This window comes from Cupriavidus sp. KB_39 (assembly GCF_052114485.1).
Taxonomy (GTDB): Bacteria; Pseudomonadota; Gammaproteobacteria; order Burkholderiales; family Burkholderiaceae; genus Cupriavidus.
Genome location: NZ_JBFREV010000003.1, coordinates 172,669 through 229,413, shown reverse-complemented (window position 1 = coordinate 229,413; position 56,745 = coordinate 172,669). Strand labels below are relative to the sequence as shown.

General features: G+C 66.9%; 54 protein-coding genes, 1 tRNA gene and 1 pseudogene (2 of these 56 cut by a window edge). 28 read left to right on the top strand and 28 right to left on the bottom strand.

Annotation, left to right across the window (positions count from 1 at the left end; all coding sequences use genetic code 11):
* The 4 genes from argJ to AB4Z27_RS03745 form a co-directional block, all read left to right on the top strand.
* Nucleotides 1-705, top strand: partial view of a bifunctional glutamate N-acetyltransferase/amino-acid acetyltransferase ArgJ gene (argJ, locus tag AB4Z27_RS03760; protein ID WP_092298587.1) — the 3' portion only. Its footprint begins 522 nt before the window's first position; only the last 705 of its 1,227 coding nucleotides appear in the window; its start codon lies beyond the left edge, outside the window; it ends in the stop codon at nt 703-705.
* Between the two features lie 21 nt (nt 706-726).
* A complete protein-coding gene (locus tag AB4Z27_RS03755; RefSeq protein WP_092298590.1) occupies nt 727-1,626 on the top strand; it encodes an ATP-binding protein in 900 nt (299 codons plus the stop codon).
* Nucleotides 1,623-2,063, top strand: coding sequence for an NUDIX domain-containing protein (locus tag AB4Z27_RS03750; RefSeq protein WP_092298593.1), 441 nt, complete (start codon nt 1,623-1,625; stop codon nt 2,061-2,063). Before AB4Z27_RS03755 ends, AB4Z27_RS03750 begins: the two co-directional genes overlap by 4 nt.
* 64 nt (nt 2,064-2,127) lie before the next feature.
* Nucleotides 2,128-4,170: an OPT family oligopeptide transporter gene (locus tag AB4Z27_RS03745; RefSeq protein ID WP_441643921.1), complete on the top strand. Its 2,043-nt coding sequence runs from the start codon at nt 2,128-2,130 to the stop codon at nt 4,168-4,170.
* A 29-nt stretch (nt 4,171-4,199) separates the two neighbouring features.
* Here the strand turns inward: AB4Z27_RS03745 and AB4Z27_RS03740 are convergent, their stop codons facing one another.
* The 8 genes from AB4Z27_RS03740 to ispB form a co-directional block, all read right to left on the bottom strand.
* Entirely contained in the window at nt 4,200-4,391 is a 192-nt protein-coding gene (locus AB4Z27_RS03740; protein WP_092298599.1) for a DNA gyrase inhibitor YacG, read from the bottom strand.
* Between the two features lie 10 nt (nt 4,392-4,401).
* The gene (gene zapD, locus AB4Z27_RS03735) at nt 4,402-5,160 is read right to left on the bottom strand and encodes a cell division protein ZapD (RefSeq protein WP_092298602.1); all 759 of its coding nucleotides are present in this window, start codon (nt 5,158-5,160) and stop codon (nt 4,402-4,404) included.
* A gap of 200 nt (nt 5,161-5,360) precedes the next feature.
* Nucleotides 5,361-5,969: a dephospho-CoA kinase gene (gene coaE / locus AB4Z27_RS03730; protein WP_092298605.1), complete on the bottom strand. Its 609-nt coding sequence runs from the start codon at nt 5,967-5,969 to the stop codon at nt 5,361-5,363.
* A 68-nt stretch (nt 5,970-6,037) separates the two neighbouring features.
* A complete protein-coding gene (locus AB4Z27_RS03725) occupies nt 6,038-6,904 on the bottom strand; it encodes a prepilin peptidase (RefSeq protein WP_092298608.1) in 867 nt (288 codons plus the stop codon).
* A 3-nt stretch (nt 6,905-6,907) separates the two neighbouring features.
* Nucleotides 6,908-8,173, bottom strand: a complete 1,266-nt coding sequence (locus AB4Z27_RS03720; protein WP_092298611.1) for a type II secretion system F family protein — start codon at nt 8,171-8,173, stop codon at nt 6,908-6,910.
* Nucleotides 8,174-8,209: 36 nt separating this feature from the next.
* The gene (pilB, locus tag AB4Z27_RS03715; RefSeq protein ID WP_092298614.1) at nt 8,210-9,937 is read right to left on the bottom strand and encodes a type IV-A pilus assembly ATPase PilB; all 1,728 of its coding nucleotides are present in this window, start codon (nt 9,935-9,937) and stop codon (nt 8,210-8,212) included.
* Nucleotides 9,938-10,210: 273 nt separating this feature from the next.
* A tRNA-Pro gene (locus tag AB4Z27_RS03710) sits at nt 10,211-10,287 on the bottom strand.
* 49 nt (nt 10,288-10,336) lie between these two features.
* Nucleotides 10,337-11,266 carry an octaprenyl diphosphate synthase gene (gene ispB, locus AB4Z27_RS03705; protein ID WP_092298617.1) on the bottom strand — a complete coding sequence of 310 codons (930 nt, stop codon included), beginning with the start codon at nt 11,264-11,266 and terminating at the stop codon, nt 10,337-10,339.
* Here ispB and AB4Z27_RS03700 point away from each other — a divergent pair.
* The 5 genes from AB4Z27_RS03700 to proB all read left to right on the top strand — a co-directional run bounded on the left by AB4Z27_RS03700 (nt 11,244) and on the right by proB (nt 14,841).
* Nucleotides 11,244-11,528 carry a hypothetical protein gene (locus tag AB4Z27_RS03700; protein ID WP_143093927.1) on the top strand — a complete coding sequence of 95 codons (285 nt, stop codon included), beginning with the start codon at nt 11,244-11,246 and terminating at the stop codon, nt 11,526-11,528. The genes ispB and AB4Z27_RS03700 overlap by 23 nt on opposite strands.
* A 273-nt stretch (nt 11,529-11,801) precedes the next feature.
* Nucleotides 11,802-12,113, top strand: coding sequence for a 50S ribosomal protein L21 (gene rplU, locus AB4Z27_RS03695; protein ID WP_006576525.1), 312 nt, complete (start codon nt 11,802-11,804; stop codon nt 12,111-12,113).
* Nucleotides 12,114-12,166: 53 nt separating this feature from the next.
* On the top strand, nt 12,167-12,427 hold the full coding sequence (gene rpmA, locus AB4Z27_RS03690) for a 50S ribosomal protein L27 (RefSeq protein WP_061955320.1): 261 nt from the start codon (nt 12,167-12,169) through the stop codon (nt 12,425-12,427).
* Between the two features lie 96 nt (nt 12,428-12,523).
* Nucleotides 12,524-13,648, top strand: coding sequence for an Obg family GTPase CgtA (gene cgtA / locus AB4Z27_RS03685; protein WP_441592217.1), 1,125 nt, complete (start codon nt 12,524-12,526; stop codon nt 13,646-13,648).
* 74 nt (nt 13,649-13,722) lie between these two features.
* A complete protein-coding gene (proB, locus tag AB4Z27_RS03680) occupies nt 13,723-14,841 on the top strand; it encodes a glutamate 5-kinase (protein ID WP_092298623.1) in 1,119 nt (372 codons plus the stop codon).
* 90 nt (nt 14,842-14,931) lie between these two features.
* On the opposite strand, the gene AB4Z27_RS03675 is transcribed toward proB, so the two are convergent.
* Nucleotides 14,932-15,495: a CNP1-like family protein gene (locus AB4Z27_RS03675; RefSeq protein WP_092298626.1), complete on the bottom strand. Its 564-nt coding sequence runs from the start codon at nt 15,493-15,495 to the stop codon at nt 14,932-14,934.
* Nucleotides 15,488-16,198, bottom strand: coding sequence for an RNA pyrophosphohydrolase (locus AB4Z27_RS03670; protein ID WP_092298629.1), 711 nt, complete (start codon nt 16,196-16,198; stop codon nt 15,488-15,490). Before AB4Z27_RS03670 ends, AB4Z27_RS03675 begins: the two co-directional genes overlap by 8 nt.
* Before the next feature lie 185 nt (nt 16,199-16,383).
* Here AB4Z27_RS03670 and AB4Z27_RS03665 point away from each other — a divergent pair, with 185 nt between their 5' ends.
* The 3 genes from AB4Z27_RS03665 to AB4Z27_RS03655 are packed head-to-tail and all read left to right on the top strand — an operon-like array spanning nt 16,384 to nt 19,807.
* Complete coding sequence (locus tag AB4Z27_RS03665; RefSeq protein ID WP_441643920.1) at nt 16,384-18,105, top strand: proline--tRNA ligase; 1,722 nt, start codon at nt 16,384-16,386, stop codon at nt 18,103-18,105.
* A 32-nt stretch (nt 18,106-18,137) separates the two neighbouring features.
* Nucleotides 18,138-18,893, top strand: a complete 756-nt coding sequence (locus tag AB4Z27_RS03660) for a lytic transglycosylase domain-containing protein (RefSeq protein WP_092298635.1) — start codon at nt 18,138-18,140, stop codon at nt 18,891-18,893.
* Nucleotides 18,890-19,807: a 2OG-Fe(II) oxygenase gene (locus tag AB4Z27_RS03655; protein WP_441643919.1), complete on the top strand. Its 918-nt coding sequence runs from the start codon at nt 18,890-18,892 to the stop codon at nt 19,805-19,807. The genes AB4Z27_RS03660 and AB4Z27_RS03655 overlap by 4 nt, the downstream gene beginning before the upstream one ends.
* 44 nt (nt 19,808-19,851) lie before the next feature.
* On the opposite strand, the gene AB4Z27_RS03650 is transcribed toward AB4Z27_RS03655, so the two are convergent.
* Complete coding sequence (locus AB4Z27_RS03650) at nt 19,852-20,394, bottom strand: hypoxanthine-guanine phosphoribosyltransferase (RefSeq protein ID WP_092298972.1); 543 nt, start codon at nt 20,392-20,394, stop codon at nt 19,852-19,854.
* A 38-nt stretch (nt 20,395-20,432) separates the two neighbouring features.
* On the bottom strand, nt 20,433-21,836 hold the full coding sequence (ffh, locus tag AB4Z27_RS03645) for a signal recognition particle protein (RefSeq protein WP_092298641.1): 1,404 nt from the start codon (nt 21,834-21,836) through the stop codon (nt 20,433-20,435).
* 115 nt (nt 21,837-21,951) lie between these two features.
* Between ffh and AB4Z27_RS03640 the strand changes: the two genes are divergently transcribed.
* The 8 genes from AB4Z27_RS03640 to AB4Z27_RS03605 all read left to right on the top strand — a co-directional run bounded on the left by AB4Z27_RS03640 (nt 21,952) and on the right by AB4Z27_RS03605 (nt 33,473).
* Nucleotides 21,952-22,905 carry a cytochrome C assembly family protein gene (locus tag AB4Z27_RS03640; protein ID WP_092298643.1) on the top strand — a complete coding sequence of 318 codons (954 nt, stop codon included), beginning with the start codon at nt 21,952-21,954 and terminating at the stop codon, nt 22,903-22,905.
* A gap of 30 nt (nt 22,906-22,935) precedes the next feature.
* Complete coding sequence (locus tag AB4Z27_RS03635; RefSeq protein WP_092298645.1) at nt 22,936-23,226, top strand: PP0621 family protein; 291 nt, start codon at nt 22,936-22,938, stop codon at nt 23,224-23,226.
* Nucleotides 23,223-25,259: a sensor histidine kinase gene (locus AB4Z27_RS03630; protein WP_441643918.1), complete on the top strand. Its 2,037-nt coding sequence runs from the start codon at nt 23,223-23,225 to the stop codon at nt 25,257-25,259. Before AB4Z27_RS03635 ends, AB4Z27_RS03630 begins: the two co-directional genes overlap by 4 nt.
* A gap of 32 nt (nt 25,260-25,291) precedes the next feature.
* Nucleotides 25,292-26,935 carry a sigma-54-dependent transcriptional regulator gene (locus AB4Z27_RS03625; protein WP_092298649.1) on the top strand — a complete coding sequence of 548 codons (1,644 nt, stop codon included), beginning with the start codon at nt 25,292-25,294 and terminating at the stop codon, nt 26,933-26,935.
* Entirely contained in the window at nt 26,928-27,524 is a 597-nt protein-coding gene (gene ampD / locus AB4Z27_RS03620; protein ID WP_441643917.1) for a 1,6-anhydro-N-acetylmuramyl-L-alanine amidase AmpD, read from the top strand. Before AB4Z27_RS03625 ends, ampD begins: the two co-directional genes overlap by 8 nt.
* 519 nt (nt 27,525-28,043) lie before the next feature.
* The gene (locus AB4Z27_RS03615) at nt 28,044-30,980 is read left to right on the top strand and encodes a ribonucleoside-diphosphate reductase subunit alpha (RefSeq protein ID WP_092298652.1); all 2,937 of its coding nucleotides are present in this window, start codon (nt 28,044-28,046) and stop codon (nt 30,978-30,980) included.
* 140 nt (nt 30,981-31,120) lie between these two features.
* Nucleotides 31,121-32,305, top strand: coding sequence for a ribonucleotide-diphosphate reductase subunit beta (locus tag AB4Z27_RS03610; RefSeq protein WP_092298654.1), 1,185 nt, complete (start codon nt 31,121-31,123; stop codon nt 32,303-32,305).
* Nucleotides 32,306-32,498: 193 nt separating this feature from the next.
* The gene (locus tag AB4Z27_RS03605) at nt 32,499-33,473 is read left to right on the top strand and encodes a quinone oxidoreductase family protein (RefSeq protein ID WP_441643916.1); all 975 of its coding nucleotides are present in this window, start codon (nt 32,499-32,501) and stop codon (nt 33,471-33,473) included.
* Nucleotides 33,474-33,526: 53 nt separating this feature from the next.
* Here the strand turns inward: AB4Z27_RS03605 and AB4Z27_RS03600 are convergent, their stop codons facing one another.
* Nucleotides 33,527-34,468, bottom strand: a complete 942-nt coding sequence (locus tag AB4Z27_RS03600) for a recombination-associated protein RdgC (protein WP_441592228.1) — start codon at nt 34,466-34,468, stop codon at nt 33,527-33,529.
* A 220-nt stretch (nt 34,469-34,688) separates the two neighbouring features.
* Nucleotides 34,689-35,288, bottom strand: coding sequence for a BPSL1445 family SYLF domain-containing lipoprotein (locus AB4Z27_RS03595; protein WP_092298659.1), 600 nt, complete (start codon nt 35,286-35,288; stop codon nt 34,689-34,691).
* A 185-nt stretch (nt 35,289-35,473) separates the two neighbouring features.
* Between AB4Z27_RS03595 and AB4Z27_RS03590 the strand changes: the two genes are divergently transcribed.
* A complete protein-coding gene (locus AB4Z27_RS03590) occupies nt 35,474-35,911 on the top strand; it encodes a hypothetical protein (RefSeq protein ID WP_255370931.1) in 438 nt (145 codons plus the stop codon).
* A 38-nt stretch (nt 35,912-35,949) separates the two neighbouring features.
* Here AB4Z27_RS03590 and AB4Z27_RS03585 read toward each other — a convergent pair whose 3' ends face one another.
* Together AB4Z27_RS03585 and AB4Z27_RS03580 are read right to left on the bottom strand one after the other, a co-directional pair.
* Nucleotides 35,950-36,783 carry an aldo/keto reductase gene (locus AB4Z27_RS03585; protein ID WP_441643915.1) on the bottom strand — a complete coding sequence of 278 codons (834 nt, stop codon included), beginning with the start codon at nt 36,781-36,783 and terminating at the stop codon, nt 35,950-35,952.
* Nucleotides 36,784-36,886: 103 nt separating this feature from the next.
* Nucleotides 36,887-37,285, bottom strand: coding sequence for a tautomerase family protein (locus tag AB4Z27_RS03580; RefSeq protein ID WP_092298663.1), 399 nt, complete (start codon nt 37,283-37,285; stop codon nt 36,887-36,889).
* Between the two features lie 169 nt (nt 37,286-37,454).
* Between AB4Z27_RS03580 and AB4Z27_RS03575 the strand changes: the two genes are divergently transcribed.
* Together AB4Z27_RS03575 and AB4Z27_RS03570 are read left to right on the top strand one after the other, a co-directional pair.
* Nucleotides 37,455-38,345: a LysR family transcriptional regulator gene (locus AB4Z27_RS03575; protein WP_441643914.1), complete on the top strand. Its 891-nt coding sequence runs from the start codon at nt 37,455-37,457 to the stop codon at nt 38,343-38,345.
* 151 nt (nt 38,346-38,496) lie between these two features.
* The gene (locus AB4Z27_RS03570; RefSeq protein ID WP_441643913.1) at nt 38,497-40,617 is read left to right on the top strand and encodes a TonB-dependent receptor; all 2,121 of its coding nucleotides are present in this window, start codon (nt 38,497-38,499) and stop codon (nt 40,615-40,617) included.
* Between the two features lie 94 nt (nt 40,618-40,711).
* Here AB4Z27_RS03570 and AB4Z27_RS03565 read toward each other — a convergent pair whose 3' ends face one another.
* Both AB4Z27_RS03565 and AB4Z27_RS03560 read right to left on the bottom strand, forming a co-directional pair.
* Entirely contained in the window at nt 40,712-41,686 is a 975-nt protein-coding gene (locus tag AB4Z27_RS03565; RefSeq protein WP_441643912.1) for a Bug family tripartite tricarboxylate transporter substrate binding protein, read from the bottom strand.
* A gap of 198 nt (nt 41,687-41,884) precedes the next feature.
* Nucleotides 41,885-42,349 (bottom strand): DUF2147 domain-containing protein, encoded by a 465-nt coding sequence (locus AB4Z27_RS03560; RefSeq protein WP_092298671.1) that lies wholly within the window; start codon nt 42,347-42,349, stop codon nt 41,885-41,887.
* Between the two features lie 1,562 nt (nt 42,350-43,911).
* Here AB4Z27_RS03560 and AB4Z27_RS03555 point away from each other — a divergent pair.
* Nucleotides 43,912-44,550, top strand: coding sequence for a histone H1-like DNA-binding protein (locus AB4Z27_RS03555; protein ID WP_092298675.1), 639 nt, complete (start codon nt 43,912-43,914; stop codon nt 44,548-44,550).
* A gap of 225 nt (nt 44,551-44,775) precedes the next feature.
* Here AB4Z27_RS03555 and AB4Z27_RS03550 read toward each other — a convergent pair whose 3' ends face one another.
* The 10 genes from AB4Z27_RS03550 to AB4Z27_RS03505 form a co-directional block, all read right to left on the bottom strand.
* Nucleotides 44,776-45,255: a hypothetical protein gene (locus tag AB4Z27_RS03550; protein ID WP_369823518.1), complete on the bottom strand. Its 480-nt coding sequence runs from the start codon at nt 45,253-45,255 to the stop codon at nt 44,776-44,778.
* Nucleotides 45,256-45,352: 97 nt separating this feature from the next.
* A complete protein-coding gene (locus AB4Z27_RS03545) occupies nt 45,353-46,300 on the bottom strand; it encodes a carbohydrate kinase family protein (RefSeq protein ID WP_092298678.1) in 948 nt (315 codons plus the stop codon).
* Between the two features lie 111 nt (nt 46,301-46,411).
* On the bottom strand, nt 46,412-46,912 hold the full coding sequence (gene tpx, locus AB4Z27_RS03540) for a thiol peroxidase (protein ID WP_092298681.1): 501 nt from the start codon (nt 46,910-46,912) through the stop codon (nt 46,412-46,414).
* Between the two features lie 76 nt (nt 46,913-46,988).
* A complete protein-coding gene (locus tag AB4Z27_RS03535) occupies nt 46,989-48,602 on the bottom strand; it encodes a DUF3426 domain-containing protein (RefSeq protein ID WP_441643911.1) in 1,614 nt (537 codons plus the stop codon).
* A 9-nt stretch (nt 48,603-48,611) separates the two neighbouring features.
* The gene (gene prmA, locus AB4Z27_RS03530; RefSeq protein ID WP_441643910.1) at nt 48,612-49,535 is read right to left on the bottom strand and encodes a 50S ribosomal protein L11 methyltransferase; all 924 of its coding nucleotides are present in this window, start codon (nt 49,533-49,535) and stop codon (nt 48,612-48,614) included.
* 39 nt (nt 49,536-49,574) lie between these two features.
* Entirely contained in the window at nt 49,575-50,942 is a 1,368-nt protein-coding gene (gene accC, locus AB4Z27_RS03525) for an acetyl-CoA carboxylase biotin carboxylase subunit (protein WP_092298690.1), read from the bottom strand.
* A 195-nt stretch (nt 50,943-51,137) separates the two neighbouring features.
* Entirely contained in the window at nt 51,138-51,593 is a 456-nt protein-coding gene (accB, locus tag AB4Z27_RS03520) for an acetyl-CoA carboxylase biotin carboxyl carrier protein (protein WP_092298693.1), read from the bottom strand.
* 141 nt (nt 51,594-51,734) lie between these two features.
* The gene (aroQ, locus tag AB4Z27_RS03515) at nt 51,735-52,223 is read right to left on the bottom strand and encodes a type II 3-dehydroquinate dehydratase (RefSeq protein ID WP_441592237.1); all 489 of its coding nucleotides are present in this window, start codon (nt 52,221-52,223) and stop codon (nt 51,735-51,737) included.
* A gap of 212 nt (nt 52,224-52,435) precedes the next feature.
* Nucleotides 52,436-52,990: a TlpA family protein disulfide reductase gene (locus AB4Z27_RS03510; protein ID WP_441592239.1), complete on the bottom strand. Its 555-nt coding sequence runs from the start codon at nt 52,988-52,990 to the stop codon at nt 52,436-52,438.
* Nucleotides 52,991-53,026: 36 nt separating this feature from the next.
* Nucleotides 53,027-53,719 carry a UDP-N-acetylmuramate--alanine ligase gene (locus AB4Z27_RS03505; RefSeq protein ID WP_441643909.1) on the bottom strand — a complete coding sequence of 231 codons (693 nt, stop codon included), beginning with the start codon at nt 53,717-53,719 and terminating at the stop codon, nt 53,027-53,029.
* 145 nt (nt 53,720-53,864) lie between these two features.
* Between AB4Z27_RS03505 and mpl the strand changes: the two genes are divergently transcribed.
* The 4 genes and pseudogenes from mpl to AB4Z27_RS03485 all read left to right on the top strand — a co-directional run.
* Nucleotides 53,865-55,238 carry a UDP-N-acetylmuramate:L-alanyl-gamma-D-glutamyl-meso-diaminopimelate ligase gene (gene mpl, locus AB4Z27_RS03500; protein WP_441643908.1) on the top strand — a complete coding sequence of 458 codons (1,374 nt, stop codon included), beginning with the start codon at nt 53,865-53,867 and terminating at the stop codon, nt 55,236-55,238.
* Between the two features lie 24 nt (nt 55,239-55,262).
* Nucleotides 55,263-55,880, top strand: coding sequence for a YqiA/YcfP family alpha/beta fold hydrolase (locus AB4Z27_RS03495; protein WP_441643907.1), 618 nt, complete (start codon nt 55,263-55,265; stop codon nt 55,878-55,880).
* Nucleotides 55,877-56,449: pseudogene (locus AB4Z27_RS03490) on the top strand (chorismate--pyruvate lyase family protein); the annotation flags it as partial. The gene AB4Z27_RS03495 and the pseudogene AB4Z27_RS03490, both read left to right, overlap by 4 nt.
* 168 nt (nt 56,450-56,617) lie before the next feature.
* Nucleotides 56,618-56,745: the beginning of a ribonuclease catalytic domain-containing protein gene (locus AB4Z27_RS03485; protein WP_441643906.1), read on the top strand. The gene runs 2,011 nt beyond the window's last position; 128 of the gene's 2,139 nt are visible here — the first part of the coding sequence; its start codon is at nt 56,618-56,620; its stop codon lies off the right edge, out of view.

Genomic DNA, 56,745 nt, shown 5'->3' with positions numbered 1-56,745 from the left:
GTCACGCTGTCCGGCATCAGCAAGGGCGCCGGCATGATCCGCCCGAACATGGCGACCATGCTCGGCTTCATCGCGCTGGACGCCGCCGTGGCGCAGCCGGTGCTCCAGGCACTGGTTTCGCACGCCGCCGACCATTCGTTCAACAGCATCACCATCGATGGCGATACGTCGACCAATGACTCGTTCGTGCTGATCGCCACGGGCAAGGCTGGCGTGTCCATTGACCGCGCCGACGGCCCGGCCTTCGCCGCGCTGCGCGACGCCGTGACGTCGCTGGCGCAGGAACTGGCCCAGATGATCGTGCGCGATGGCGAGGGTGCCACCAAGCTGATGACGATTCACGTGGAAGGCGGCAACAACGTGGCCGAATGCCGCCAGATCGCCTACGCGGTGGCGCATTCGCCGCTGGTCAAGACCGCGTTCTACGCCTCGGACCCCAACCTGGGCCGCATCCTGGCCGCCGTGGGCTATGCCGGTGTGAACGACCTCGACGTCGATCGCGTGAACCTGTGGCTCGATGACGTCTGGGTGGCCCGCGACGGCGGCCGCAACCCCGACTACCGCGAGGAAGACGGCCAGCGCGTGATGAAGCAGGCCGAGATCACCGTGCGCATCGCGCTGGGCCGCGGCAACGCCGAAGCCACCGTGTGGACCTGCGACCTCTCGCACGACTACGTGTCGATCAACGCCGACTATCGTTCGTAATTTTCTGAATTCGCCCCTGCCATGTCTGACCTTGCTGCCCGCCTCGATAGCTTTCTCGCCCGACTGGAACAATGGCTGCCGCCGCAACTGAGCGACGCGGACTGGCAGGAGGCGGTAGCGTTCCGCTGGCGCAAGCGTCAGAGCCTGTTCGGCAATATCGGCTATCTGCAGGCGATCAAGCAGCTTCCGCCGATCTATCTGGACGATCTCAAGAACATCGAGCGCCAGAAGGACGCCATCGTCGCCAATACGCGCCAGTTCGTGCAGAAGCTGCCGGCCAACAACGTGCTGCTGACCGGCGCGCGTGGCACCGGCAAGTCGTCGCTGATCAAGGCCTGCCTGAACGCGTACGTGAAGCAAGGGCTGCGGCTGGTGGAGGTGGACAAGGACGATCTGGGCGACCTCGGCGATATCGTCGAACAGCTGGCCCAGCGGCCCGAGCGCTTCGTGATCTTCTGCGATGACCTGTCGTTCGAGGAAGGCGAGTCGGGCTACAAGTCGCTGAAGTCCGCGCTGGACGGCTCGGTGGCCGCCCAGTCGGACAACGTGCTGATCTACGCCACGTCCAACCGCCGCCACCTGCTGCCCGAGTACATGAAGGACAACGAGACCTACCAGCACACGGCCGATGGCGAAATCCATCCGGGCGAGGTGGTCGAGGAGAAGATCTCGCTGTCCGAGCGCTTCGGGCTGTGGCTGTCGTTCTATCCGCCCAAGCAGGACGAGTACCTGGCCATCGTCGGCCATTGGCTCGGGCACTTCGGCTGCAGCGCCGAAGACATTGCCGCCGCGCGTGGCGATGCGCTGGTCTGGGCGCTGGAGCGCGGTTCGCGCTCGGGCCGGGTGGCGTGGCAGTTCGCGCGCGACTGGGGTGGCAAGCACGGCAAGCCCTTCGTGGCCGACGTGGGACCCCAGGCATGAGCGGCGCCGGCACGGTAGTGTCCCCGGACGGCCAGGCGCGCCCGGTCACCGAGGTGGCCGTCGGCGTGCTGGTGCGGCCCGATGGCCGCTTCCTGCTGGCGCAGCGCCCGGCGGGCAAGCCATACGAGGGCTACTGGGAATTCCCGGGCGGCAAGCTGGAGCCGGGCGAGACCGTCGAGGCTGCGCTGGCGCGCGAGCTGCACGAGGAACTCGGCCTCGATGTCACGCGCAGCGAGCGCTGGCATACGCTCGAACATGATTACCCGCACGCCTATGTGCGGCTCTATTTCTGCAAGGTCACCGACTGGGTTGGCCAGCCGGTCGGTCGCGAAGGCCAGGCGTTCTCGTGGCAGTACGCCCCGGTCGATGTCGGCCCGCTGCTGCCGGCGACGATCCCCGTCGTGGCATGGCTCGCAGAGGAGCGCCCCACGCCCTGAGTGGCCGCATGCCAGTCCCGTCGCCCCCGTCACCAGAAGTTGAACAACAAACACTGGAGGCCCAATGCAACGTGTCGACCGCATCGACGATGCCATCTCCCTGCCCGAGCTGACGCTGCGCGGCATCATCCTGGGCGCGCTGATCACCGTGGTGTTCACCGCGTCCAACATCTACCTCGGCCTGAAAGTCGGCCTGACCTTCTCCTCCGCCATTCCAGCCGCCGTGATTTCGATGGCCGTGCTGCGGCTGTTTCCGGGCGCCAATATCCTCGAAAACAACATGGTGCAGACGCAGGCGTCCGCCGCGGGCACCTTGTCGTCGATCATCTTCATCCTGCCGGGGCTGGTCATGCTCGGCCACTGGCAGGGATTTCCGTTCTGGCAGACGCTGTCGATCTGCGCGGCGGGCGGCATGCTCGGCGTGATTTTCAGCATTCCGCTACGTCACGCGATGGTCGTAAAGAGCGACCTGCCGTACCCCGAGGGCGTCGCGGCTGCAGAGATCCTGCGCGTGGGCAGCGCCAGCGAGGCGCCCGGCGAGGCCAAGCAGGCCACCGGACTGGCCGATCTGCTAGCCGGCGGCGTGGCGGCGGGGCTGTTCAGCTTCGCCGCGGGCGGGCTGCGCGTGCTGGCCGAAGGGGCCAATGCGTGGCTGGCGGCGGGCGCGTCGGTGGTGCGGCTGTCGATGGGGTTCTCGCTGGCGCTGGTCGGTGCCGGGTATCTGGTCGGCATCGTCGGCGGGCTGGCCATGCTGCTGGGCCTCGTGCTCACATGGGGCGTGGCCGTGCCGTGGCTGACCGCGATTACGCCGATGCCGGCTGGCGCCACGCTGGCGAGCTTCGGCACCTCGGTCTGGAGTACGCAGGCCCGCTTTATCGGTGCCGGCACGATCGGGATTGCCGCGATCTGGACGCTCGCCACGTTGTTCAAGCCGATGGTCGAGGGCGTGCGGGCGTCGATGGGTGCGCTGCGCGGGAACAGTGCCGGACAAGGTGCCGGGCAGGGCGGCGAGATCCCACGGACCCAGCGCGACCTGCCGGCGGTCTGGATCGGCGCCATCACGCTGGTGCTGCTCGCGGTGCTGGCGGTCACGTTTGGCCATTTCCTCGCCCCGTCGCCGCTCGATGACGGCGCGATGTGGCGGCTCGTGGCCTGCGCCGTGCTGTTCGCCTTCGTGTTCGGCTTCCTGGTGGCGGCCGCCTGCGGCTATATGGCGGGGCTGGTCGGCTCGTCTGCCAGCCCGATCTCGGGCATCGGCATCATCGCCGTGATCCTGGTGTCGCTGCTGATCCTCGGCGTGGGCACGCTCGATGGGCTGATGGGCACGCCGGAGGGCGGCAAGTTCGCGATTGCGCTGGCGATCTTCACGACGTCGGCGGTGGTGGCGGTGGCGTCCATCGCCAACGACAACCTCCAGGATCTGAAGACCGGCTGGCTGGTCGGCGCCACGCCGTGGCGCCAGCAGGTAGCGCTGCTGATTGGCTGCGCCGTGGGCGCGGCGGTGATTCCGCCGGTGCTGGAACTGCTCTACAACGCGTACGGCTTTGCCGGCACGCTGCCCCGGGCCGATATGGACCCCGGCCAGGCGCTCGCGGCGCCGCAGGCCACGCTGATGACGGCCATCGCCACGGGCATTTTCACGCACCAGCTCAACTGGACCATGATCCTGATCGGCGTGGCGCTGGGCGTGGTGCTGATTGCCATCGACGAAATGCTGCGCCGCCGGGGCGGTGTGGCGCGCCTGCCCGTGCTGGCGGTGGGCATCGGCATCTACCTGCCGCCGACCATCAGCTCCGCGCTGGTGGTGGGCGCGGTGCTGTCGTGGTGGCTGCTGCGGGCCGAGCGCCGCCGCGCCGAGGCGCGCGGCGATGACGTGACGCTGGCGGTGGCGCACGCCGAGCGGCGCGGCACGCTGCTGGCGTCGGGGCTGATCGTCGGGGAGAGTCTGGTCGGCGTGGCGCTGGCGGCCATCATCGGCCTGTCCGGCAAGGAGGCGCCACTGGCGCTGGTCGGCGCAGGGTTTGCCACCACGGCCGAGTGGCTGGGGCTGGCGGTCTTCGTGCTGGTCTGCGTGGGGTTCTGCCGGCGCGTGCTGGCGACGCGGTAGGGCGCGGAGGAGGGGGCGSCGGGCGCCGCTCAGTCTTCCTCTTCTTCAGGCAGGTCCGCCGAGGGCGTCTCGCCGGGCTTGCCGCCGATCACATACTTCTCGGCCGCCCAGGCGCCAAGGTCGATCTGCTTGCAGCGGTCGGAACAGAAGGGACGGAACTTGTTTTCCTGCACCCACGGCACATCCTTGCCGCAGGTGGGACATTTGACGACGGCTGGCATCGGGAAGACTTCAGAAATTGCAGAGCTTGAGCAGGAACGGGATGTCGGCATCGACCGAACGCGGTCGCATGTCGCCGTCCTGCTGGGTGAAACGGACCCAGAGCATGTACTTGTTGGCGCTCATCTCGGGAATGAAGGCCAGCAGCGAGTCGTCGAGGTAGACCTGCATCAGCTGGTAGCTGCGGCCCGACAGCATCTGCTGGTAGCTGCCGCCCGTGGCGATGACTTTGCCGCTCTGGCCGGACTCGCGCAGCAGCCGCAGCACGATCGACGTGCCCATGCGCAGCGACGTGAGCGGGCGCGCCCACTTGAGGATATCAGCCTGACGGTCCTCGGCGGGGCGGTGCTGCCACGCGAAGTAGGCCGGCAGGTCGAATTCGCAGGTGCCGCCCGGGATGATGGCGCGGCTGCGGATGCTCGTGAGCCACTCGTTGTCGGCCAGCAGCTGGCCGGCCTTGCCCACGGTCTGGTTCAGCGCGGTAATGCCCTGTTCGATCTCGGCGATGACGTTGGCCAGCGCGTCCTGGTCGATCTGCGGATTGGCGCGCAGCGGCGAGAGCGCCTGGCGCTGGCGCTCCAGTTCCTTGATCAGGTCAGTCTTGAGGTCGGCGCGGCCGGCCACATCGATGATCTCGAAGATCGTCGTAATGGCCACGTGATGCTGCTGGGGGTGATCCTGCCCGAGGAAATAATCCAGCCGATCGAACAGGTCTTCCAGGCGCAGGAGCGTCCTGATGCGTTCGTTGAAAGGATATTCGTACAGGATCAAGGGAGGTATCCGTGCTGCGCGCCGAGGGGCCGGAAGCCGAAAGGCAGATTCAATCGAGTGCCCGAGGTCGGCGGTCTGGCGGAACTTCGGAAAATCCGTCAGTTAGCACGCTTTTCCCGGCATGTTCAGCGCATTCTATGCGAGTCGCGCCTCAAGGACAAATGCAATCTGCCCGTGCGGCGTACTCGGGGCGCGCCACGCTAGCCGGCGTGCTGACGATAGTAGGCGTCGAGCCGTTCCACCTGGGGCGCGAGGGCCTCGGGCGGGCCGTCGTTGTCGATCACATCATCGGCCACGGCCAGCCGCGCGGCGCGCGTGGCCTGCCGGGCCATGATCGCCAGCACCTGCGCGCGCGTGAAGCCGTTGCGCGCCATGACGCGGGCGATCTGCGTCTCTTCCTGGCAATCGACCACCAGCACGCGGCCCACGCGGGCGCGCCAGGTGCCGGATTCCACCAGCAGCGGCACCACATAGATCAGATACGGATGCTGGCCGCCCGCACGGACGGCGGCGGCGCGCGACTCGGTCAGCGAGCGGATCAGCGGATGGGTGATGCCTTCGAGCGTGGCCTTGGCCGTGGGGTCCGAGAAGACCAGGGCGCGCATGGCGTCGCGGTCCATGGCGCCGTCCGGGCGCAGGCAGCCGGGGCCGAATGCCGCCACCAGCGGGCCGATGGCGGCGCCGCCGGGCGCGGTAATCTCATGCGCGAGCAGGTCAGTGTCGATCAGCGCGGCGCCGCGCGCGGCAAACATGTCGGCAACGCGGGTCTTGCCGGAGCCGATGCCGCCCGTGAGTCCGATTTCCAGCATGGAGAAGCGTGTCGGTAGCGTGGAGGAATGGGGCCAACGATACCAGCTTTCCGGGCAGCGGCTGTCGGTCAGCGGCTGAAGGTCAGCCCCAGCGGCAGCACATCGGCGCCAAAGAACAGCACGATCAGCCCTGCGCCGGCGATGAACGGCCCGAACGGGAACGGCGTCTCGCGGCCCTGGCGCCGCACAACCAGCAGCACGATGCCGAACACCGCGCCCACCACCGACGACAGCAGCACCAGCGCCGGCAGCGCCTGCCAGCCGAACCAGGCGCCCAGCGCGCCCATCAGCTTGAAATCGCCATAGCCCATGCCTTCCTTGCCGCGCACGAGCTTGAACAGCCAATAGACACTCCACAGCAGCAGGTAGCCGGCGGCGGCGCCAATCACGGCATCGGCCAGCGGCGCGAAGGCGCCGTTCAGGTTCAGCAGCAGCCCGAGCCAGAGCAGGGGCAGCGTGATCTGGTCTGGCAGCARCTGGGTGTCGGCGTCGATCATGGTCAGCGCGACCAGGCTCCAGACCATGACGATCGCGGCCAGCGCCTGCACGGTCGGSCCGAAATGCCACATCGCCAGCCCGGTCAGCACGGCCGTGGCCAGCTCCACCAGCGGATAGCGGACACTGATCGGCGCCTTGCAGGCCGAGCATTTCCCCCGCAGGAACAGGTAGCTGACCACCGGCACGTTTTCCCAGGCGGCGATCTGGTGGCCGCAGTGCGGGCAGGCCGAGCGCGGCACCATGAGGTTGTAGCGGTCCGGGTGGGGCAGCGGCTCGTCTCGTAGTTCGGCCAGATAGTTGGCCTCGTCGTATTCCATCATCCGGGGCAGGCGATGGATCACCACGTTGAGGAAACTGCCCACCAGCAGGCCAAGCAGGCCGGCCGCCACGATCAGGAACAGCGGCGGCACGGCTTCAAGCGCGGATACAGCCTGCATCGGTCACACCACCTGGCCCAGCTTGAAGATCGGCAGGTACATYGCCACCACCATGCCGCCAATCAGCACGCCCAGGATCACGATGATCAGCGGCTCGATCAGGCTGGAGATGGCCGCCACGGCGTCATCGACCTCGCGCTCATAGAATTCCGCCACCTTGAGCAGCATGTTGTCCAGCGCGCCGGACTCCTCGCCGATCTGCGTCATCTGAAGCACCATGTTGTCGAACACGTGCGTGGCCTGCATCGCGTTGGTCAGGCTGGTACCGATCCGCACGGCCTGTTCGATTTCCCGGGTGGCATCGTAATACAGCCAGTTACCGGCGGCGCCGGCCACGGATTCCATCGACTCCACCAGCGGCGTGCCGGCGGCGAACATCGTGGCCAGCGTGCGGGTCCAGCGCGCGATCACGGCCTTGCGGAACAGGCTGCCGAAGATCGGCAGCTTCAGCAGCGCCTTGTCGTGCCAGCGCTGGACCTTTTCCGAGGTCTTGCGCGCCCGGAGGTAGAAGATGATCGAGGCAATCGGTATCCCGATCACCAGATACCAGTACGTGACGAAGAAGTCGGACATGTTGATCACGACCATCGTCGGCGCGGGCAGGGCGGCGCCGAAGCTCGAGAACACGCCCTTGAACGCCGGAATCACGAACAGCATCAGCACCACGGTCACGGCGAAGGCCACGCAGAGCACCGAGATCGGGTAGATCATCGCGGACTTGATCTGGCTCTTCAGCGCGATCGTCTTTTCCATGTAGAGCGAGAGGCGCTCCAGCAGGGCGTCGAGAATACCGCCCTGTTCACCGGCGTCGATCAGGTTGCAGTACAGCGTGTCGAAGTACTTCGGCTGGCGCCGGAACGCAGTGGCCATGCTGCTACCGGCCTCGATGTCGAAGCGGATGTCGGACAGCAGCTGCGTGAAGTTGGGGTTGGCGTGGCCGCGCGCGATGATGTCGATCGATTGCAGCAGCGGAATACCGGCCTTGAGCATCGTCGAGAGCTGACGCGTGAAGTACGCGATGTCCTTCTCGGTGATCTTCTTGCCGCGCGCCGCCTTGCGCTTCTTCATCTTGACGACGGTCAGGCCCTGCTTGCGCAGCGTCGCGACGACCTCCGCCTGGCTTTCGGCCCGTTGCTCGCCCTTGAAGCCCTTGCCCTTCCGGTCCTTGGCTTCCCATTCGAAGATGTACTGCGTGGGCGCCTTCCGCCCTGATTTGGCCCGCGACGGCGCTGCCGTCCGGGCGCCCGCCGCTGGTGCGCGCGTCGCCATGATTTGACCCCCGACTAATGTCTATTGACTATTGTTTTACGTATTGGTGGTCGCCAGCACTTCTTCGAGTGACGTGACGCCCTGTTTGACCTTGAGCAGGCCAGATTCCCGCAAAGATAGCACGCCGTCCCGGCGCGCCTGCTCGGCGATTTGCAGCGCCGTGCCGTGCGACAGAATGATCTGCTGCATCGCTTCCGTGATCGGCATGACCTGATAAATACCGCAGCGGCCCTTGTAGCCGCTGCCGTTGCAGCGCTCGCAGCCCACCGGGTGGTAGGGCTGCCAGCTGCCGTCCGTGTCGGCCTCGGTGAAGCCGGCGTCGAGCAGGGCCGGCTTGGGAATATCGCCGGCGCGCTTGCAGGTGCAGAGCCGGCGCGCCAGCCGCTGCGCCGTGATCATCAGCACCGAGGACGCGATGTTGAACGGCGCCACGCCCATGTTCATCAGGCGCGTGAGCGTGGTCGGGGCGTCGTTGGTGTGCAGCGTGGAGAGCACCAGGTGGCCCGTCTGGGCGGCCTTGATCGAAATATCGGCGGTTTCCAGGTCACGGATTTCGCCGACCATGATGATGTCCGGATCCTGCCGCAGGAACGACTTCAGCGCCGCCGCGAAGGTCAGGCCGGCCTTGTCGTTCACGTTCACCTGGTTGATACCGGGCAGCTGGATTTCCGCCGGATCCTCCGCCGTGGAAATGTTGATGTCGCCCTGGTTCAGCATGTTCAGGAACGTATAGAGCGACACCGTCTTGCCGCTGCCGGTGGGGCCGGTGACCAGCACCATCCCGTACGGCCGCTTGATCACCTCCAGCAGCAGTGCCTTCTGCGCGGGCTCGTAGCCGAGCTGGTCGATGTCGAGCTTGTCGGACGAGGATTCCAGAATCCGCATCACGATCTTCTCGCCGAACAGCGTGGGCAGCGTGGAGACGCGGAAGTCGATCGCTTTCTCGATGACCTCCTTGGCGTCCTTGTCCTTGGGCAGCGAGAGCAGCAGCTTCATGCGGCCGTCCTGCGGCACGCGCTTTTCCGAAATGTCCAGGCGCGACAGCACCTTGATGCGGGTGGCGACCTTGTCGCGGATGTCGAGCGGCGGGCGGGCCACTTCCTGCAGCACGCCGTCCACGCGGAAGCGCACGCGGTAGAAGAACTCGAACGGTTCGAAGTGCAAGTCCGACGCGCCGCGCTGGAATGCCTCGGTCAGCAGCTTCTGGAGGAAGCGCACCACGGGGGCGTCGTCGATCTCGTTGCCCGGCCCGCCCTTGCGGACGCCGGCCGCGGCCGCCACCGGATCGTATTCGATCATCTTGGTGGCGGTGGGCGTCACGGGCGAGATGTTCTTCATCGTCCCGAGCGCCTCGCCGGCGGCGCGCACGTGCTTCATCAGCTTGTCGTGCTCCACCACCACGGTTTCCACCGGCAGGTTGAATTTCTGCTTGATGGCGTCCACGCCGGCCTGGTTGGTCGGGTCGGACAGCGCCACGATGAGCCGGTTCTCACGGCGGCCCAGGGGCAGCAGGCGGTGGGCGTGGAATTCGCGATTGCCGGCCAGCGCGGGCGGCACGCGATTGAGGTTGTACTGGGCCAGGTCCAGCAGCGGTAGCTGGTACTTGTCGGCGGCGAAGATCGCCACGTCGTGGGCAGACATGGTGCCGCTGCCGATGATCTCGTCAATCAGCTGCGACTTCTTCTCCCGGGCCGATTGCTCGAGCTGCGCGAGTAGCGCGGGGGCGATCCGTCGGCTCTGGGCGAGCGCAAGGCCTARTGTCATGGCGAAATACGAGCGATRAGCGCGCGATCGGATGAAGCCGGCCGGCGGCGCGTTTGACTGCGGCGGGATCGGGTGCAGAGGGTCCCGGACCGGGGCAGTTTGCCGYCGGGGTCACTTTTTGTAAAGCGACGGGGCGGGCGCGTTGGCGTTTGCGCGACACGTCCGCAACCCTACTTGCGCGGGGGAGGGGGAAGGGGGGCGGGAAACGAAAAAAGCCTCACATTGCTGTGCGGCTTTTTCGTGGACATCACGCTGGCGCATGACATCGAAATCTGGTCGGGGTGAGAGGATTCGAACCTCCGGCCTCTACGTCCCGAACGTAGCGCTCTACCAGGCTAAGCTACACCCCGATTTCTTGGTACTGCTAGGGTTTTTTCGCGCTGACTTGTCGGTGCGTTGTTACGACTGACGTTGCAGCGAGAAAGCACACAAGTGTATCAGCGTTTCCTTCAGTTGGGAAGGGGGAAATTGCATTGCCGCCTTTTCCGCGGCTTCTGCTTCGCGCTGCGCGGCGGCAAACGTCACCTCCAGCGCGCCGCTGGCATGGATGGCCGAGAAGACTGCATCAAAGTGTTCCGTGCCGCCCTGGACGATGGCCTCGCGCGCGAGTTCGCGCTGTTCCGCGGTGCCGTGCTCGAGCAGGTGGAGCAGCGGCAGCGTGGGCTTGCCCTCGCGCAGGTCGTCGCCGGCGTTCTTGCCCATCTGCTCGGCGCTGGCCGTGTAGTCGAGCATGTCGTCGATCAGCTGGAATGCCGTGCCGATGCGGCGGCCGTACTCGGCCGCGGCTTCTTCCATGGCGGGGTCCGCGCCGGCCAGCACCGCGCCCAGTTCGGCCGAGGCTTCGAACAGCTTGGCGGTCTTGTAGCGGATCACCTGGAGGTAGCGCTCCACGGTCACGTCCGGGTCGTGCATGTTCAGCAACTGCAGGACCTCGCCCTCGGCAATCACGTTGGTCGCATTGGAGAGGATCTCCATGATGCGCATGCTGCCGGCCTCGACCATCATCTGGAAGGCGCGCGAATAGAGGAAGTCGCCCACCAGTACGCTGGCCGCGTTGCCGAACACCGCGTTGGCGGTCTGGCGGCCACGGCGCAACTCGGATTCGTCCACCACGTCGTCGTGGAGCAGCGTGGCGGTGTGGATGAACTCCACCACAGCGGCGAGTTCGTGATGGCGATGGCCCTCGTAGCCGAACGCGCGCGCCGAAAGCAGCAGGATGACCGGACGCAGCCGCTTGCCGCCCGCGCCGATGATGTATTCGCCGATCTGCTCGATCAGGGGCACTTCAGAAGACAGGCGGCGCCGGATGACGGCATCGACGGCGCGCATGTCGGCAGCGACCGGGGCAAGCAAGGCAGTGGCGGAAGACTGGGACAAGATGGAATCACCGGTTCGCAAAACCGGTGGATTATATGCGATCGCGGTGTCGCCATGGCCGCTTGCATGCGGCCAGAACGGCCCGGAAGGGGCGGCGCCTATCTATAATGACGGCATGAACAAGGCCCCTGCCTCCCGCAGGCAGGTCCGCCGCACCGCCTGGTGGGTGGCGTTTGCCGCCCTTGCCGGGTTCCTGCTCGCCGACCTGATCTGATCCGCATTCCGGCGCGAAGTGCGCCAGTCGCCGCTGCGCAACGCTCCGGCAGGCTATGTATTTGTTTCCGTTGGCTTTTCTTTGACCTTTCCGTATCGCGCCCTTTGCGCTTTCTGGAAAACTGGTCTACAATCGCCGGTTCCTTCGGTTGGTTTGCGCTGTATACGGCGAGCCGCCGGACGGCAAAGCAGCAAGTCGGCGCACGAAACGGCGCCGGTCCCGTGAGATACCGGGGCAGCATTCAACGTTTCATTCACATCGAGAGGTTCGACAATGTACGCGGTCGTAAAAACCGGCGGCAAGCAATACAAGGTTGCTGCTGGCGAAAAACTTAAAGTAGAACAGATACCGGCAGACATTGGCGCAGAAATCACGCTGGACCAGGTGCTCGCAGTGGGCGCCGGCGACCAAATCAAGTTTGGTACGCCGCTGGTGAGCGGGGCTTCCGTCAAGGCTACCGTGATCTCCCAGGGTCGTCACGACAAGGTGAAGATCTTCAAGATGCGCCGTCGCAAGCACTACCAGAAGCGCCAGGGCCATCGTCAGAATTACACCGAACTGCGCATCGAAGCCATCGTTGCCTGAGCATTGCTCGGACAACAGGTATTCAACGCAATCAGGTAAACAGGAGTTAAGACATGGCACAGAAAAAAGGCGGCGGTTCCACGCGGAACGGCCGTGATTCGGAATCGAAGCGTCTGGGCGTGAAGGTGTACGGTGGCCAGGCCATCAACGCCGGCGGCATCATCGTTCGCCAACGCGGCACTCGCGTGCACGCTGGTGATAACGTGGGTATCGGCAAGGACCACACCCTGTTCGCACTRGTGGACGGTCACGTGCAGTTCGCCGTCAAGGGCGCTGCCAAGAAGCAGCAAGTCAGCGTCGTTCCGGCGGCCTGATAACAGCCTTTGCAGCCCGAAGGCCCCGCAACACTTGCGGGGCCTTTTCATTTCTGGCATGAATAAAGCCGGCCCGMTCCATCTGGGAAGACCAATATGAAGTTCATCGACGAAGCCCGAATCGAGGCGATTGCCGGCAATGGCGGCAACGGGAGTGCGTCGTTCCGGCGCGAGAAGTTTGTGCCCTTCGGTGGCCCCGATGGCGGTGACGGCGGGCGGGGCGGCAGCGTGTTCGCGCAGGCCGACCGCAATATCAACACCCTGATCGACTACCGCTACTCCAAGAAGCACGTGGCCCGTAACGGCGAGAACGGCCGTGGCGCGGATTGCTACGGCGCTGCCGGCGAGGACGTCACGCTGCGCATGCCGGTCGGTACGCTGATCATGGACATGGACACCGGCGAGGTCATCGCCGACCTGACCGAGCACGGCCAGACCGTGTGCCTGGCCGAAGGCGGCATGGGCGGCTGGGGCAACCTCCACTTCAAGTCGAGTACCAACCGCGCGCCGCGCCAGCAGGTCGACGGCAAGCCCGGCGAGCGCCGCATGCTGCGGCTCGAACTCAAGGTGCTGGCCGACGTGGGCCTGCTCGGCATGCCGAACGCGGGCAAGTCGACGTTCATCTCGCATATCTCGAACGCGCGTCCCAAAGTGGCCGACTATCCGTTCACGACGCTGCATCCGAACCTCGGCGTGGTCCGTGTGGACCACGAGCAATCGTTCGTGGTGGCGGACATTCCCGGCCTGATCGAAGGCGCCGCCGAAGGTGCCGGGCTGGGTCACCAGTTCCTGCGCCACCTGCAGCGCACGGGCCTCTTGCTGCACATTGTGGACATCGCCCCGTTCGACGAGAACGTCGATCCGGTGGCCGAGGCGCGTGCCATCGTCAACGAATTGAAGAAGTACGACGAAACGCTGTACGAGAAGCCGCGCTGGCTGGTGCTGAACAAGCTCGATGTGGTGCCGGATGAAGAGCGCGCCACGCGCATGAAGGACTTCGTCAAGCGCTACAAGTGGAAGGGGCCCGTGTTCCACATTTCGGCGCTGACTGGCGAGGGCTGCCGTGAGCTGATCTACGCGATCAAGGACCATCTGGCCGCGATCAAGGCCGAAGAGGCCGCCGCGCTGGCCGAGCCCGATATCCGTCTGGACGACCGCCTGCACAACGTGGCGCCCGATGCCGGCGCTGGCGATCAGGGTGATCAGGGCAACCAGGCCTGACGCCTTGCGGCGAGGGCTAGCCAGTACCGCAGAATAACCAGAACACCCCGGCACCCGGAGACAGGATCCTCGCCATGCAATCGGTCATCGCCCAGGCAAAACGCATTGTCGTCAAGGTAGGCTCGAGCCTGGTCACCAATGATGGGAAGGGGCTGGACCACGACGCCATCGCGCGCTGGGCAGCCCAGATCGCCAAGCTGCGCGGCGCCGGCAAGGAAGTGGTGCTGGTCAGCTCCGGCGCCATCGCCGAAGGCATGCAGCGCCTGGGCTGGGTGCGCCGGCCCAAGGAAATCCACGAATTGCAGGCCGCTGCCGCCGTCGGGCAGATGGGGCTGGCCCAGGTCTACGAAAGCCAGTTCGGGCGCTACGGCATCCGCACCGCGCAGGTGCTGCTGACCCACGCCGACCTGGCCGACCGGGAACGCTACCTGAACGCGCGCTCCACGCTGCTGACGCTGCTCTCGCTCGGCGTGGTGCCGATCATCAACGAGAACGATACGGTCGTGACCGACGAAATCAAGTTCGGCGACAACGACACGCTGGGCGCGCTCGTCACCAACCTGATCGAAGGCGACGCACTGGTCATCCTGACCGACCAGCGCGGGCTGTACACGGCCGATCCGCGCAAGGACCCGAACGCCAGGTTCGTGGACGAGGCGCTGGCCGGCACGCCGGAACTGGAAGCCATGGCGGGCGGTGCCGGGACGTCGATCGGGCGGGGCGGCATGCTGACCAAGATCCTGGCGGCCAAGCGCGCGGCGAAGTCCGGCGCCCACACCACCATCGCCTCGGGCCGTGAGGCCGACGTGCTGGGCCGGCTGGCCGAAGGCGAGGCCATCGGCACCCAGTTGCTGGCGCCGACCGGCCGCCTGACCGCGCGCAAGCAGTGGATGGCAGATCACTTGCAGCTGCGCGGCCGGGTGGTCATCGATAACGGTGCGGTGGAGAAGTTGACCAGCGGCGGCAAGTCGCTGCTGCCGATTGGCGTGGTGGAGGTGCAGGGCGAATTTGCGCGTGGCGAGGTGATCGCCTGCGTGAGCCCGGCTGGCCACGAGGTGGCGCGCGGCATCACCAACTATTCGAGCGCCGAGGCGCGGCTGATTGCCCGCAAGCCTTCGTCCGAGATCGAATCGGTGCTGGGCCACCTGAACGAGCCGGAGCTGATTCACCGGGACAACCTCGTACTCGTCTGATTTCTGACGACAAACCGAGGCAAGATGAAGCAAAACGGCGAGGCCCCAGGGCCTCGCCGTTTTGCATTCCAGCCTTGCCGAAGCGCCGGGTTAGCGGCGCGGCGCGTAGGCGCGCAGGTCCTTGATCATCTTCTCCGGGCTGCCGGCCACGGTGCGGCCTTCGCAGAAGAAGTCGGTGGCCAGCGCGGCCGGGTAGGCGTTGCGGGCGCGGGTTTCCATCCGATACCAGGTGTCGCGGTCGTCGGCCCGGTTCGGAATCCAGGCCGTGGCGCCCTGCGGCAGGGTGGCGTAGAGCTTGCGCTCGAACGCGTCGCAGCGCATGCCTTCGTAGTTCACATTGCGTCCGCCGCCGGGGCTGGTGATGACCACGGTGAAGCGCACCACCTTGTCCGGGCCCACGCTGATGGACTTGCTGTCCACTGCGAAGCGGAAATCCCCGCTGCCGTTGACCGAGAACGGAATCAGGTCCGCTTCCTGGGGCAGCGCCGGCAGGCCGGTGTCGGCCTCCTTGAATACCTTTTCCTCGAACGGGTTGACCCAGGTGGACTCTTCCTCGGGCAGGCCCTTGCTGGTGGTCTTGCAGCCGGCCAGCGCCAGGCAGGCGGCGGCGAGCAACAGACCGGCGCGCACGCGCCGGCCGGTGAAACTAGTCATCGGAACTCCGTTGGGTAGGTGCCGGGCTGGCCGGCGAAGCGGGCACGGCTTCCTGGATCGCCGTGGCGGCGGTCTCAGGCACGACGCCGGACACAGCCATTGGCTCTTCCGGGCGTGCGTCGTCCCCATGCCGGCCCTCGCCGCCATGGTGCCCGTTGTGGCCAGGATGGCCGTGATTCCCGTGGAAACCATGGTGACCATGGGTGCCATAGGGACTCAGCGGCGCGCGGCCACGATTCAGGAAGCGCGACAACTCGGTCAGCGCCATCTGGTAGACATCGCGCTTGAATTCGATGACCGCGTCCAGCGGCACCCAGTACTGGCTCCAGCGCCAGGCGTCGAATTCGGGATGGTCCGTGGCACGCAGGTGGATGTCGCAATCGCGGCAGACCATGCGCAACAGGAACCAGATCTGCTTCTGGCCCTTATAGTGGCCGCGGATTTCGCGGCGGATGAACTTGTCCGGCACCTCATAACGCAACCAGTCGCGCGTGCGACCGACGATCCTGACGTGCTCCGGAAGCAGGCCGACTTCTTCCTGCAGCTCGCGGTACATGGCCTGTTCCGGCGTTTCGCCGTACTTGATGCCGCCCTGCGGAAACTGCCAGGAGTGTTCGCCGATTCGCTTGCCCCAGAAAACCTCGTTGCGTGCGTTGATGAGGATGATGCCGACGTTCGGGCGAAAGCCTTCACGATCGAGCATGACTGCACCTCGAATCCTTTAGAATTACGTCGATTATAAAGGAAGCGCGCGGGTCGGCCTGACGCCGGGAATGCTGGTTTTCCCCGAGCGGGAAGGGCAGTTTCCGGCGCGTCCCGCCAAATGAAATGCCGCGCCTGGCCAGGCCGGCGCTGCCGGGCACTGCCCGACTCACGAGAAAGCAACGGATGAAAGCCTCGCAATTCTTCATTTCCACCCTCAAGGAAGCCCCCGCCGACGCGGAAATCGTGTCGCACAAACTCATGATGCGGGCTGGCATGATCAAAAAGGTCGGCGCCGGCATCTACAGCTACATGCCGGTGGGGCTGCGCGTGATCCGCAAGGTGGAGAACATCGTCCGCGAGGAAATGAACCGCGCCGGCGCCCTGGAACTGTCGATGCCCGTGATCCAGCCGGCCGAACTCTGGCAGGAGACCGGCCGCTGGGACAAGATGGGCCCCGAGCTGCTGCGCCTGAAAGACCGCCACGAGCGCGATTTCGTCATGCAGCCGACTTCCGAGGAAGTGGTTACGGACATCGCCCGCAGCGACATCCGCAGCTACAAGCAGCTCCCGGTGAACTTCTATCAGATTCAGACCAAGTTCCGCGACGAGCGCCGGCCCCGCTTCGGCATCATGCGTGGCCGCGAGTTCACCATGAAGGACGCCTATTCCTTCGACCGGGACCTGGACGGCCTGAAGGGCTCGTACCGCAACATGTACGACACCTACACGCGCATCTTCCAGCGTTTCGGCCTGGAATTCCGCGCTGTGGCGGCCGATAACGGCGCCATCGGCGGCTCGGGCTCGCACGAGTTCCACGTGATCGCCGATACCGGCGAGGACGCCATCGTCTACTGCCCCACCTCGGAATACGCCGCCAACATGGAAGCCGCCGAGGCGCTGCCGCTGGACGCCGCCCGTCCCGCGCCGGCCGAGGCCATGGCCAAGACCCACACCCCGGGCAAGGCCAAGTGCGAGCACGTCGCCGAATTCCTGAACATGCCGCTGGTGCGCACGGTGAAGTCGATCGTGCTGGCCAAGGACACCGACGCCGGSGCCGAGATCTGGCTGCTGCTGTTGCGTGGCGACCACGAACTGAACGAGGTCAAGGCGTCGAAGGTGCCGGGCCTGCTAGATTTCCGTTTCGCGACCGAGAACGAGATCGTCGACACCTTCGGCTCGCCCCCCGGCTACCTCGGCCCGATCGGCACGAAGAAGCCGGTGAAGCTGGTGGCGGACCGCACGGTGGCCAACATGGCCGATTTCTGCTGTGGCGCCAATGACCGCGACTACCACTACACTGGCGTGAACTGGGGCCGCGACCTGCCCGAGCCGATCGTGGCGGACCTGCGCAACGTGGTGGCCGGCGACGCCTCGCCGGACGGCAAGGGCACGCTGGAGATCTGCCGGGGCATCGAGGTGGGCCACGTGTTCATGCTCGGCACCCGGTATTCCGAGTCGATGAGCGCCACCTACCTCGACGAGAACGGCAAGACCCAGCCGATGCAGATGGGCTGCTACGGCATTGGCGTGACGCGGATTCTTGGCGCTGCCATCGAACAGAACTACGATGAGCGCGGCATCATCTGGCCGGCCGCCATCGCCCCGTTCGCGGTGGTGGTCTGCCCGGTCGGCTACGACCGCAACGAAGCTGTGCGCGCGGAAGCCGACCGCATCCATGCCGAGCTGCTGGCGGCCGGTGTCGATGTGATCCTGGACGACCGTGGCGAGCGCCCCGGCGTGATGTTTGCCGACTGGGAACTGATCGGCGTGCCGCACCGTGTGGTGGTGGGCGACCGTGGCCTGAAGGAAGGCAAGGTCGAATACCAGGGCCGCCGCGACGCCCAGGCCACCCCGGTGGCCGTGGCTGACGTGGTGGGCCATGTGCGCACCCAGCTGGCCAGCTGAAATCCGCTGTTGAAGTAAGGAAAAGGAAGCCGATGCACGCGTCACGCCTGTTCACCCCCCGCCGCTGGTCCGTGCTGGCCGGCGGCCTGCTGCTGGCCGTCGCGGCGGCCACGGCCCATGCGGGGGCGCAGAAGGAGGAGGCGCTGGCCGACTCCGTGCGCGGCGCGCTGGCGGCGGCCATTGCCGATGGCAGGCCCGTCCGCCCGGCGTTCGCCTCGGGCGGCGAGCGGCTCGGCTACCTGAAATGGCTGGGCGAGATGTCGCGCCGGCTCGAATCCCGGATTCCCGAGCCGCAGATCCGCGTGGAACTGATCGAGACGGTCTACTACGAGGCCAAGCGGGCCGGGCTGGAGCCGTCGCTGGTGCTCGGGCTGGTCCAGGTGGAAAGCGGCTTCCGGAAATATGCGATCAGCTCGGCCGATGCACGTGGGCTGATGCAGGTCATGCCGTTCTGGGTGCGTACCATCGGCGACAGCGACGTGCGCAAGCTGTTCCACCTCCAGAGCAACCTGCGCTACGGCTGCACCATCCTGCGCCACTACCTGGACCGCGAGAACGGCGACCTGTTCCTGGCGCTCGGCCGCTACAACGGCAGCCGGGGCCGGCCGGAGTACCCGAACGCCGTGCTGGGCGCGTGGAAGCGCTGGCAGTATTCGGAATCGACGGTGACGATCGCCGGCGACCCGGGCGCAGCCGCCGTGCCGCCGCCGGCCACCTCGCGCCGCCTGCCGCCGGAGTCCCCCGCGCGCAACCCGTTTTCGCCGCAGCGACTGGCCAATCCGTCATGACATTCGACTCCCGCACCGACGCTGCCGGGGCCGCCGGGCAGGGCTACCACGCCTCCTCGCCGGAACTGGAGCGCTGGCTGGCCCGCCATATCAAGCAGGGATTCAACGCCGATGCGCTGGTGCTGTCGATGCAGCGCGCCGGCTACGACGCGACCTTCGCCCGGGCCATGGTGGCCGATGCGCTGGGCCAGCCGCACCCGGCCACCACCGACGCCACCAAGGCGCCCGCCGCCCGGGTACGGCCGAAGTCCGACATGGTGGGCCCGGACCCCGCCGGCAACGCCATCCGCGACGMGGGCCGGGACATCCCGGTGCTGTTCCGCATCGAGGCGCCGCGCGTGATGCTGCTCCAGGGCCTGCTCAGCGAGGCCGAGTGCGACGCCCTGGTGGCGCTCTCGCGTGACCGCATGCAGCGCTCGTCCGTCGTCAATCCCGCCACGGGTGACGAGAACGTCCACGAGGCCCGTACCAGCACCGGCGCGATGTTCCAGGTCGGCGAGCACCCGCTGCTCGAAGTGCTGGAGGCACGCATCGCCGCCGTGACCGGCGTGCCGATGGAGCACGGCGAGGGCTTCCAGGTGCTCAACTACAAGCCTGGCGCCGAATACCAGCCGCACTACGACTATTTCAATCCGAAGAATCCGGGCGAGGCGCGCCAGATGGCCGTGGGCGGCCAGCGCGTGGCCACGCTGGTGATCTACCTGAACAGCACGCCGGCCGGCGGCGCCACCACCTTCCCGCGAATCGGGCTGGATGTGGCCCCGGTCAAGGGCAATGCTGTGTTTTTCAGCTACAAGCTGCCGGACGGCACGCTGGACGACCGCACGCTGCACGGCGGCATGCCGGTGGTGTCAGGGGAGAAGTGGATTGCCACCAAGTGGTTGCGCGAGCGGCCGTACCGGGTCGGAAGCTGAGTCCGACGGACGGCCGCGCGCCGTAAATCAGGCCAGTCCGGGAGTCAGACCAGCGCGCGGATGGCGCCGAGGTTGCGCCAGTAGCCCTTCACATCCATGCCGCAGCCGAAGACGTAGCGGTCTGGCACCTTGAAGCCGCAGAAGTCCGGGTGCATCGGCTTGGCCTTGAGCAGGGTCTTCTCGCACAGCACGGCGGCGTGGAATTCCTTGGCGCCCATGTCGAGAATGCGCTCGCGGATGGCCGCCATGGTCTCGCCTTCGTCGAGGATGTCGTCCAACACCAGCACCACCCGGTCCTTGACCGACTCGCGCGGCGCCACGCGCCATTGCATCTCGCCGCCCACCGTCTTGTTGTTGTAGCGCGACAGGTGGATGTAGTCGAATTCCAGCGGAAACTGCAGCTTCGGCAGCAGCATGCCGGTGAAGACCACCGCGCCGCCCATCACCGACAGCACGAGCGGGAAGGCATCGCCCATGCGCGCGGTGATGTCATCGGCCATGCGGTCCAGCGAATCCTGCACTTCCGCGGCGCTAACGATTTCCTCGGAGCTGGCCCAGAGTTCGCGGGCCTGGTCTGCGGTCATCATCATGTCTCTGTCCTTATATCTGTGGGTCTGGGCGATGCTTAGCGGTTGAACAGGCCCTTCATGCCGCCCTTCATCCCGCCCATCTGGCGCATCATCTTCATCATGCCGCCGCCCTTGAGCTTCTTCATCATGCCCTGCATCTGCTCGAACTGGTTCAGCAGGCGGTTCACTTCCTGCACCGGCACGCCGGCGCCGGCCGCGATGCGGCGCTTGCGGCTGGCCTTGATCAGCTCCGGCTTGGCGCGCTCGGCGGCGGTCATGCTGTTGATGATGCCCTCCATGCGGCGCACCGACTTCTCGGCCTGATCCATATTGGCGCCCTGCGCCTGCTGGGCGAACTGGGCCGGCAGCTTGTCCACCAGGCTGCCGATGCCGCCCATCTTCTTCATCTGGCCGATCTGCGCCTTGAAGTCCTCGAGATCGAACCCGCCGGTCTTCTTGATCTTCTTGGCGAGCTTCTCGGCGGCGTCCATATCCACGCCGCGCTGGGCTTCCTCCACCAGCGCGAGGATGTCGCCCATGCCCAGGATGCGCTGGGCCATGCGGTCGGGGTAGAACGGCTCCAGGCCGTCGAGCTTCTCGCCCACCCCCACGAACTTGATCGGACGACCCGTAATGTGACGTACAGACAACGCGGCACCGCCGCGTGCGTCGCCATCGAGCTTGGTCAGGACCACGCCGGTCAGCGGCAGCGCGTCGTTGAACGCCTTGGCGGTGTTCACGGCATCCTGGCCGAGCATGGCGTCGACCACGAACAGCGTTTCCACCGGTTTCAGCTCGGCGTGCAGCGCGGCGATTTCCGCCATCATCGCCTCGTCGATACCGAGCCGGCCGGCCGTATCGACGATCAGCACGTCGTGGTAGTGCTTGCGGGCCCAGTCCAGCGCCGCGCGGGCGATGTCCACGGGCTTCTGGTCCGGCTCGGACGGGAAGAAGTCGGCGCCAACCTGCTCGGACACCGTGCGCAGCTGGGCGATGGCGGCGGGGCGATACACGTCGCACGACACCGTCAGCACCTTCTTCTTCTTGTTCTCCTTAAGCCACTTGGCGAGCTTGCCGGAGGTGGTGGTCTTGCCCGCGCCCTGCAGGCCGGCCATCAGGATGATCGCTGGCGGCTGGACGTTCAGGTTCAGTTCGCCCGATTTCTGCTCGCCCGGCTTGGGGTCGACGGCTTCGTCGCCGCCGATGACCGCGGTCAGCTCGCGCTGGACCACGCCGACGAGGGCCTGGCCCGGGGTGAGGCTGCTGACGACTTCCTCGCCGAGCGCCTTTTCCTTGACGCGGGCGACGAACTCGCGCACCACGGGCAGCGCCACGTCGGCTTCGAGCATGGCAAGGCGCACTTCGCGCAGCATCTCGGCGGTGTTGGCCTCGGTCAGTCGGGCCTCGCCGCGCATGGTCTTGACGACCCGCGCCAGGCGTTGTGTGAGGTTATCCAGCATGGCAGTGGGGAGAGGTTCGGCTCGTGATTCGGCGTGGATGGGGCGCGCGCGTGGCGTTGTCGTGAGGCATCACGGACAAGGGCACGAGGGACAGGCCCTAGGGTAAACTGCGCAAATGGCCATTGTACTGTATGCCTTGACGGCACTTCTCTATTGCGGCCTGGCCTTTCACGGCTGGGCAACGCGCAACCCCCGGCTGGCGGCCGCTGGCGGGGGAGCTGTCGGTCATCCGGGCCATCCGGGCCCCGGCGGGCGCCCTGGCGCCGCCACGGCCGTGTTGATGGCGCCGCCCGGCGATGGCCGCGCGGACGGCCAGCCCGCATGGTGGCACGCCGTGGTGCTCGGCGCGCTGGTCAGCCACGGCATGCTGCTGCACGAAACCATCTTCCCGGCAGACCGCATGATGTTCGGCTTCGCCTTCGCGCTCTCCGCCATGCTGTGGCTGGGCGTGGGCATCTACTGGATCGAAAGCTTCTTCTTCTCGCTGGCCGGGCTCGGCCTGATCGTCTTTCCGGTGGCGATGCTGGCCGGCCTGATGCCGCTGGCCTTCCCGGGCGCGCAGATCCTCGGCTACGCCGCGCGGCCGCTGTTCAAGCTCCATTTCGTCATCGCCAACGTGGCCTATGGGCTGTTCACGCTGGCGGCGTTCCACGCCTTCCTGATGCTGCTGGCCGAGCGCCGGCTCCATGGCTTCAACCGGCCGACCAGCGCCGAAGCATCGTCCGGGCAATGGCTGGGCCGCTGGCTGGACCTGCTGCCGCCGCTGCTGACGCTGGAAAAGCTGCTGTTCCGGCTGATCGCGGCGGGCTTCGTGCTGCTGACGCTGACCATCCTGTCCGGCTTCCTGTTCTCCGAGCAGCTGTTCGCCCGGGCCTTCCGCGTGGACCACAAGACCGTGTTCGCGATCCTGTCCTGGGCGATGTTCGGCGGCATCCTGGTCGGCCGGCATTTCCGGGGCTGGCGCGGGCGCACCGCCCTGCGCTGGGTCATCGCCTCGTTCGGCATCCTGCTGCTGGCCTACGTGGGCAGCCGCTTCGTGATCGAAGTGGTGCTGCACCGCCTCTCCTGATCTAGTGATCTCCTGATCGTCATCGCCCCCATGGCAAGAATCTTCCTCCTGCTGGCCGTTGTGCTGGCGATCATCTGGTGGCTGCGCCAGCGCGCGGCCGCCCGCGACGCGCACGAGCAGCCGACCGCCCGCCCTGGCCCGGCGCAGCGCAAGACCGAAGGCGCGGCATCGTCCGAGCCGATGGTCCAGTGCGCCCAGTGCGGCGTGCACCTGCCGCGTGGCGAGGCCATCGGCTGGAACGGCCTGCACTACTGCCGGCGCAGTCATCTGCCCGATGGCTCGGAGATGTCCGGCCATGGCGACACCGACGCGCGCCCATGACCTCGCGCCGCTCGGCCTGGTCCCGCYTCAACGGCTGGCGCGTGCTGGTCGAGCTGTGGCGCCAACCCGAGCCGCCTGAATTCCACTGGCGCCTGCTGCGCTATTTCTGCTGGACCCGCGCGGCCGTGGCGCTGCTGCTGGTGGGCTACGTGTGGCTGCCGCTGGAACGCGCCGCGCCGGATCCTGGCGTGGCCGCCGGTGCCGCGGCCACCCTCGCCGCCAATCCGCGCATGGCCGCCGCGCTGCCGGTGGTGCTCCCCTACCTCTGCATCGCCATGGTCACGCTGGTGGGCACGCTGTGGCGCCGCCATTTCCATGTGCGCGTGCGCGTGCAGGTGATGGTCGACCTGGCGCTGCTGGCCGGGATCTTCGCGGTGGTGGGCCGGCTGGGCAGCCACGCCGAAGGTCTCGCCATGATCTTCCTGCTGCCGGCGCTCGAGGCCGGGGCGTTGACCAGCCTGATGTTCGCGCTGTTCACGGCGGCGGTGTCGGCGCTGGTGGTAATGGGCCAGCCCTTCGTGCAGACGCTGCTGGTGCGCCAGGCCGATGCCAACCTGCTCGGTTCCGGCCTGTTCGGCCTGGTGTTCATGATCGCCGCGCTGGTGATGTACATGCTCGCCAACCGGCAGATCGCCCAGGAGCAGATTGCGCTGGCGCGCGAGCAGGAACTGCGCCTGCAGCARCTGGTGAACCGGCTYATGGTCAACGACATGCAGGACGGCGTGATGCTGGTGCGCGCCAACGGCGTGGTGGTGGCCGCCAACCCCGCGGCCGTGGTGCTGCTGGGCGTGCAGCCGCACGAGCGGATCCGGGAAGGGCAGGTGCGCGCCGGCGAGCGCGACAAGGTGCTGTTCGACCTGCGCCGCATCCCGCGCCTGCAGCCGCTGATGGAAATGCTGCGCGACTGGATCCAGACCAATGACGATGTGCCGCGCATCCTGCAGCTACTGCCGCTGCCGTCGCGCCCGTCGGCGCTGGGTGGGCCGATGCTGCATACCCGCCTGCGGCTGCGCTTCGTGCTGCCGGGGCTGGCCGGGCTGCGCTCCACGCTGGGCGGGGCGCTGACCGCGCCGAGCGCGCTCGATACCGTCGGCTGGAACGACATGTCGCCCGAAGGCGCGGCCCGGCTGCGTCTGGCCATCGCCCAGAACGAGGCCATGGCCTGGAGCCCCGAGGACGAGACGCTGCTGCGCAGCGAGATGCGCGACACGGTGCTGGTCCACATCGAAAGCTGGGAACGGATTGCCGAGCAGGTGCAGCAGGAGAAACTTGCCGGCATGGGCCGACTGGTGGCCAGCGTGGCGCACCAGATCCGCAACCCGCTCGCGGCCATCAGCCAGGCCAACGAGCTGCTGGCCGATTCCGGGGCGGGCGAGGGCAATATCGACGCCCGGCTGCTGCGCATCATCAGCGACAACGTGCGCCGGCTCGATCAGGTGGTGTCCGATGTGCTGCAACTCTCGCGCCGCCCCCGCACCGGCCACAGCGCGGTGGAGCTGGGCCAGGCGCTGCCCGAGATCGTGGAACGCTGGCGGCTGGAGATGCGCTCGCGCGGCGGCCCGCGCGCCGATATCAACGCCAATGCCATCCGCCTCGCCGTGGACCTGCAACGCCCGGTGATCTTCGATGCCGCGCAACTGCAGCAGGTGCTCGGCAACCTGCTCGATAACGCCTGGCGCTATTGCAGCCGGCTGCCGGGCGCCATCCGTCTGCTGGCCCATGCGCTGGATCAGCACCATGCCGAACTGATCGTCTGGAACGATGGCGCCGAGGTCACGCGCGAGCAGCAGCGCAGCCTGTTCGAGCCGTTCTTCACCAGCAACGCCCAGGGCACCGGGCTGGGCCTGTTCATGGCGCGCGAGCTGTGCGGCGCCAATGACGCCCAGGTGCGCTACGGCACCATCGCGCTGGAACCGTTGCTGGATCGCACAGGGCTGCTCGGGCCCGGCGCTCGCGATACACTGCCGGCCAAGGCGTTCGTGCTGACGATGCGGATCGAGACGCCCGACGTTGTAACGGCCGCCCAGGCCTGATCCGCCGCCCCCCGCAACCCAACCCCCACGCCATGTCCGCCAGACCGCCCGTTCCCGATCCGATTCTCGTCATCGACGATGAGGCCGACCTGCGCGAGCTGCTGGACATCTCGCTGCGCCGCATGGGGCACGACGTGGTGATGGCCGGCTCGCTGGCCGAGGCGCGGCTGCGACTGGCGGAGCGCCGCTACAGCCTGGTGCTGACCGATATGCGGCTCGGCGACGGGCTGGGCATCGACATCGTGCGGCAACTGTCGGCCTCGCCCGAGCGCACGCCGGTGGCCGTGATCACCGCCTACGGCAGCGCCGACAATGCCGTCGATGCCCTCAAGGCCGGGGCGTTCGACTACATCGCCAAGCCGGTGTCGCTCGACCAGCTACGCACCCTGATCCTGAACGCGCTGGGTCGCCAGCAGCGCGGCGCGGCGGAGGGCGGCGCGCGCAGCGCCGAGGCTGCCGAGGCCGCTGAAGCCGCCGACCGCGCCGCCGGCCTGCTGCCGGGGCTGTCCCCGGCCATGCAGGACGTGCGCCGCTCGCTGTCGCGGCTGGCGCGCAGCATGGCGCCGGTGGTGATCAGTGGCGAATCGGGCAGCGGCAAGGAGCGCGCGGCGCGCGCCATCCACGCCGTGAGCGCGCGCGCCGCGCACCCGTTCGTGGCCGTGAACTGCGGGGCGATTCCCGAGACGCTGATGGAGTCGGAATTCTTCGGCTACGTGAAGGGCGCGTTCACGGGCGCCGACGCCGAGCGCGGCGGCTTCTTCCACGCCGCGCACGGCGGCACGCTGCTGCTGGACGAGGTGGCGGACCTGCCGCTGACCATGCAGGTAAAGCTGCTGCGCGCGTTGCAGGAGCGGCGCGTGCGCAAGATCGGCGCCAGTCGGGAAGACACCGTGGACGTGCGCGTGATGTGCGCGAGCCACAAGGATCTGGCTGCGATGGTCGCCGCCGGATCGTTCCGCCAGGACTTGTACTACCGCCTGAACGTGCTGGAGCTGCGCATGCCGACGCTGCGCGAGCGGGGCGAGGACATTCCGGTGCTGGCGCAGGTCATCCTCGAACACCTGGCCGTGCGCTACGGCGATGCGCGCCCGCGCCGGCTGTCCGGCCCGGCGCTGGCGCGGCTGGCGGCGTACCGCTTCCCCGGCAACGTGCGGGAACTCGAAAACCTGCTGGAACGCGCTTACGCCTTCGCCGAATCGGACGAGATCGCGGTGGCGGACCTCGGGCCGCTCGAAGCCGGCGTGGATCGCGCCAGCCTGCTGCAAGGCGCGCCCGTGCCGGTGCCGGAGACCGCGCCGACCGGTTATGAGACCTGGGGCAGCCCGGCCTGGTCGGCGGCCAGCCTGACGGCGCCGGAGGCGGGGGGTGCCGTGGCCGAGGCGCCGCCGCCGCCCCAGCCATCCATCGATCCGATGGTCGATGCGTTGCGCGACGTCACGTTCCCCATCGACCTGCCGGCCCGGCTCGAGGCCCTCGAGCGCGAATTGATCCTGCGCGCGCTGCGCCAGACCGGCTTTAATCGCACCACGGCCGCGCCGCTGCTGGGTTTGAATTTCCGCCAGCTGCGCTACCGCATCCAGCAACTCGAGATCCGCGACGAACGCGAAGGGCGCGATGGCCGGGAAGGGCGCGACGACAGCGAATCGATGGCGGAAGGCGAGGGCCGCGATGGCTGACGTGRCCGCAGACTGGCTGCCAGACGCCGACGGCTGGGTGCCGGCCGCGCGCCGCGTGCCATCGCCCAACTTCGACACCCGCCCCGAGGGCATGCCCGTCGACGTGGTGGTGCTGCACAACATCAGCCTGCCGCCGGGCCAGTTCGGCACGGGCGACATCGAGGCGTTCTTCCAGAACCGGCTCGACACCGCCCGCCACCCGTTCTTCGAAACGATCCGCGACGTCCGCGTCTCCGCCCACTTCCTGATCACCCGCGAGGGCGAGTTGGTGCAGTTTGTGGCGTGTACGCAACGTGCCTGGCATGCGGGCCAGTCAGCCTATTGCGGCCGCCAGCGCTGCAACGACTTCTCCATCGGCATCGAAATCGAAGGCGCCGACGACCAGCCCTTCACCCTGGGCCAATACGACACCGCCGCCCGAATCGTCGCCGCCCTGCGCACGACCTACCCGATCACCGGCATCGCCGGCCACAGCGACATCGCCCCCGGCCGCAAAACCGACCCCGGCCCGCACTTCGACTGGGACCGATTCGCCAGACTGGCCGATGTGACGCCAGCGCTGCTGCCTTATCGACGGGGTGGWTCCTGACCCGCCGCCCCCTTGTGCACGATGCCTCATATTCAGGCATTCGCCCGCGTGACAGCGATGTGAAATCCCCACACTTGGGCCGCCTATCGGCGACTCGCCACGATTAAAAAATTTTAGAAAATTTGTGCGGTGGCGCACGGGCCGCCGCCATCCCTTGGCGTAGCGCGGCTTGCGGGAATGTGGCGCCGCCGCACACCCCGTCCCCAGACCGGCATCTGACTTGTCAAGACTGGTCTTTCCGATTCGTTTCACTATACTTAGCCCAGTTTTTCGCAGTGACCACTATATCTAGTGGTACTACCGGGGAACCGGCCGAGGTGTGAAGCCTGCGCCGCAATGGATTGCGACGCCGGCGCCACAGTAGTGACGCGGCCGGCGGTATCGCAAGAGTCCCTAGCAGAATGAACGCCTGTGCAGTTTGGTTCTCGCCCCGGCAAGGCCGGTGTCGAGTGTCTTCTGAAGCGCATTTTGCTAGGGACTTTGTCACTTCATTACAAGGGTTAAAACAGGAGTTACCTCATGCAAACGGCCCAGAACGAACAACAAAACACGGGATCGGCTGGCGTTGTCGGCGCCGCCGGAACGTCGCAGCAGACCCCCGCCGCTGCCGGCGCCAACTATCAGGACTACAAGCTCATCCGCCGCAATGGGGCCGTGGTGGCGTTCGAGCCGAACAAGATTGCCGTCGCCGTGACCAAGGCCTTCCTGGCCGTGAACGGCGGCCAGGGCGCTGCCTCCGCGCGCGTGCGCGAGATCGTGGAACAGGTCACCCAGAACGTGGTGCGCGCGCTGCTGCGCAGCCGGCCGAACGGCGGCACCTTCCATATCGAGGACGTGCAGGACCACGTGGAACTGGCGCTGATGCGCTCGGGCGAGCATGAAGTGGCCCGTGCCTACGTGCTGTATCGCGAGAAGCGCACCCAGGAGCGCGCGCAGGCCAATGCGCAGACCGTGGCGCGTGTGCAACAGGGCGTGGCCTTCAACGTGAACGACAACGGCGTGAGCCGCGTGCTGGATCTGGCCGCGCTGCACGAGCTGATCGACACCGCCTGCAGCGGCCTGGGCAACGGCGTGAGCGCCGAGCCGATCCTGAAGGAAACGCTCAAGAACCTGTACGACGGCGTGCCGCTGAGCCAGGTGTACGACTCCGCCATCCTGGCCGCGCGTACCCTGATCGAGAAGGACCCGGACTACAGCCAGGTCACCGCCCGYATCCTGCTGCACACGATCCGCAAGGAAATCCTCGGCGGCGAAGTGACGCAGGCCGAGATGGGCTCGCGCTACGCCGAGTACTTCCCGAAGTTCATCGCCCGCGGCATTCAGGCCGAACTGCTGGACGAAAAGCTGGCCACGTATGACCTGGCCCGCCTGGGCGCGGCGCTGGACGCCTCGCGCGACTTCCAGTTCAACTACCTCGGCCTGCAGACGCTGTACGACCGCTACTTCCTGCACGTGGAAGAGCAGCGCATCGAAATGCCGCAGGCCTTCTTCATGCGCGTGGCCATGGGCCTGGCGCTGGAAGAGCGCGACCGCGAAGCCCGCGCCATCGAGTTCTACCAGCTGCTGTCGTCGTTCGACTTCATGTCGTCCACGCCCACRCTGTTCAACTCGGGCACGCGCCGCTCGCAGCTCTCGTCGTGCTACCTGACCACGGTGTCGGACGACCTGGAAGGCATCTACGAAGCCCTCAAGGAAAACGCGCTGCTGTCGAAGTTCGCCGGCGGCCTGGGCAACGACTGGACCAACGTGCGCGCGCTGGGCTCCCACATCAAGGGCACCAACGGCAAGAGCCAGGGCGTGGTGCCGTTCCTGAAGGTGGTGAACGACACGGCCGTGGCCGTGAACCAGGGCGGCAAGCGCAAGGGCGCCGTCTGCGCCTACCTGGAGACGTGGCACCTGGACATCGAGGAATTCCTCGAGCTGCGCAAGAACACCGGCGACGACCGCCGCCGCACCCACGACATGAACACGGCCAACTGGATTCCGGACCTGTTCATGAAGCGCGTGATGGAAAACGCCGAATGGACGCTGTTCTCGCCCGCCACCTGCCCGGACCTGCATGACAAGGTCGGCAAGGCGTTCGAGCAGGCCTACGTCGCCTATGAAGCCAAGGCTGCCAGCGGCGAACTGAAGCTGTTCAAGAAGGTGCCGGCCATCCAGCTCTGGCGCAAGATGCTGGGCATGCTGTTCGAGACCGGCCATCCGTGGATCACGTTCAAGGATCCGTGCAACATCCGTAGCCCGCAGCAGCACGTGGGCGTGGTGCACAGCTCCAACCTGTGCACGGAAATCACGCTGAACACGAACGAGAGCGAAATCGCCGTGTGCAACCTGGGTTCGGTGAACCTGGTGGCCCACCTGAAGCAGGAGGCCGACGGCACCCACGTGCTCGACCACGCCAAGCTCCAGAAGACCATCCGCACCGCGATGCGCATGCTCGACAACGTGATCGACATCAACTACTACGCGGTGGACAAGGCGCGCAATTCGAACCTGCGCCACCGCCCGGTGGGCATGGGCATCATGGGCTTCCAGGACTGCCTGCACGTGCTGCGCACGCCGTACTCCAGCGACGCCGCCGTGAAGTTCGCCGATACGTCGATGGAAGCGGTCTGCTACTACGCCTACGAGGCATCGAACGAGCTGGCGCAGGAACGTGGCCGCTACAGCACCTACGAGGGTTCGCTGTGGGACCGTGGCATCCTGCCGCAGGACTCGCTCAAGCTGCTGGCCGACGAGCGCGGCGGCTACCTGGAAGTGGACATGTCCTCGTCGATGGACTGGGACAGCCTGCGCGCCAGCATCAAGCAGCACGGCATGCGTAACTCGAACTGCATCGCGATCGCCCCGACCGCGACCATTTCGAACATCATCGGCGTGTCGGCCTGCATCGAGCCGACCTTCCAGAACCTGTACGTGAAGTCGAACCTCTCGGGCGAGTTCACGGTGGTCAACGACTACCTGGTGCGCGACCTCAAGGCACGCGGCCTGTGGGACGAAGTGATGGTGGCGGACCTGAAGTACTTCGATGGTTCGCTGGCCCGCATCGACCGCATTCCGCAAGACCTGCGCGACATCTACGCCACGGCCTTCGAGGTGGAGCCGAGCTGGCTGGTGGAGGCCGCGAGCCGCCGCCAGAAGTGGATCGACCAGGCCCAGTCGCTGAACATCTACATGGCTGGCGCGTCGGGCAAGAAGCTGGACGATACCTACAAGCAAGCCTGGCTGCGTGGCCTGAAGACCACGTACTACCTGCGCACGATGGCGGCCACGCACGTGGAGAAGTCCACGGTGTCGCGCGGCTCGCTGAACGCGGTGTCGTCGGGCAGCGACGGTGGCGTGTCGGCGCTGGAAGCCGCCGCCGCCTCGGCCCCGGCCATGCCGGAAGCCGAAGGCGCGGTCTGCACCATGCGCCCGGGCGACGCCGGCTTCGACGAGTGCGAAGCCTGCCAGTAAGCAAGACGTAACAAGCCCCCCAACGGTTTGCACCCCTCGCCCGCTTGCGGGAGAGGGGCCGGGGGAGAGGGCCGGCGCCCCCATGACGCGGGCGCCAGTGCTGGCCACCGCCAGCCATCTACGAATAACGGAGAAATAACATGCTGAGCTGGGACGACGACGTTCAAGCCAAGCCGCAGGCTGCCCCGCAGCCCGCGCTGCAACCTGCCACCCTGGCCGCCGCTGACGAGCAGGGCGCACTGCCGCCGGCCGCCACGCAGCCGGGCATCCTGGGCAACAACCCGAACGCCGCCGCCGTGCAGAGCGAGCGCCGCGTGAACGCCGCCGACAAGCGCGTGATCAACGGCTCCACCGACGTGAACCAGCTCGTGCCGTTCAAGTACAAGTGGGCGTGGGAGAAGTACCTGGCCGGCTGCGCCAACCACTGGATGCCGCAGGAAATCAACATGTCGCGCGACATCGCCCTGTGGAAGGACCCCAATGGTCTGACCGAGGACGAGCGCCGCGTCATCAAGCGCAACCTGGGCTTCTTCGTCACGGCCGACTCGCTGGCCGCGAACAACATCGTGCTGGGCACCTACCGCCAGATCACGGCGCCGGAATGCCGCCAGTACCTGCTGCGCCAGGCCTTCGAGGAGGCCATCCACACGCACGCCTACCAGTACATCGTGGAGTCGCTGGGCCTGAACGAGGCCGAGATCTTCAACGCGTACCACGAGGTGAAGTCGATCCGCGACAAGGACGAGTTCCTGATCCCGTTCATCGACACGCTGACCGATCCGTCGTTCAAGACCGGCACGCCCGAGAACGACCAGAAGCTGCTCAAGAGCCTGATCGTGTTCGCCTGCATCATGGAAGGCCTGTTCTTCTACGTGGGCTTCACGCAGATCCTGGCGATGGGCCGCCAGAACAAGATGACCGGTGCCGCCGAGCAGTACCAGTACATCCTGCGCGACGAGTCGCTGCACTGCAATTTCGGCATYGACCTGATCAACCAGATCAAGCTCGAGAACCCGCACCTGTGGACGGCCGACTTCAAGGCCGAGATCGCGGAGCTGTTCAAGCAGGCCGTGGACCTGGAATACAAGTACGCCGAAGACACCATGCCGCGTGGCGTGCTGGGCCTGAACGCGCCGATGTTCAAGTCCTACCTGCGCTTCATCTGCAACCGCCGCTGCCAGCAGATCGGCCTGGAGCAGCTGTTCCCGAACGAGGAAAACCCGTTCCCGTGGATGAGCGAGATGATCGACCTGAAGAAGGAGCGCAACTTCTTCGAGACGCGCGTGATCGAGTACCAGACCGGCGGGGCGCTGTCCTGGGATTGAAGTGATGGTGCGCTGACATCCYGGCGAGACAAACAGGCAGGCGACGCGATTGAGCGTCGCCTGTTTTGTTTTGTGGCCACCCGCCGCATTTTTCAGAATCGGCTCACATACCCGGGCCGGAATGCTCCCTACCATCGTCGACAGAGAGGTTCGCTTTCCCTGTCCGATGGACGTTCCAACTAGGAGTTTTCCGATGCAAGCCGTGGTTCTGCACCACCTGGGCGATATTCCGCGCTTCGAGTCCTTCCCCGACCCCGACACCACGCACTGCGAGCGGCTGGTGGGGGTGAGCGCCGCCGCCATCCATGCGATCGACCGGCAGGCCGCCGCCGGGATGCACGCCAGCAGCCCGCTCACGCTGCCGGTGGTGTGCAGGGTGGATGGCGTCGGTCATACGGCCGGCGGCGAGCGCGTCTATTTCAGCGCCACGCGGCGGCCGTTCGGCGCGATGGCCGAGTTCGCGCCGGCGGACTGGGTCGTGCCGCTGCCGGACGGCTTGCCGGGCGAGTTCGCGGCGGCGCTGGTGCGGCCGGCGCTGATGGCGTGGCTGCCGCTGGCGCACCGCGCCGAACTGGAGCCCGGCGAGACGGTGATGGTGCTTGGCGCCACCACGGCGGCCGGGCGCATGGCGGTTCAGGCGGCGCGGCTGCTCGGCGCCAGGCGGGTCATCGCCGCCGGGCACCGCCAGGAGGCGCTGGCCACCCTGGAGGTGGATGCGATGATCGACCTGCGCCTGTCACGCAACGCGCTCGAACACACGTTCTCGGCCTATGCGGAGGAGGGGATCGACGTGATCCTGGACTACATCTGGGGGGAGCCGGTGGAGTTGCTGGCGGCCGCGCTGGCCCGCTCGGACCACGTCGTGCCGTCTCCCGACGACCGCGGCGTGCGGCTGGTCTCGGTGGCCGAGCGGCCCGGGGGCGACATCGTGCTGCCCGCCCAGTCGCTGCGCGAGTCGCGGCTCCGGCTGATGGGCTACGGGCCGTCCAGCTACCCGCCGCTGGACTATGTGCAGGCGTACGTGGAGGACATCCTCATGTACGCGCTGGATGGCGACCTGCGCCTCGACGTGGAGACCCTGCCGATGGCCGAGGTGGCCGAGGCATGGGAGCGGGCGGGGCGGCAGGACCGGCGCATCGTGCTCACGCTGGACGAGCGCGAGGCATGAGGGCCAGCGCCGCCGCCCGGGGCGGGCGGGGGCCTTCCGGTCCTTCCGGGCCGTCAGGCAGCCTTGCGGACCTCGGGCTGGCTGGCGGCGCTGCCGTCGGCCTTGCGCTCGCCGCCGAGCGCGTCGGTCAGGTCGCGCAGCAGGCCGGCCAGTTCGCCCGCCATCAGCGCGAAATCGGCGTCGAAGCGCTCGGCTTCGTCATGCAGCGTGCCGTCGGCCTGTTCCTTGATCACGTCCAGCGGCGCCACGCGCTTGACCGCCAGGTTCTCGGTCAGCACGAAGGACACGCGGTCGTTCCAGGTCATGGCCAGCCGCGTGCAGCGCTTGCCGGCGGCGATATGGCGGCGCAGGTCCTCGGGGTCGAGCGGATGGCGCACGTAACGCACCGTGGCCTTGGATTCGGCGCTCGATTGCAGCTCGATTTCCTGGTCGACGGTGAACCCGGCGGGCGCGGTGTCAGTGGACAGCCATTCGGTCATGGCCGCCACCGGCGACTGGTTCACGTGCAGGCCCGCCACCGGCAGCGGATCGATGGCTTTGAACAGCATGCCGCGCACTTCATCGGCCTTGGCCGTGGCGGCGGCGTCGATGGCCAGCCAGCCGTTCACGGGATCGATCCAGACGCGGGTGTCGCGGCGGATGCTGAAGGCGCGCGGCAGCAGTTCCTCGGTGATCTGTTCCTTCAGTTCCTTGATCTGCTTGCGGCCCGGCTTGAAGCCCTGCTGCTCTTCCAGCTCGGTGGCGCGCGCCTTGGTCACCTGATTGACCACGGTGGCCGGCAGCAGCTTCTTTTCGGTACGGAGCACCAGCAGCATCTGCTTGTTGACGCAGTGCACAAGCTGGCCGTTGTCGCGCGGAGATGCCCAGCCCTGGGTTTGCGGTTCCAGGCTGGTGCCGGGGAAGAAGGCGTGTTTCGCCAGGCTGGCCTCTACGTCTTCGGCGCTGAGGGTCCACGGGGCGGTGAAGCGATGAATCTGGAGATTCTTAAACCACATGAGTATTCGGCCACGAGAACGGAAAGGGTCGAATTCTATMTGGTTGAGCGGGCGGTGCCGAGAAATGGCGGGAAATGGGGCGGGAAATGGGGCGGGAAATGGGGCGGCAAGAAAAAGGCGCGCACGGCGCGGAGGTCACGCTCTCCGCGTCAGTGCGCGCCATGCCGCCGGGCCAAGCCGGCGGTGYCGGTGCGGATCGCAATGCGAATGCAAAGCGATCTCAAATATCGAGCTTCGAGATCTTGGTGCCTTCGAGGCTCAGGCCGGCCATCAGACCCGCGTTGGTCATGGCGAAGCCGACAATCGGATGCTGGGCCGTATTGGTGTCCAGCTGCCCGTTGGCGCCGATGGTGGCCAGTGCCACGGTGGCGTCGGCGCCGACCTGCCATCCATTGCTGCGCACGAACTTGTCGTACGAATCCTGCGTCAGGAACATCAGCACGAACGCCTTGGATTGCGCGCCGATCTGCCAGCCGATGGACCCCGAGATGGCGCGGTAGTAGCCGCGATTGGCGCCGCCGGAGCGCAGCACCCCATCGCCATACTCGCCGCCCACCACGAAGCCTGCCGACAGCAGTTTCGGGAAAACCAGGATGCCGCGTGCCTTGTTGCCAAGGTCCTGCGACCCCTTGACCGTGGAATACAGCCGATTCAGCGTGTCCGTGGCGCCGGCGTCAATCTCGCGCCGTTTGGCGGTCTTGTCGCCCGAATCGCCCGGGCCCGTGGTAGTACAGCCGGCGAGCGAAAGCGCGCCAAGGGACAGACCGGAAACCGTGACAAGACCGGCACCGCCAGCGGACAGGAAGGTTCGACGTTTCATTATTTCCTCCAGGAGGGTGGTGTGTTGCAACCGCCTCTAAAGCATAGGCGTCAAGCGCACATTGTTAAATGCGATTTTGTCTGACACTGGGCAGGAGAGACTCTGACACGCGGGCTGACATACTTTCTTGCAAATGCGCCAGCGCACTTTAGGAACCGCCCGCCCGTGCGGACGGTCTGTCGACCATGAAAAAGACATTCGCCCCCCTCTCTCCCTTGATTTCCTTCGGCGCGATCGTGCCCGTGGTGCTGCTGGCGGCGTGCGCGTCCCCGGCCTCCGTGGAGACCCCGAGCCAGAAGCAGGAAGTCGCCACGCTGAACTCAGGCTGGCAGGCCGAACGGGCCAAGTACATGGAATGCGTGCAGGACAAGGCCGACGACGGCGCGAAGGGCAAGGGCACCTCGAAGGATGTGGCCGCCGGCGCCCTCGACGCCTGCAAGGCGCAGCTCGGCGTGATGCACGACGCCTTCCAGTCCTATCTCTCGGCCCAGATGAGTTCGGCGCACGGCCAGACCAGCGCCCGGCAGGCGGCTGACCGCGTGACCACCGACACCCGCGAGAAGGCGCGCACCTACCTCACGCGCTACGTGGAGGTGGAGCGCTACAAGTCCGGCCAGCGCTGATCGCCGGGTCGGACGCTCCCATCCCCCTATATATATAGTCAGAGCATCGCCAGCGGCTCGGCCCGGCGTGGCGGCGGAAACAGCTTGTCGAGTTCGGCAAGCTGTTCTGSTSTCAGGGGGTGCTCCAGCGCGCCGAGGTTCTCGCGCAGGCGGTCGCGGCTGCCGGTCTTGGGAATGGCGATGATGTCGTCCGAGGCCAGCAGCCAGGCCAGCGCCGCCTGGGCCGGCGTCATGCCGTGCGCCTTGGCAAAGCGCTGGAGCCCTGCATGGCGCAGCAGCCGGGCCTGCTCGATCGGGGAATAGGCCATGACCGGCACGCCGCGTGCACGCTGCCATGGCAACAAATCGAATTCGATGCCGCGCCGGCTCAGGTTGTAGAGCAGCTGGTTCGCCGCCACCTCGTCGCCGCCCGGCACCTCCCACAGCTCTTCCATATCGGACAGGTCCAGGTTGCTGACGCCGAAATGTCGGATCTTGCCGGCCTCGCGCAGCGCCAGGAACGCCGCCATGGTCTCCTCGAGCGGCACGCCGCCGCGCCAGTGCAGCAGGTAGAGGTCGAGCCGGTCGGTACCCAGCCGGCGCAGGCTGCGCTCGCACGCGGCCACCACGCCCTCGTGGCTGGCGTTGTGCGGGTAGACCTTGCTGACGAGGAACACCTCGTCGCGCCGGCCCGCGATGGCCTCGCCGATCAGCGATTCGGACAACCCCTCGCCATACATTTCAGCGGTGTCGATCAGCCGCAGCCCGAGGTCCAGCCCGAGCCGCAGCGTGGCGATTTCCTCGGCCCGCGTGTTGCGGTGATCGCCGATATTCCAGGTACCCATGCCCAGCGCSGGCACGCGCTCGCCGCCGGGCAGCGTGACGGTCTTCATCGATTGGCTCCGGTGTCATGAGGCGGCGTGCCGGCCACGCCGCGCTCCATCACACTAGTTAACATTGCCGGCCGGCACAAGGTGGCCGGCGCGGCGGAGCCACTCAACCGTGCTGGTGCCGGTATTCCTGGCTCAGTCCGCCATAGCCGTAGGCGGCCGCGCGGGCGTCGATGACGTGGATATACGACACCTTGTTCACATCGCCAATCACCTCGGAGAGCGCGGCGAACGTCTCCTTCAGGTACAGCGCCTTCTCGGCCTTGGTGTTGGTTTCGTCGGTCACGCTGATGTCGAGCTGGAAGGCGTTGCGGCCGTCGCTGCGGTCGGACAGCGCCTTGCCGCCGATGATCCATTGCTCGCGCGGCAGGTAGCCCACCGTGACGGCGATGACGTTCTCTTCCTTGCGCAGGATGCGCTGGGTCAGCTCGGCCACGGTGGCTGCGGCGCGGCGGGTCAGTTCGGCGTCGGGCTGGCCGGAGATCTGGAGGTTGATGTGGGGCATGGCTGGCTCCTTGTTCTGGATGGTGCGAACCGGAAATCGGTGTCGTGGAAACTATCGTAGTGGTCGCCGTTACATCGGAAAAGCAGGAATWTGCGATACCATCCATCGGTAACACCGAATCATAAAAATGCGAGATAGTGGGGTGTGACCAGGGACGGGAGCAGGCGCCATGCGGGGATTCGAGACCGATCAGTTGAAGACTTTCGTGACGGTGGCCGACAGCGGCAGCCTGTCTGCGGCGGCGCCGCGCCTGTTCCTGTCGCAGTCGTCGGTCAGCGAGCAGTTGCGCAAGCTGGAGGAGCGCGCGGGCGTGCCGCTGCTCACGCGCGGCAAGAAGGGCGCGGCGGTCACGCCGGCCGGTGCGCGGCTGCTGGAATACGCGCGCCGCATCCTCTCGCTGAACGACATGGCGATGCAGGAACTGCGCGGCCGCACGCTCGACGGCGAACTGCGGCTTGCCGTGACCGATTACTTCCGGCCGGGCGAGATTGCCGGCATGCTGCGCCGTCTGCGAGACCGCTATCCGTATCTGAAACTGCACGTCACGGTGATGAAGAGCGCCGCGATCGAGGCCGCCGCTGACTTGGACACCTTCGACATCGGCCTCAGCATGCGGCTGATCCGCGCAACGCGCGCCGAACGGTCAGAGCGCGGCGATCGTGCCGGCACGCTGTTGCGGCGCGAAGGGCTGGCCTGGGTGGCCGCGCCGGAGATCGCCGAATCGCCGCAGCCCACGCTGCCACTGGTGCTACTGCCCGACACCTGCTCGATGCACCAGTTCGTGGTGCAACTGCTCATGCGCCGCAAGCGCGCGTTCGACATCGCCCACTCGGCGTCCGGCGTGGCAGGGCTGCACCTGGCGCTGGCGGCGGGGCTTGGCGTGTCCTGCCTCAATGCGTCGGCCATCGGGCCGGGCGTGACGCCGCTCGATACCGCCGCCGTCTCGCGCTGGCGCCTGCCGGCACTGCCCGATGCCGAGTTCTACCTGCTGCCCGCCCGGCGCGGCGAGAGCGAATTCATCGGCGAAGCGCGCCTCGCGCTGAGCGAGCAGYTCGGCTGACGGCTGTTATCGTTCGACGTAAATGCGCCGCAAGCGGCGCAAATATGTCTGACTTTGCATATTCTTCGCGTGATGCGTTGACCTCGCGTCCCCCAGTAAATGATAATGCGTCGCATTTTCGTAAAAATATTACAACGCATTACAGGGAAATATGAGTCAAAAGCCACATGCGGTGCGGACTGCCGTCCTCGCACTGTTCGCTGCCCACGCCTTGCCTGCCGGCATCGCCCACGCACAGTCGGAAACCCCCGCGCCCGCGCCGCAGGAGCTGCCTGCGGTCACCGTCAAGGCGGACGTCAGCYGGGAGCTTGGCGCCGGCTACAACCCGCCCAACGCGGTCAGCGCCACGCGTACCGAGGCGCCGCTGCGCGACATTCCGCAGACCGTCAACGTGGTCACCAGCGAGGTCATGCAGGACCAGCATGCCAACTCGATGCAGGACGTTCTCAAGAACGTGCCGGGTGTGAGCTTTTCCACCGGCGACGGCCAGCGTGACCAAGTGTCGATCCGTGGCTTCTCGGCCATCGCCGACCAGTTCGTGGACGGCATCCGTGACGACGCGCTGTACTTCCGCGACCTCTCCAACGTCGACCGCGTGGAAGTCATCAAGGGCCCGGCCGCCGTGCTGTATGGCCGGGGCTCGTCCGGCGGCCTGATCAACCGCGTGACCAAGAAGCCGGGCATCGACGTGGCCGACTTCAGCTTCAGCTACGGCTCGTGGGCCGACAAGCGGGCCGAAGTCGACGTCGGCAAGGTGTTCGGCAACGGCGCCGCGGCGTTCCGCCTGACCGGCGCGCTGGAGGATGCCGACAGCTACCGCTCGCAGCAATTCCTGCGCCGCTCGGCGATCGCGCCGTCGCTGGARYTGCGCCTCGCGCCCCAGACCACGGTGTTGCTGCAGGCCGATTACCTCGAGGACAAGCGCGTTACCGACTTCGGCATYCCGGCGTACCGGGGCCGTCCGGTGAACGTGCGGCCCTCCACCTACTACGGCGCGGCCAACGCGCGCGATGTGGATACCTCGGAGTCGCGCGTGTACTCGGGCACGGCCACGATCAACCATCGCTTCAATGAGAACTGGTCGATCCGCAACGCCACGCGCTACTACCATTACTCGCTCGACCGTAACAACACGCTGTCCGGCACGGTCAACGAGGTGGCCCAGACCGTGTCGTTCAATCGTTCCAATGTGTATCGCGAAGAACACGGCTGGTTCAACCAGACCGACCTGACGCAGAAGGCCACGCTCTTCGGGATGCAGCACGAACTGCTCTACGGGGTGGAAGTCGGCCAGCAGAACAAGGACCTGGTCAACTACTCGCGCAACAACGTGGCCACGGTGAACCTGTTCAACCCGGTGCTGCCCGTGCTGCCGCTGCTGGTGGGCGGCACGCCATCGGCCAACAACCTCGGCATCTTCAAGACGCTCGGCCTGTACACGCAGGACATGATGACGCTGACCGAGCACTGGAAGGCGCTGGTGGGCGTGCGCTACGACCGCTTCGAGCAGGAGACCATCGAGCGCCGGCCGGGCCAGCCCAACCTGGCGCGCACCGACAACAACTGGAGCCCGCGCGCGGGGCTGGTGTGGCAGCCGTCGAAGGTGCAGTCCTACTACCTGTCGTGGAGCAAGTCGTTCCAGCCGTCGGGCGAGAACTTCTCGTTGGCCGCCAACAACGCCGAACTGGCACCGGAGACCACCAACAATACCGAGTTGGGCGCCAAGTACGACTTCCTGGACGGCAAGGCCAGCACCACGGTGTCGGTGTTCCGGCTCGAGCGCAGCAATATCAAGGTGGCGAATGCCACCGGCACGGCCCTGATGCCGATTGGCGAGCAGCGCACCGACGGCGTGGAGCTGAGCGGCGCCGCCGAGCTGGGGCAGGGCTGGAAGGTGCTGGCCGGCTATGCCTACCTGGATGCCACGGTGACGAAGTCGACCGCCGCGCTGGAAGGCAAGCGCGCCACGCTGACGCCGCGCCACTCGGGCAACCTATGGCTGACCAAGTCGCTCGGACATGGCTTTGGCGTGGGTGGCGGCCTGAACCTCGTCGGCGCGCGCATGGCCGATCCGGCCAACACGGTCACGCTGCCCGGCTATGTCACGGCCGACATGATGGCCTGGTACCGCCGGGGCCCGTTCGAGGCCCAGCTCAATGTCTACAACCTCTTCAACCAGGGCTACATCGTCTCCGCGCACGGTTCGAGTCCGAACCTGAACATGCCCGGCGCGCCGCGTAGCGTGGTGGCCACGCTGCGGTACCGGATGTAAGCGGTGCCGGCCTCGCTGGCATAGCAGAAAAACGAAAACGGCCCGTCGATGCGGGCCGTTATCTCGTCACAGCGTCGTCACAGCGTTGTAATCGTTACTCGGCGGTCATGTGCGCGTTCTTCGCCAGGCGACCGAGCCGCTCGCGCTCGGCATGGATGAACGCGRCGAAGCTCTCCACCGAGCCGCCCGCCGGCTCGATGCCGTTTGGCAGCAGCCGCTCGCGGATCTCCGGCGTCTGCATGCCGGCGGTCAGCTCCGCATTCAGCCGCTTGATGATCGCCGGATCCGTGCCCTTCGGCGCGAAGATGCCGGCCCAATGGCCGATCCGCACCTCGGGCAGGCCCTGCTCGGCCGTGGTGGGGATGTTGGGCGCGGCAGCCATGCGCTTGTCCCAGGTTGCGCCCAGCGCCTTGAGCTTGCCGGCCTTGATCTGTGGCAATACCACCACGCTGGCCTCCGAAGTCGCCGCCACCTGGCCGCCGATCACCGCCGTGATGCTCTCCGAGCCGCTCTTGTACGGCACCACGGTCAGCTGCGCGCCCTTCTCCTTGAGCATCTCCTCGACGAAGTGGGGCGTGCTGCCGCTGCCGGCGGTGGCGAACGGCGCGCCACCCTGCTTCTTCGAGTACTCGATCAGATCCTTGAGGTTGTTCACCGGCAGCGACGGCGACGCGACGATGACCGACGGGCTGACCGCGATCAGCCCAACCGGCACGAGGTCATCGGGCGCATACGGCATCTTCGTGCGAATCAGGCTGTTGGTGACCGTGCCCACGGCGCCCACCAGGAAGGTGTAGCCGTCCGGCTTGCTCTTGGCGACGTAGTCCGCGCCGACCACGCCGCCGGCGCCCGGCCGGTTCTCGATCACCACGGGCTGGCCGATCCGCTTGCTCACCGCTTCGGCCCCCGCGCGAGCGACGAGGTCGTTGGCGCCGCCTGCCGTGAACGGCACGACGAACTTGATCACGTGGTTGGGCCAGGCGTCGGCGGCATGGGCCGSGGCGGTGCCGCACAGCGCGGCGGTGGCGAGGGCGAGGGCCATCGCCCCGCCATGGATGGGGATACGCATGCTTGTCTCCGGTATCTGTTGTGGTGTGTACCAACGTCGATGGTACCGAATGCGGCTGTCAATTGCCTGACGGCGGATCAGCGCAGCGGGGAGGGCGGCCGGCGCCCGGGGCGGGCGGCGGCGCTATTCATGCTGTGCACAGTGTGACGGCAAGGAGGGAGAGGAGGGCGAGGACGGCGTGCGGGAACCGATGACCGGTCAATGATCGCGTTCCCAGGTCTGGGTGCGGCCGATCAGGCTGATGCCGATGAAGCCGCGCACGTTGAGCTTCTTGCCGTCGTCCGCCAGCGCCATCTTGCACTTGTAAAGCTTGCCGGTCTCGGGGTCGAGGATCTCGCCGCCGGTGTACTCGTTGTCGCCCGTCTTGCGCAGGCCCGTCAGCAGCGTCATGCCGATGACCGGCTGGTCCTTGCGGGCGTCGGTGCACTTGTCGCAGACCTTGGGTTTGCTCTCGGCGGTCTCCACCAGGCTCTTCACGAGGCGCCCGCTGTAGACGCCGTCCTTCTCGGTGATCTCGATCACGCCGCGCGGCTTGCCGGTGGCGTCGTCGATGGTCTTCCACGTGCCGGCCGGCGTGGCCTGCGCGAGCGCCACGGCGCTGGCGGCGAAGGCGGCCGCGAACACGGTGGCGCGCAGCAGCGTGCGTGGGAGGGAAATGCGCATGAGGGTCTCCTGGTTCAGTGTGTCGGGATGGTGCGAAGGTGTCGCGACGCCAATCTACTGGCGCGCGCGCCGCACCGCAATCACCACTGCGCGTTTGCGTACGCACCAGCGGTGCGCCGCCGTCCCCCGCAATCGACCGCCGTACGGGGGTTTGCGGGATTATGCCGTGCAGCATGCGACGCCGCGCGGCGGGGCCGAAGCATTCCTCTAAGGGGAACTCCGGGGTCGTCCGGGCGCCTGCGGACGCTCGGCCGGTACCTCATCGACACCCCATCGGCACGCTGTGTTCTCTGACCACGCAGCGCTGTGTCGCACGCACGCGGTGCGACGCTGCATCGGGTGTGTCGCGGGTGGTGTCGCGCGCTGTCGAAGCGATGCCGGCGCGTGTCGATGACGTGTCGAAGCGTGTCCAAACATCGTCATCGCATCGAGCACGGTGACAAACCGTTGCGTTGACGCATCACTCTTTCGTCGTACTCGCGCAACTGTCGGATCGACGCACGGCGGTGTCGGCGCATGTCCGACGCGATGACATCGAACCCTCGCGCATCGATGCGCGTGAAGCGTGCCGAGCGAGTGCCGGAGCGTCGCCGTGCGAGGCCATCGCGGCGTGCGCGTGCGCGGCCAGCATGCCGTGGCGAGGCACCGTGCGCATTACATGCCATCGCCGTGAAAGCCAACATCCATGCGGCTTTCCGGTGGATCGCGCGGCGCGCCGCCGTGCGTGTTGACGGCGCGTTCGGCAGCCTTCGACAGTGTGCGATCGAGGGCGGCGAGGTGTCACGCGAGGCTGTGCGACGCAGTGCGCGACGCCATCGAATCGACGCGCATCGACCTCGCGGAGGAACTTCGGAAGGCGTGTGGAAGTCGAGATGAACAAGCGTGTCGATGATGCTGTCATCGCGATGCGTGAGCGAAGTAGATCGACTCGCTCGCGCACGCAAGTTTTTTTGCACTTTTTTCTTAACATCATCGAACAAACGAATTATGATTCGCCTTGACAAGAGTCTCAGTTCATTGCATCGACGTATCGCAGCGACAAGCAACAAGCAGAAGCAACGATGATGGCGATGACTCGATGCAGTGAATGCGGGTAGCCGAGGAGCACCAGAACTTTGACGCAGACCAAGCCGAACCGGCTTCTCAAAACGCGTGCAGTCTCCTGTAGCCCAGTGACGGGATGGGCGAGCTACCCCCGAATGATTGCCGTCTGCCGTGCGCGAGGCCATGCCCGCACCGCAGGCMTGCTGACCGATATCTCCTCTTTCCTGGTCGTGCGCCGACGTAACGGGCGGCGCGGGCCAATCGAATATTCCAGGGCGCGGCATGCCCCGGACACCCGCCTGCAGGCTGGCTTTGCCGCCCGCGGGGGTCCGTTGCGCTGCCGCTTGAACGCCGCGTGTCGCGGCATCCCTGTCACCGAATTCATTAGCGTGCGACCGAAGCTGTGCCGTGCGCCGATGAATCGCTCGCTCGACTGGAGTCACGCGGTATCGCGCTTCGGGTCGGTCGGGTCGCCATCCTAGGTCATTCGATATTTCACGCTAGTGAAGGAGTTATCCATGGCAACTGCTGCAAAGAAAAAGCCGGCGGCTAAGAAAGCCGCCAAGCCGGCCGCCAAGAAGGCCGTCGTGAAGAAGGTCGCCGCCAAGAAGGCTGCTCCGGCCGCCAAGAAGGCTGCTGCCAAGAAGGTTGCAACGAAGAAGGTTGCTGCCAAGAAGGTAGCCGCCAAGAAGGCACCGGCAAAGAAGGCCGCTGTGAAGAAGGTAGCCGCCAAGAAGGTTGCAACGAAGAAGGTTGCAGCCAAGAAGGTAGTCGCCAAGAAGGCAGCCCCGGCCAAGAAGGCCGCGGTCAAGAAGGTAGCCGCCAAGAAGGCCCCGGCCAAGAAGGCCGTTGCCGCCAAGAAGCCGGCCGCCAAGAAGGCTGTAGCCAAGAAGGCCGCTCCGGCCAAGAAGGCTGCACCGGCCAAGAAGGCTGCTGCTGCGAAGAAGCCGGCTGCTGCGAAGAAGCCTGCTGCTGCCAAGAAGCCTGCTGCTGCGAAGAAGCCGGCTGCCAAGAAGGCTGCTGCGAAGAAGCCGGCTGCCAAGAAGGCGCCTGCTGCCAAGCCTGCCGCGGCTCCTGCCGTTGCACCCGCTGCTGCTGCAAAGACCGCGCTGAACCCGGCTGCGGCCTGGCCGTTCCCGACGGGTACCCGTCCGTAATCGCTTCGCCTCGTGCGAACGATCACAACTGGGAAGCGCCAGGGCACGCATCGCGTGCCGCACTGACCGGATACCTCGTATCCGGTCCGCAAGACAGCTGTCTTGCCGACCCGCCGATGGCATTCGCCCGGCGGGTTTTTTATCGCCCAAAGAAAAACGCCGCGGCCCGGAGGCGCGCGGCGTTGGGGTCGGGCACGGTGTGCCCGGTCCGGGTGCGTGGTGCGATCAGTGGGTCACGCGCGTCACGCCGCCCGAGGACAGCAGGCGCACGCGCTCGCCGGGTCGGAACGCCTCGTCGGCTTCCTGGGTGATGGCGCGCATCTCGCCGTTGTCGAGCTTCACCGTGATCTCCAGGCCGCGACGCTGCTGGATCTTGTTCTCCGCCGCGCTGCCGGCCAGGCCGCCGATCACTGCGCCCAGCAGGCCCGCCGCAATCGCGCCGTTGCCGCCGCCGATGGTGCTGCCCGCCGCGATGCCGCCGATGGCGCCACCGGCCAGCGTGCCCGCGCCGGTCTGCCCGCCCTGGATCAGCACCTCGCGTACGCCCTCCACCACGCCGTAGCGCACGGTCTGCTCACGCTGGGCCTGGCCCGAGGTGTAGACGCTGTTGGAGTTCGACCAGCTGGCGCAGCCCGAGACCAGGCTTGCCGCCACCAGGACGGCCACGCCGCCGGTGCGGACGATGTTCGGCACGATGTTTCTCATGATTGACTTCCTTCCCGTAAAGACCCGCGCTCCGCGATGTCGGCGGATGCCGGCCGGGCGCCGCCGCCTTGTGGGCACGGCGCCGGCAGCGTCCGGCTTACGCGTAGCGGTAACCGAATGCGGACTGGAACCGGTTGCCGATGTCCTCGCGCGAGAGCCAGTGGTTCTGCGGCCCCTGGCGGGCGATCTTGAGCGCGCCCATGAGCGAGGCGAGGCGGCCGGTGGTTTCCCAGTCCAACCCGTTTTCGATGCCGTAGAGCAGGCCGCCGCGGAAGGCGTCGCCGCAACCGGTGGGGTCGACGACCTGTTCGGCGGGCACGGCCGGAATGGCGTACTGCTGGCCATCGGCAAAGATGCTGGCGCCGCGCTCGCCGTGCGTCACGATGAACGCGCGAACCTTGGCGGCAACCTCGGCGCTGGTCCAGGCCGTGCGGGACAGCAGGACCTGCGCTTCGTAGTCATTGACCGTCACGTAGCTGGCGAGTTCAATGAACTGGCGCAGGTCTTCGCCGTTGAACAGGGGCATGGCCTGACCCAGATCAAAGATGAACGGAATGCCGGCTTCGGCGAACTGCTGCGCGTGGTGCAGCATGCCCTCGCGGCTGTCCGGCGCCACGATGCCAAGGGCGGGCTGGCGGCCGGCCGTCAGCGCATCCTGCACGCTGTTCAGCTGCGACTGGCTCATCGCGCCCGGGTGGAAGGCGGTGATCTGGTTGTTGTCGAGATCGGTCGTGATCATCGCCTGCGCGGTGAAGGTGCCCGGCAGCGTGCGGATGTGATCCGTGACGATGTCGAGTTTGCGCAGGTAGTCCAGGTACGGGCCGGCGTCCTCGCCCACGGTGCCCATCACCACTGGCTCGCCGCCGAGCATCTTGAGCGTGTAGGCGATGTTGCCGGCGCAGCCGCCAAACTCTCGCCGCATGCCCGGCACCAGGAACGACACGTTCAGCATGTGGATCTGGTCGGGCAGGATGTGTTCGCGGAAGCGCCCGTCGAACGTCATGATGGTGTCGTAGGCAACGGAGCCACAGATCAAGCTGGCCATTCTTCCTCGCAATCGAATACGGATGATACGGTTGAAAAAGACGCCGCCCGTGCGGAGACGGGCGGCGTTCGTACTTGTCAGATACCGGTGATGCCGAAGGCCTCCGGCAGCTTACTTCAACGCGGCCAGGGCGGCGTCGTAGTTCGGTTCTTGCTTGATCTCGGGCACGAGTTCGCTGTACTTCACAGCGTTGTTTTCGTCGAGCACGACCACGGCGCGTGCGGCCACGCCGGCCAGCGGGCCGGTCTTGATGTCCACGCCATAGGCGTTCTTGAACTCGGCGCCACGCATGGTCGAGAGCGGCACCACGTTGGCCAGGCCTTCGGCCGTGCAGAAGCGGCCCATGGCGAACGGCAGGTCGGCCGAGATGGTCAGCACCACGGTGTTGTCCAGCGTGCTGGCAGCTTCATTGAACTTGCGGGCGGATGCCTGGCACACCGGCGTATCCAGGCTCGGCACGATGTTCAGCACCTTGCGCTTGCCGGCGAAGTCGGCCAGCTTCACATCCTTCAGGTCCTTGCCCACGAGGGAAAAGTCGGGGGCCTTGTCGCCTGCCTGGGGAAACTTGCCGCCAACTTCGATGGCGTTGCCGCCGAGGGTCACATTGCTCATGGTCACTCCTGTACTGGGATGGGATGTTCGTCCGCGCTGCCCGGTGCGAACCGGCGGCGCGGCGGGGCGCTGGATATCAGGGGTAGAAGATCAGCACGCGGTAGTTGGCCGCCGTCTGGTCTGTCCGGAATCGTACCCGAACCGGCAGCTCGCTGCCCGCGCGCAGGCCCAGCGTTGCGAAGGCACGCTGCGCGGGCTCGAGGTATTCGGTCGGTTGSAGCACGCGGCGCAGCAGCAACTGGTCTTGCAGGTCGGTCATCACCAGTTCGATCGCGGGCAGCGCGGTAGTGGCGCGGCCCTGGTTACGCATGGTGACGGCGAGCTGGTAAACATCGGTYGCCTCGTCCTGTTTCTGAAGCTGGGAGCTGTCGATGCGCAGCGCTTCGAGGTCGCGCCAGGGCGGCACCTCGCAGCCAAGTGGCGCACAGGCGGCCTCGAGCAGCGGACGCAGCACCGGCACGCGGCCGGCCAGCTGGCTGCGGCCGAGGTAGGCGCCCTGCAGCAGCGCGCCGATGGCCAGCAGCACCACGGCGATGCGCACCCAGACGCGCTTGCTGACAGGCACGACCACCTTGGCGCGTGCCGGGCGCGCGCGTTCGCGGTCACGCGCGTGGCGCAGGAAATCGGGGGCGAAGACCGGGCCCGGCGATACCTCGCGGCGGATCCAGTGGCGCGTGGTGGATTCGCGTGCGATGGCATCGGGCGTGCCCTCGCGCGACGTATCGAGCGCATTGGCGCTGGCCGACGCGACATCGTCCTYCCCTTCACGCGCGAATTCCTCGGCCGGCGCCACGGTGGGATCGGCGGCACGCAGGTATTCGCTCGCGCTGCGTACCGGCTCGGTATGCGGGAAGGGGTTGGTCGGCGGCAGCGRCTCGGCCGCCTCCGGCGTGGGGCTGGGGGATGGACTCGAGGACGGCACCGGCGGCCACGCGGCCCTGGCGCTGTACGCGCCGGACGGCGGCGGGCTGGCCGACGCCGGGGCGAATGCCGCAGCGGGGTCGAGTGACGAGTGCGCCGGCACGGCCGGGGCGGGTGCCGCCGGGGCAGGGGGAGGTTCGCCAAAGGCCGAATGATCGAGGGTCGGCCAGGGTGCCGACGGCGCGACAGGCGCGGGCGCTGCGGCTTCCTCTATGGGCTCGGGCTCGGGTTCGGGTTCCGGCTCGGGCGCAACTTCCGCCACGGRCGCCGGTTCCGGTTCTGGCACAACCACCGGTTCCGGCTCGACTTCGTTCTCATGTTCCGGCGCCAGACCCAGTTCCACYTCCGGCTGCGGCGCCGGTGGCGCCTCGGGTGCTGGCTCTTGCCGTACCGGCGGCTGCTCGGCCTCCGGCATCATCATGGTCGGCGAATCGAGCGCCGGCACGTCATAGCCGGGATCGAAGCCCGGATCGAACGGCGTTTCCTGCGCATGGGCACGCGCGTTGGCCTGGGCCTGCTCGGCATGGGCCAGCGCAGCGGCCACGCTCGGGCCGGCAGTCGTTGACACCGTCGTCGGCACCGGCGCAGGCGTCGGCGCGGCAGCCGAGGCGGCCGGTACCGGCACTTCAATCAGGTGTTCGCGCGCGTCGAAGACGGTATCGCACTGTCCGCAACGGACCAGGCCCTGGCGCAGGCGCAACTGGTCCGCCACAAGCCGGAACGCGGTGCGGCAGGCCGGACAACGCGTGACAAGCTTGGCGGCAGCCATGGTGTCGAATCAGGAAGGGTTGGCGGAGGAGCTGGCGGCGTCGGCGCGGGTGCCGTGCAGGCAGACCCAGCCTTCCTCGCTGCGCCAGACCGACATGGCCAGCCAGGGCGCATAGGCGGCGGCCACTTCGTCCGCCTGCCGTTCCAGCACGCCCGAGAGGATCAGCCGGCCGCCCGGGCGCACGCGCGCACTGAGCATGGCCGCCATCAGCTTGAGCGGATTGGAGAGGATATTGGCCACCACGAGGTTGTAGGTGGCGTCTGATACGGAATCCGGCAGCGCGAAAGTGGCCGCCACCTGGTTGCGTTCCGCGTTGTAGCGCGACGCCTCCACGGCATTCGGATCGATGTCGATGCCGAGCGTATCGCCCGCACCGAGTTTCTTGGCGACGATGGCCAGGATGCCCGAGCCGCAGCCGTAATCGAGCACGGTCTCGCCGGCCCGCACGTTCTGCTCGAGCCACTGCATGCACAGCCGCGTGGTCGGATGGCTGCCCGTGCCGAAGGCCAGGCCGGGGTCCAGCTCCAGCACCACGGCGTCCGGCTCCGGGGCGTCGTGCCACGACGGCACCACCCAGAGCCGTTCGCCGATGCGGATCGGCGCGAACTGCGACTGGGTCAGGCGCACCCAGTCCTGGTCTTCCACCGCGCGCAACGCGWAGTCCGGCACCGGATCGACATTCAGCGCGTTGGCGGCCGCAGCCACCACGAGCGCCGGGTCGGTCTCGTCRTCGAACAGGGCCACCACGCGCGAGCGGTTCCAGGCCAGCCGCGTCGGCTCGAGCCCGGGCTCGCCGAACAGCGGCTGCTCATCGGGCGTGTCGGCATCGGCGTCTTCCACCGAGACCGACAGCGCGCCGAGGTCGAACAATGCGTCGGACCAGGCCTCGGCCTGCTCCTGCGCAATTTCGATCACACATTCCTGGAAAGCCACGTGATTCCTTGCTGCGACGATGCCGGCCGAGGCGGGGCCTCAGGCCTTCTCGCCCTTGGCCACGGCCTTCTGGGCCAGGCGGTGTTCAAGATAATGGATGCTGGTGCCGCCTTCGACGAAGTTGGCATCGAGCATCAGTTCGCGGTGCAGCGGCACATTGGTCAGGATGCCGTCCACCACCATCTCCGACAGCGCGATGCGCATGCGGGCGATGGCCTGGTCACGCGTGGCGCCGTACGTGATGATCTTGCCGATCATCGAATCGTAGTTAGGCGGCACGAAGTAGCCATCATACGCGTGCGAGTCCACCCGCACGCCGGGGCCGCCCGGCATGTGCCAGGCGGTGATGCGGCCCGGCGACGGCGTGAACTTGAACGGGTCCTCGGCGTTGATCCGGCACTCGAGGGCGTGGCCCTGGATCTGCACGTCCTTCTGGCGGAAGCGCAGCTTCTCGCCGTAGGCGATGCGGATCTGTTCCTGCACGATGTCGATGCCCGTGATCATCTCGGTGACCGGGTGTTCCACCTGCACGCGCGTGTTCATCTCGATGAAGTAGAACTCGTTGTTCTCGTACAGGAACTCGAACGTGCCGGCGCCCCGGTAGCCGATCTTCTTGCAGGCCTCGGCGCAGCGGTCGCCGATGCGCTCGATCAGGCGGCGCGGGATGTGCGGGGCCGGTGCTTCCTCGATCACCTTCTGGTGGCGGCGCTGCATCGAGCAGTCACGCTCGCCCAGCCAGATGGCTTGCCGGTGCTGGTCTGCCAGGATCTGGATTTCCACGTGGCGCGGATTCTCCAGGAACTTCTCCATGTAGACCTCGGGGTTGCCGAAGGCGCGGCCGGCTTCCTCGCGCGTCATGTTGACGGCGTTGATCAGCGCGGCCTCGGTGTGCACCACGCGCATGCCACGGCCACCACCGCCGCCAGCGGCCTTGATGATGACCGGATAGCCCACGCGGCGCGCGGTGGCCAGGATTTCCTTGGGGTCGTCGGGCAGGGCGCCTTCGGAGCCCGGCACGCACGGCACGCCGGACTTGATCATGGACTGCTTGGCGGACACCTTGTCGCCCATCAGGCGAATGCTGTCCGAGGTCGGGCCGATGAAGACGAAGCCGGACTTCTCCACGCGCTCGGCGAAGTCGGCGTTCTCCGACAGGAAGCCGTAGCCCGGGTGGATGGCCTGGGCGTCGGTGACCTCGGCGGCCGAGATGATGGCCGGCATGTTCAGGTACGACAGCGGGGACGGCGCCGGGCCGATACAGACGGCCTCGTCGGCCAGCTTGACGTACTTGGCTTCCTTGTCGGCTTCCGAGTACACCACCACGGTCTTGATACCCAGCTCGCGGCAGGCGCGCTGGATGCGAAGGGCGATTTCGCCCCGGTTCGCGATCAGAATTTTTTCAAACATGGTCTCTCTCTGCGAGAACGGGTGCCGGCCCGGCAAGTCGGGCCCCGGCGCGGGGCCGGTGTTGCAAAGCAGGGCGCCACGCGGCGGCCTGAAGCGTGCCAAGCATGGGGGAGCAGGGGCGATGCAGGCCCGCCCCGATCCCCGTGCCGGGGCCGATTGGGCGCGGGCGACGGGGGCGCGGCGGGCAGGCTCGCATCAGCCGATCACGAACAGCGGTTGGCCGTATTCGACGGCCTGGCCGTTCTCGACCAGGATTTCCTTGATCACGCCGGCCTTGTCGCACTCGATTTCGTTGAGCAGCTTCATGGCCTCGATGATGCAGACGGTCTGGCCTTCCTTGACGGTGTCGCCCACGTTCACGAACGGGGCGGCGCCCGGCGACGGTGCGCGGTAGAACGTGCCGACCATCGGCGAGGTGACGACGTGGCCCGACGGAACCTGGGCGGCTTCCGGTGCGGCGGCCGGCGCCATCGGGGCGACGGGGGCAGCGCCCGGCAGGGCCTGCATCTGGGGCATGGCCATCGGGGCGGCGATCACCTGGGGCGGCGCCTTGACGATGCGTACCTTGCCGTCACCTTCGGTGACTTCCAGTTCCGAGATGCCGGATTCGGCCACCAGGTCGATCAGCGTCTTCAGCTTGCGCAGGTCCATCTTCTTATCCTCCAGAATCGGGTTGTCCGGTCTCCTCCCGAGGGAAGGAAACGGCGGCGGTGAGTCATTGATTGGTCTGCCGCGCTGGCCGCGAGGCAGGGTCCGGGCATTCCTGATGCTGTGCCGACGCGCGGGCAGCCTTCAATCGCCCGGGGCCGCGGCCGTCTGCCCCAGCACGTATTCCAGTGCCAGCAGGTAACCCTGCCAGCCCAGGCCGCAGATCACGCCCACGGCCTGATCCGAGAAATACGAGTGATGACGGAACGGTTCGCGGCGATGCACGTTCGACAGATGTATCTCCACGAACGGGATCGCCACGGCGGCCAGGGCATCGCGCAGCGCTACGCTGGTGTGCGTATAGGCTGCCGGGTTGATGAGGATGAAGTCCACCCCCTCGCCGCGTGCTGCCTGGATACGATCCACCAGCGCCCCTTCATGGTTGGACTGGAACGTATCAAGATCCAGGCCAGCCGTGGCGGCGCGTTTTGCCAGCGCATCGTTGATGTCGGCGAGCGTCGTGTGCCCGTACGTCTGCGGTTCGCGCGTGCCCAGCATATTGAGGTTCGGTCCATGCAGGACCAGCACCTTCCGGTAGCGCGCGGCGCCGTTTTCGGCGGGAGTTGAAGACACGGTAGCTCGACCAGATCAACGAAATTGCGCGGAGATTACCGTAGCTTAGAGGGATTTGTCTAGCACGCGATACAAGGCCACGTGGCGTGGCCGGCGCATTTCAGAGTCTTCTCACGGAATTTGGTGTCCGCGCGCTCAGACTGGGGTGGTAGTCACCCCATTGAGCGGAGATCCCGGGCAGTTGGGCCGTGTTTCGGCCCAGAAGCCCGATTTCACGCGCCGGGCAGCACCTTGCGCAATTCCTCGGCGTGCACGCGGCCCATCTTGCGGTATTTCACCGAGCCGTCGGGGTTGATGACCACGGTATAGGGYAGGCCCCCCTGCGCGTTGCCGAAACTGCGCGACAGCTCGGTGCCTGCGAACCCGGCCACGGCCAGTGGATAGGCCACCGGCACCTTCTTGAGGAACTGCTGGATATTGCTGGCCGAATCGATGCCGATGCCGACGAATTCGACGTTGCGCTGGGCATATTCGCCATGCAAGGCCGTCAACTCGGGCATTTCTTCCACGCACGGGCCGCACCAGGGCGCCCAGAAGTTCACCACCAGGGTCTTGCCGCGCAGCTTGGTCAGATCCAGTTCCACCCCGGCGGGGTCCGGCATCTTGGTCTGGAAGAAGGTCTCGACGGCCTGGTCGGCCACCGGCTTGGGAGATAACGCGAAATGACCGACGATGGCGCCGCCAGCGGCGGCCACGATGGCAACGACGAGCCACAGGCCCAGGCGGGAGCGGCGGATGGGGGTGGAGCCGGGTGCGGAGGCGGTCATCTGGGGGCGCTATCTATATAGAGAGGGTTCGGAGGATCAGGGCGCGGGCGGTTCGGCCGGCTCGGGGGTGCTCAGGGCGCGCACGGCGGCCAGGTCGGCACGCGCGACGCGCCCGCTGGCATCCGCCCGCACGGCGCCGCGTTCGTCGATGGCATCGTACAGCGCAATATGAATGCCGACCGGCGCGCCAAGTTCCGCGCGGACCTCGCCGGCCAGCGCGCGGCATTCGCGCGCCGCCGGCCATTGGCCGCGCCACAGGAAGCTCAGCGTCTCCACGTCGCCCCGGCCGGCGAAGTGCCGGCCTTCGCTGGTGTCGAAGTCCACGCCGGCGTTGAGCAGGTGCAGCGCGACGTCCTTGGGACTGTCGCAGAAGCATTGCAGATAGACATCGGAATGCTCGGTGGCCGTGCCGTTGAGCACCGCGCCGACCAGATAAGGCCGGAAACTGGCCAAGTCTTCCATCGCCAGCACGGCCAGCCGGCGCAGCAGCGCAAGGATGCGCGGCTGGCTCTCGGGATGGAACAGTGCCTGGTACGCGCGGACTTCTTCCTCGATCATGTCGTTATCAGGCAGCCATTCGCCGGCAACGCGCATGTCGCCGAGCAGCTGCTTGGCGGCCTTGCGCTTGGCGGTGGCGTAGTCGGCGCCGTCCTCGGCGATCATGCGGGCCGCGGCCTGGGCGATTTCCTCGCGTACGCGGGTCGGGTCGGGGATGTTGCGTCTGGACATGCCGCGATGATACGCCGCTTGCCTGGTCGTGGTGCCGGGCTTGGTGCCGCGGCCGGGTGTCGCAGTCCGGGCGGAGGGCTCGGGTACAATCGACCGCTATCCCGCCCGGCGCCCCGGGCGCACGCCATTTCCCCCGACGCATCCCATGCATATTCACATCCTCGGCATCTGCGGTACTTTCATGGGCGGCCTTGCGGTCCTCGCCCGGCAGGCGGGTCACCGCGTGACCGGCTGCGACGCCAACGTCTACCCGCCCATGAGCACCCAGCTGGAAGCCCAGGGCATCGACCTGATCGAAGGCTTCGACCCGTCCCAGCTCTCGCTGGAGCCGGACCTGTTCGTGATCGGCAACGTGGTGTCGCGYGGCAATCYGCTGATGGAAGCCATCCTCGATCGCAATCTGCCGTACGTCTCCGGCCCGCAATGGCTGGGCGAGCACGTGCTCAACGGCAAATGGGTGCTGGCGGTGGCCGGTACGCATGGCAAGACGACCACCACGTCGATGCTGTCCTGGATCCTTGAGGACGCTGGCTACAACCCGGGCTTCCTGGTCGGCGGCGTGCCACAAAACTTCGGTATCTCCGCGCGACTGACACCATCGGACTTCTTCGTCATCGAAGCCGACGAATACGACACAGCCTTCTTCGACAAGCGCAGCAAGTTCGTCCACTATCGCCCGCGCACGGCCATCCTGAACAACCTCGAGTTCGATCACGCCGACATCTTCCCGGATCTTGCCGCCATCGAGACGCAATTCCATCACTTGGTGCGCACCGTGCCGGGTCAGGGCCGCATCCTCGTGAACGGCGTGGAGCCGGCGCTGGCGCGCGTGCTGGAGCGCGGCTGCTGGAGCGAGGTCGAGCAGTTCGGCGTGGGCGACTGGAAAGAGAGCGATGCGCAGGCGCCGGCCCCGGCGGGCAAGGATGCCTTCGATGTCTGGTTCGGCGATGCGGTGCAGGGCACGGTCGTCTGGGACCTGCAAGGCACCCACAACCGCATGAACGCGATTGCTGCCATCGCCGCCGCCCGCCATGTGGGCGTGACGCCGGCGCAGGCCATCGAGTCGCTGGGTCGCTTCGCCAACGTCAAGCGCCGCATGGAAGTGCGCGGCGTGGCCAACGGCATCACGGTCTATGACGACTTCGCGCACCATCCCACGGCCATCCAGACCACGCTCGACGGCCTGCGCCGCCGGGTGGGCAACGCCCGCATCCTGGCTGTGCTGGAGCCGCGCTCCAATACGATGAAGCTCGGCGTCATGGCCGCGCAACTGCCGGCCAGCCTGGAAGGCGCCGATCGGGTGTTCGGCTACGGTGCGCCGGCGGGCAAGGACGCGCTGGGCTGGAACCTCGGTGAGGCGCTGGCACCACTTGGCGACAAGGCCGCCGCCTATCAGGACCTCGGCGAGCTGGTCGCGGCCGTCACGGCAGCCGCCCGCCCCGGCGACCATGTGCTCGTGATGAGCAATGGCGGCTTCGGCGGCGTGCATCAGAAGCTGCTCGACGCGCTCGCCGCCTGATCAAGAATCGACAAGGGTCCGACGATGCTGCTGTATCTGCACGGCTTCCGCTCCTCGCCGCAATCGTTCAAGTCGCGGCTTGTGCAAGAGCGGATGCGCGCCTGGGGCGTGGAGAAATATTTCGCCTGCCCCACGCTCAATGTCTCGCCGGCCCAGGCCATCGCCCAGGCCGAGGCCGCCATTCGGGGCGCCCGCGCCGGGGGCGAGACGGACATCGCCATCATCGGTTCGTCGCTGGGCGGCTTCTATGCGCGCTGGCTGGCCGAGCGCCATGGCTGCCGTGCGGTGCTGCTCAATCCGGCGATCCATCCGTGGACCGACCTGGAGAAGTACCTGGGCGAGCAGCCGCTGTATCACGGCGGCGGGTCGGTCGTGGTGGAGCGTAGCCACCTTCAGGAATTGCTCGATCTGCATGTCGAAAAGATCACAAAACCAGCGCGCTATTACCTGCTGGCGGCGACTGGCGACGAGGTGCTCGACTACCGCGAGATGGTCGAAGCCTGCCCGGGTGCCCACATCCGCATCATCGAAGGCAGCGACCACGGCATCAGCGAGTTCGAAGACTACGTGGACGACGTGCTCGCTTTCTGCGGCTACGGCCCCGGCGGCAAGCTGCCCGCCTCCCGCCCGGACCCGGCATGAGCGATTCGCTGTACCGGACGCCGCGCACCGGCGCGTGGCGGGCGCATTTGCCGTTCGATGCCGACATCCCCTTCAACCTGCGCCGCTGGGTGATTGGCGAGGGCTCGCTGACCGCCCGGCTGATGGCCGCCTCCGCGCAGTTCCGCGTCAAGCGGCTCGCCCAGTCGCTCCAACGGCCGTTTGCCGATGAATGGCGGACCATCGGCCTGATCCGGCCCGTGCCGGCCATCACGCGCGAAGTGCTGCTTATCTGCGACGATGTGCCGGCCATCTTCGCCCATACCATCGTCGATCCGCACCACGCGCCGCGCGACTGGCCGTTCCTGCGCGGCTTAGGTGAGCGCCCGCTCGGTGGGGCGCTGTTTATCGATCCGCGCGTGCGGCGCGAGCCGTTCCAGTTTGCGCGGCTGCGTCCGGAGCATCCGCTGCGGCAGGCCCTGGCCCGCGTGGTGCCGGCCATGCAGGATGTGCCGATGCTGCCCGCGCGGCGCTCGGTGTTCCGGCGCGGCGGCGGCACCATGCTGGTGACCGAGGTCTTCCTGCCAGACCTGCTGCGCCGGCCTGCGCCGGCGGCGGTGCGGTATCATCCGGAGTCCGACCGGCCACATCTGCCGGACCCATTGCCATATGGCGGCCCACGGCGCCCATCCATCACGGGCGGTCCGTCGACTCTGCCCGGGAACCCGCTCCCACGCTCACGCGGTGACGGCGCCCGGCATTTCTGAAAGTACCGATCCATGCAGTTGCTGTTTGAAGAAGGCGGCGAAATTCGCGCCGGCACCGTGCTCGCCCAGCAGGGCGAGGCCTACCAGGTGGAATTGCCAGCAGGCAAACGCACCAAGGTGAAGGCGCGCGACGTGCTGCT

Coding starts and splice junctions, on each gene's coding strand:
- AB4Z27_RS03755 (WP_092298590.1), top strand. CDS start 727: ATGTCTGACCTTGCTGCCCGCCTCGATAGCTTTCTCGCCCGACTGGAA.
- AB4Z27_RS03750 (WP_092298593.1), top strand. CDS start 1,623: ATGAGCGGCGCCGGCACGGTAGTGTCCCCGGACGGCCAGGCGCGCCCG.
- AB4Z27_RS03745 (WP_441643921.1), top strand. CDS start 2,128: ATGCAACGTGTCGACCGCATCGACGATGCCATCTCCCTGCCCGAGCTG.
- AB4Z27_RS03740 (WP_092298599.1), bottom strand. CDS start 4,391: ATGCCAGCCGTCGTCAAATGTCCCACCTGCGGCAAGGATGTGCCGTGG.
- coaE (WP_092298605.1), bottom strand. CDS start 5,969: ATGCTGGAAATCGGACTCACGGGCGGCATCGGCTCCGGCAAGACCCGC.
- AB4Z27_RS03700 (WP_143093927.1), top strand. CDS start 11,244: ATGACGGCATCGACGGCGCGCATGTCGGCAGCGACCGGGGCAAGCAAG.
- ispB (WP_092298617.1), bottom strand. CDS start 11,266: ATGCGCGCCGTCGATGCCGTCATCCGGCGCCGCCTGTCTTCTGAAGTG.
- rplU (WP_006576525.1), top strand. CDS start 11,802: ATGTACGCGGTCGTAAAAACCGGCGGCAAGCAATACAAGGTTGCTGCT.
- cgtA (WP_441592217.1), top strand. CDS start 12,524: ATGAAGTTCATCGACGAAGCCCGAATCGAGGCGATTGCCGGCAATGGC.
- proB (WP_092298623.1), top strand. CDS start 13,723: ATGCAATCGGTCATCGCCCAGGCAAAACGCATTGTCGTCAAGGTAGGC.
- AB4Z27_RS03675 (WP_092298626.1), bottom strand. CDS start 15,495: ATGACTAGTTTCACCGGCCGGCGCGTGCGCGCCGGTCTGTTGCTCGCC.
- AB4Z27_RS03670 (WP_092298629.1), bottom strand. CDS start 16,198: ATGCTCGATCGTGAAGGCTTTCGCCCGAACGTCGGCATCATCCTCATC.
- AB4Z27_RS03660 (WP_092298635.1), top strand. CDS start 18,138: ATGCACGCGTCACGCCTGTTCACCCCCCGCCGCTGGTCCGTGCTGGCC.
- AB4Z27_RS03650 (WP_092298972.1), bottom strand. CDS start 20,394: ATGATGACCGCAGACCAGGCCCGCGAACTCTGGGCCAGCTCCGAGGAA.
- ffh (WP_092298641.1), bottom strand. CDS start 21,836: ATGCTGGATAACCTCACACAACGCCTGGCGCGGGTCGTCAAGACCATG.
- AB4Z27_RS03640 (WP_092298643.1), top strand. CDS start 21,952: ATGGCCATTGTACTGTATGCCTTGACGGCACTTCTCTATTGCGGCCTG.
- AB4Z27_RS03635 (WP_092298645.1), top strand. CDS start 22,936: ATGGCAAGAATCTTCCTCCTGCTGGCCGTTGTGCTGGCGATCATCTGG.
- AB4Z27_RS03625 (WP_092298649.1), top strand. CDS start 25,292: ATGTCCGCCAGACCGCCCGTTCCCGATCCGATTCTCGTCATCGACGAT.
- AB4Z27_RS03605 (WP_441643916.1), top strand. CDS start 32,499: ATGCAAGCCGTGGTTCTGCACCACCTGGGCGATATTCCGCGCTTCGAG.
- AB4Z27_RS03600 (WP_441592228.1), bottom strand. CDS start 34,468: ATGTGGTTTAAGAATCTCCAGATTCATCGCTTCACCGCCCCGTGGACC.
- AB4Z27_RS03595 (WP_092298659.1), bottom strand. CDS start 35,288: ATGAAACGTCGAACCTTCCTGTCCGCTGGCGGTGCCGGTCTTGTCACG.
- AB4Z27_RS03590 (WP_255370931.1), top strand. CDS start 35,474: ATGAAAAAGACATTCGCCCCCCTCTCTCCCTTGATTTCCTTCGGCGCG.
- AB4Z27_RS03580 (WP_092298663.1), bottom strand. CDS start 37,285: ATGCCCCACATCAACCTCCAGATCTCCGGCCAGCCCGACGCCGAACTG.
- AB4Z27_RS03560 (WP_092298671.1), bottom strand. CDS start 42,349: ATGCGCATTTCCCTCCCACGCACGCTGCTGCGCGCCACCGTGTTCGCG.
- AB4Z27_RS03555 (WP_092298675.1), top strand. CDS start 43,912: ATGGCAACTGCTGCAAAGAAAAAGCCGGCGGCTAAGAAAGCCGCCAAG.
- AB4Z27_RS03550 (WP_369823518.1), bottom strand. CDS start 45,255: ATGAGAAACATCGTGCCGAACATCGTCCGCACCGGCGGCGTGGCCGTC.
- AB4Z27_RS03545 (WP_092298678.1), bottom strand. CDS start 46,300: ATGGCCAGCTTGATCTGTGGCTCCGTTGCCTACGACACCATCATGACG.
- tpx (WP_092298681.1), bottom strand. CDS start 46,912: ATGAGCAATGTGACCCTCGGCGGCAACGCCATCGAAGTTGGCGGCAAG.
- accC (WP_092298690.1), bottom strand. CDS start 50,942: ATGTTTGAAAAAATTCTGATCGCGAACCGGGGCGAAATCGCCCTTCGC.
- accB (WP_092298693.1), bottom strand. CDS start 51,593: ATGGACCTGCGCAAGCTGAAGACGCTGATCGACCTGGTGGCCGAATCC.
- AB4Z27_RS03505 (WP_441643909.1), bottom strand. CDS start 53,719: ATGTCCAGACGCAACATCCCCGACCCGACCCGCGTACGCGAGGAAATC.
- AB4Z27_RS03495 (WP_441643907.1), top strand. CDS start 55,263: ATGCTGCTGTATCTGCACGGCTTCCGCTCCTCGCCGCAATCGTTCAAG.